Origin of the sequence: Streptomyces ochraceiscleroticus, from assembly GCF_000720485.1 — a bacterium.
Taxonomy (GTDB): Bacteria; Actinomycetota; Actinomycetes; order Streptomycetales; family Streptomycetaceae; genus Streptomyces; species Streptomyces ochraceiscleroticus.
Map to the genome: position 1 here is coordinate 1 of NZ_JOAX01000035.1, position 57,161 is coordinate 57,161.

53 protein-coding genes and 1 pseudogene (1 of these 54 running past the window's edge) are annotated in these 57,161 nt (G+C 71.8%); 36 read left to right on the forward strand and 18 right to left on the reverse strand.

What is annotated here, in order from left to right; all coding sequences use genetic code 11:
- From IG84_RS0132590 to IG84_RS0132605, 4 genes and pseudogenes are all read left to right on the forward strand, one after another.
- Positions 1-133: pseudogene (locus IG84_RS0132590) on the forward strand (3-isopropylmalate dehydratase small subunit); the annotation flags it as partial.
- A 136-nt stretch (positions 134-269) separates the two neighbouring features.
- A complete protein-coding gene (locus IG84_RS0132595) occupies positions 270-515 on the forward strand; it encodes an SCO5555 family protein (protein WP_030267010.1) in 246 nt (81 codons plus the stop codon).
- Between the two features lie 125 nt (positions 516-640).
- A complete protein-coding gene (locus tag IG84_RS0132600; RefSeq protein ID WP_031065373.1) occupies positions 641-1,321 on the forward strand; it encodes an HU family DNA-binding protein in 681 nt (226 codons plus the stop codon).
- A 93-nt stretch (positions 1,322-1,414) separates the two neighbouring features.
- The gene (locus tag IG84_RS0132605; RefSeq protein WP_031065376.1) at positions 1,415-1,618 is read left to right on the forward strand and encodes a hypothetical protein; all 204 of its coding nucleotides are present in this window, start codon (positions 1,415-1,417) and stop codon (positions 1,616-1,618) included.
- 87 nt (positions 1,619-1,705) lie between these two features.
- Here IG84_RS0132605 and cofC read toward each other — a convergent pair whose 3' ends face one another.
- Positions 1,706-2,395, reverse strand: a complete 690-nt coding sequence (cofC, locus tag IG84_RS0132610) for a 2-phospho-L-lactate guanylyltransferase (protein ID WP_211266549.1) — start codon at positions 2,393-2,395, stop codon at positions 1,706-1,708.
- Between the two features lie 131 nt (positions 2,396-2,526).
- Between cofC and IG84_RS0132615 the strand changes: the two genes are divergently transcribed.
- The 3 genes from IG84_RS0132615 to IG84_RS0132625 all read left to right on the forward strand — a co-directional run bounded on the left by IG84_RS0132615 (position 2,527) and on the right by IG84_RS0132625 (position 5,749).
- Complete coding sequence (locus IG84_RS0132615; protein ID WP_031065381.1) at positions 2,527-3,318, forward strand: lysophospholipid acyltransferase family protein; 792 nt, start codon at positions 2,527-2,529, stop codon at positions 3,316-3,318.
- On the forward strand, positions 3,315-4,316 hold the full coding sequence (locus IG84_RS0132620) for an NAD(P)H-dependent glycerol-3-phosphate dehydrogenase (protein ID WP_031065383.1): 1,002 nt from the start codon (positions 3,315-3,317) through the stop codon (positions 4,314-4,316). The genes IG84_RS0132615 and IG84_RS0132620 overlap by 4 nt, the downstream gene beginning before the upstream one ends.
- A 296-nt stretch (positions 4,317-4,612) precedes the next feature.
- Positions 4,613-5,749: a D-alanine--D-alanine ligase family protein gene (locus IG84_RS0132625; protein WP_031065386.1), complete on the forward strand. Its 1,137-nt coding sequence runs from the start codon at positions 4,613-4,615 to the stop codon at positions 5,747-5,749.
- 30 nt (positions 5,750-5,779) lie between these two features.
- Here IG84_RS0132625 and IG84_RS0132630 read toward each other — a convergent pair whose 3' ends face one another.
- Together IG84_RS0132630 and IG84_RS0132635 are read right to left on the reverse strand one after the other, a co-directional pair.
- Positions 5,780-6,283, reverse strand: a complete 504-nt coding sequence (locus IG84_RS0132630; protein ID WP_031065390.1) for a DUF3515 domain-containing protein — start codon at positions 6,281-6,283, stop codon at positions 5,780-5,782.
- Positions 6,284-6,291: 8 nt separating this feature from the next.
- Entirely contained in the window at positions 6,292-6,525 is a 234-nt protein-coding gene (locus tag IG84_RS0132635) for an Lrp/AsnC family transcriptional regulator (protein ID WP_030267036.1), read from the reverse strand.
- 224 nt (positions 6,526-6,749) lie between these two features.
- Here IG84_RS0132635 and IG84_RS0132645 point away from each other — a divergent pair, with 224 nt between their 5' ends.
- Positions 6,750-7,718 (forward strand): thiamine-phosphate kinase, encoded by a 969-nt coding sequence (locus tag IG84_RS0132645; RefSeq protein ID WP_030267042.1) that lies wholly within the window; start codon positions 6,750-6,752, stop codon positions 7,716-7,718.
- Between the two features lie 50 nt (positions 7,719-7,768).
- Entirely contained in the window at positions 7,769-8,563 is a 795-nt protein-coding gene (gene thiD, locus IG84_RS0132650) for a bifunctional hydroxymethylpyrimidine kinase/phosphomethylpyrimidine kinase (protein WP_031065397.1), read from the forward strand.
- Between the two features lie 167 nt (positions 8,564-8,730).
- On the opposite strand, the gene rpmB is transcribed toward thiD, so the two are convergent.
- Positions 8,731-8,916 (reverse strand): 50S ribosomal protein L28, encoded by a 186-nt coding sequence (gene rpmB, locus IG84_RS0132660; RefSeq protein ID WP_030267048.1) that lies wholly within the window; start codon positions 8,914-8,916, stop codon positions 8,731-8,733.
- 259 nt (positions 8,917-9,175) lie between these two features.
- Between rpmB and IG84_RS0132665 the strand changes: the two genes are divergently transcribed.
- From IG84_RS0132665 to mutM, 10 genes are all read left to right on the forward strand, one after another.
- Positions 9,176-10,891: a DAK2 domain-containing protein gene (locus tag IG84_RS0132665; RefSeq protein WP_031065399.1), complete on the forward strand. Its 1,716-nt coding sequence runs from the start codon at positions 9,176-9,178 to the stop codon at positions 10,889-10,891.
- Between the two features lie 66 nt (positions 10,892-10,957).
- Complete coding sequence (recG, locus tag IG84_RS0132670; RefSeq protein WP_031065402.1) at positions 10,958-13,150, forward strand: ATP-dependent DNA helicase RecG; 2,193 nt, start codon at positions 10,958-10,960, stop codon at positions 13,148-13,150.
- A gap of 114 nt (positions 13,151-13,264) precedes the next feature.
- Positions 13,265-13,783, forward strand: a complete 519-nt coding sequence (locus tag IG84_RS0132675) for a hypothetical protein (protein ID WP_031065404.1) — start codon at positions 13,265-13,267, stop codon at positions 13,781-13,783.
- An 87-nt stretch (positions 13,784-13,870) separates the two neighbouring features.
- The gene (rsmD, locus tag IG84_RS0132680; protein ID WP_051862720.1) at positions 13,871-14,506 is read left to right on the forward strand and encodes a 16S rRNA (guanine(966)-N(2))-methyltransferase RsmD; all 636 of its coding nucleotides are present in this window, start codon (positions 13,871-13,873) and stop codon (positions 14,504-14,506) included.
- Between the two features lie 26 nt (positions 14,507-14,532).
- Positions 14,533-15,012 carry a pantetheine-phosphate adenylyltransferase gene (gene coaD, locus IG84_RS0132685; RefSeq protein ID WP_037801125.1) on the forward strand — a complete coding sequence of 160 codons (480 nt, stop codon included), beginning with the start codon at positions 14,533-14,535 and terminating at the stop codon, positions 15,010-15,012.
- Positions 15,013-15,134: 122 nt separating this feature from the next.
- Positions 15,135-16,274 carry a F0F1 ATP synthase subunit B gene (locus IG84_RS0132690; RefSeq protein WP_031065408.1) on the forward strand — a complete coding sequence of 380 codons (1,140 nt, stop codon included), beginning with the start codon at positions 15,135-15,137 and terminating at the stop codon, positions 16,272-16,274.
- 221 nt (positions 16,275-16,495) lie between these two features.
- The gene (locus tag IG84_RS0132695; protein WP_245654596.1) at positions 16,496-17,095 is read left to right on the forward strand and encodes a YceD family protein; all 600 of its coding nucleotides are present in this window, start codon (positions 16,496-16,498) and stop codon (positions 17,093-17,095) included.
- A 2-nt stretch (positions 17,096-17,097) separates the two neighbouring features.
- Entirely contained in the window at positions 17,098-17,271 is a 174-nt protein-coding gene (gene rpmF, locus IG84_RS0132700; RefSeq protein WP_028802425.1) for a 50S ribosomal protein L32, read from the forward strand.
- Positions 17,272-17,290: 19 nt separating this feature from the next.
- Complete coding sequence (rnc, locus tag IG84_RS0132705; protein WP_031065413.1) at positions 17,291-18,091, forward strand: ribonuclease III; 801 nt, start codon at positions 17,291-17,293, stop codon at positions 18,089-18,091.
- Between the two features lie 147 nt (positions 18,092-18,238).
- Positions 18,239-19,171 carry a bifunctional DNA-formamidopyrimidine glycosylase/DNA-(apurinic or apyrimidinic site) lyase gene (gene mutM / locus IG84_RS0132710; protein WP_031065415.1) on the forward strand — a complete coding sequence of 311 codons (933 nt, stop codon included), beginning with the start codon at positions 18,239-18,241 and terminating at the stop codon, positions 19,169-19,171.
- Between the two features lie 370 nt (positions 19,172-19,541).
- Here mutM and IG84_RS42715 read toward each other — a convergent pair whose 3' ends face one another.
- Complete coding sequence (locus IG84_RS42715) at positions 19,542-20,552, reverse strand: CAP domain-containing protein (RefSeq protein WP_031065418.1); 1,011 nt, start codon at positions 20,550-20,552, stop codon at positions 19,542-19,544.
- Positions 20,553-20,685: 133 nt separating this feature from the next.
- On the opposite strand from IG84_RS42715, the gene IG84_RS0132720 reads away from it, so the two are divergent.
- The 4 genes from IG84_RS0132720 (at position 20,686) to IG84_RS0132735 (ending at position 27,412) form a co-directional block, all read left to right on the forward strand.
- Positions 20,686-20,967: an acylphosphatase gene (locus IG84_RS0132720; protein WP_031065421.1), complete on the forward strand. Its 282-nt coding sequence runs from the start codon at positions 20,686-20,688 to the stop codon at positions 20,965-20,967.
- A 382-nt stretch (positions 20,968-21,349) separates the two neighbouring features.
- Positions 21,350-21,556: a hypothetical protein gene (locus tag IG84_RS0132725; protein ID WP_030267089.1), complete on the forward strand. Its 207-nt coding sequence runs from the start codon at positions 21,350-21,352 to the stop codon at positions 21,554-21,556.
- A 291-nt stretch (positions 21,557-21,847) separates the two neighbouring features.
- Complete coding sequence (locus IG84_RS0132730; protein ID WP_031065424.1) at positions 21,848-25,717, forward strand: AAA family ATPase; 3,870 nt, start codon at positions 21,848-21,850, stop codon at positions 25,715-25,717.
- Between the two features lie 276 nt (positions 25,718-25,993).
- A complete protein-coding gene (locus IG84_RS0132735; protein WP_031065425.1) occupies positions 25,994-27,412 on the forward strand; it encodes a sugar porter family MFS transporter in 1,419 nt (472 codons plus the stop codon).
- Between the two features lie 86 nt (positions 27,413-27,498).
- Here the strand turns inward: IG84_RS0132735 and IG84_RS0132740 are convergent, their stop codons facing one another.
- From IG84_RS0132740 to IG84_RS0132750, 3 genes are all read right to left on the reverse strand, one after another.
- Complete coding sequence (locus IG84_RS0132740) at positions 27,499-28,494, reverse strand: LLM class flavin-dependent oxidoreductase (RefSeq protein ID WP_031065428.1); 996 nt, start codon at positions 28,492-28,494, stop codon at positions 27,499-27,501.
- Positions 28,495-28,588: 94 nt separating this feature from the next.
- The gene (locus IG84_RS0132745) at positions 28,589-30,052 is read right to left on the reverse strand and encodes a purine-cytosine permease family protein (protein WP_031065430.1); all 1,464 of its coding nucleotides are present in this window, start codon (positions 30,050-30,052) and stop codon (positions 28,589-28,591) included.
- Between the two features lie 234 nt (positions 30,053-30,286).
- The gene (locus IG84_RS0132750) at positions 30,287-31,510 is read right to left on the reverse strand and encodes an NAD(P)/FAD-dependent oxidoreductase (RefSeq protein ID WP_078649673.1); all 1,224 of its coding nucleotides are present in this window, start codon (positions 31,508-31,510) and stop codon (positions 30,287-30,289) included.
- Between the two features lie 172 nt (positions 31,511-31,682).
- Between IG84_RS0132750 and ftsY the strand changes: the two genes are divergently transcribed.
- Entirely contained in the window at positions 31,683-32,912 is a 1,230-nt protein-coding gene (ftsY, locus tag IG84_RS0132755) for a signal recognition particle-docking protein FtsY (RefSeq protein ID WP_031065436.1), read from the forward strand.
- Between the two features lie 314 nt (positions 32,913-33,226).
- Here ftsY and IG84_RS0132760 read toward each other — a convergent pair whose 3' ends face one another.
- Positions 33,227-33,904, reverse strand: coding sequence for a bifunctional DNA primase/polymerase (locus IG84_RS0132760; RefSeq protein ID WP_031065440.1), 678 nt, complete (start codon positions 33,902-33,904; stop codon positions 33,227-33,229).
- Between the two features lie 443 nt (positions 33,905-34,347).
- Between IG84_RS0132760 and nsdA the strand changes: the two genes are divergently transcribed.
- From nsdA to ffh, 5 genes are all read left to right on the forward strand, one after another.
- On the forward strand, positions 34,348-35,835 hold the full coding sequence (nsdA, locus tag IG84_RS0132765; RefSeq protein ID WP_382467326.1) for a transcriptional repressor NsdA: 1,488 nt from the start codon (positions 34,348-34,350) through the stop codon (positions 35,833-35,835).
- A 288-nt stretch (positions 35,836-36,123) separates the two neighbouring features.
- Positions 36,124-37,557 (forward strand): ammonium transporter, encoded by a 1,434-nt coding sequence (locus IG84_RS0132770; protein ID WP_037801126.1) that lies wholly within the window; start codon positions 36,124-36,126, stop codon positions 37,555-37,557.
- Positions 37,554-37,892 (forward strand): P-II family nitrogen regulator, encoded by a 339-nt coding sequence (locus tag IG84_RS0132775; RefSeq protein WP_031065450.1) that lies wholly within the window; start codon positions 37,554-37,556, stop codon positions 37,890-37,892. The genes IG84_RS0132770 and IG84_RS0132775 overlap by 4 nt, the downstream gene beginning before the upstream one ends.
- A gap of 463 nt (positions 37,893-38,355) precedes the next feature.
- A complete protein-coding gene (locus IG84_RS0132780) occupies positions 38,356-41,109 on the forward strand; it encodes a [protein-PII] uridylyltransferase (RefSeq protein WP_031065453.1) in 2,754 nt (917 codons plus the stop codon).
- Positions 41,110-41,314: 205 nt separating this feature from the next.
- A complete protein-coding gene (gene ffh, locus IG84_RS0132785; protein WP_031065456.1) occupies positions 41,315-42,874 on the forward strand; it encodes a signal recognition particle protein in 1,560 nt (519 codons plus the stop codon).
- A gap of 132 nt (positions 42,875-43,006) precedes the next feature.
- On the opposite strand, the gene IG84_RS0132790 is transcribed toward ffh, so the two are convergent.
- From IG84_RS0132790 to IG84_RS0132835, 9 genes are all read right to left on the reverse strand, one after another.
- Positions 43,007-44,338, reverse strand: a complete 1,332-nt coding sequence (locus IG84_RS0132790; protein ID WP_078649680.1) for a phosphopentomutase — start codon at positions 44,336-44,338, stop codon at positions 43,007-43,009.
- Positions 44,339-44,434: 96 nt separating this feature from the next.
- A complete protein-coding gene (locus IG84_RS40250) occupies positions 44,435-45,712 on the reverse strand; it encodes an alanine racemase (RefSeq protein ID WP_037801127.1) in 1,278 nt (425 codons plus the stop codon).
- Between the two features lie 2 nt (positions 45,713-45,714).
- Entirely contained in the window at positions 45,715-46,881 is a 1,167-nt protein-coding gene (locus IG84_RS0132805) for an aminotransferase class V-fold PLP-dependent enzyme (protein ID WP_078649682.1), read from the reverse strand.
- 1 nt (position 46,882) lies between these two features.
- Positions 46,883-47,824 (reverse strand): phosphotriesterase family protein, encoded by a 942-nt coding sequence (locus IG84_RS0132810; RefSeq protein ID WP_031065466.1) that lies wholly within the window; start codon positions 47,822-47,824, stop codon positions 46,883-46,885.
- Between the two features lie 102 nt (positions 47,825-47,926).
- Positions 47,927-49,294, reverse strand: coding sequence for a YhfT family protein (locus IG84_RS0132815; RefSeq protein ID WP_245659684.1), 1,368 nt, complete (start codon positions 49,292-49,294; stop codon positions 47,927-47,929).
- 27 nt (positions 49,295-49,321) lie between these two features.
- On the reverse strand, positions 49,322-49,681 hold the full coding sequence (locus IG84_RS0132820; protein ID WP_031065482.1) for a DUF2620 domain-containing protein: 360 nt from the start codon (positions 49,679-49,681) through the stop codon (positions 49,322-49,324).
- Entirely contained in the window at positions 49,678-50,064 is a 387-nt protein-coding gene (locus IG84_RS0132825) for a PRD domain-containing protein (protein WP_031065483.1), read from the reverse strand. The genes IG84_RS0132820 and IG84_RS0132825 overlap by 4 nt, the downstream gene beginning before the upstream one ends.
- A gap of 250 nt (positions 50,065-50,314) precedes the next feature.
- The gene (gene yhfZ / locus IG84_RS0132830) at positions 50,315-51,253 is read right to left on the reverse strand and encodes a GntR family transcriptional regulator YhfZ (protein WP_031065486.1); all 939 of its coding nucleotides are present in this window, start codon (positions 51,251-51,253) and stop codon (positions 50,315-50,317) included.
- Positions 51,254-51,474: 221 nt separating this feature from the next.
- Positions 51,475-52,362, reverse strand: coding sequence for a class I SAM-dependent methyltransferase (locus IG84_RS0132835; RefSeq protein ID WP_078649684.1), 888 nt, complete (start codon positions 52,360-52,362; stop codon positions 51,475-51,477).
- A 602-nt stretch (positions 52,363-52,964) separates the two neighbouring features.
- Here IG84_RS0132835 and IG84_RS0132840 point away from each other — a divergent pair.
- From IG84_RS0132840 to lepB, 7 genes are all read left to right on the forward strand, one after another.
- Entirely contained in the window at positions 52,965-53,552 is a 588-nt protein-coding gene (locus IG84_RS0132840) for a hypothetical protein (protein WP_031065492.1), read from the forward strand.
- Between the two features lie 261 nt (positions 53,553-53,813).
- A complete protein-coding gene (rpsP, locus tag IG84_RS0132845; protein WP_030267147.1) occupies positions 53,814-54,257 on the forward strand; it encodes a 30S ribosomal protein S16 in 444 nt (147 codons plus the stop codon).
- A 2-nt stretch (positions 54,258-54,259) separates the two neighbouring features.
- On the forward strand, positions 54,260-54,499 hold the full coding sequence (locus tag IG84_RS0132850; protein ID WP_030267150.1) for an RNA-binding protein: 240 nt from the start codon (positions 54,260-54,262) through the stop codon (positions 54,497-54,499).
- Between the two features lie 216 nt (positions 54,500-54,715).
- The gene (rimM, locus tag IG84_RS0132855) at positions 54,716-55,357 is read left to right on the forward strand and encodes a ribosome maturation factor RimM (RefSeq protein WP_031065496.1); all 642 of its coding nucleotides are present in this window, start codon (positions 54,716-54,718) and stop codon (positions 55,355-55,357) included.
- Positions 55,358-55,359: 2 nt separating this feature from the next.
- Positions 55,360-56,175 carry a tRNA (guanosine(37)-N1)-methyltransferase TrmD gene (gene trmD / locus IG84_RS0132860; RefSeq protein WP_031065498.1) on the forward strand — a complete coding sequence of 272 codons (816 nt, stop codon included), beginning with the start codon at positions 55,360-55,362 and terminating at the stop codon, positions 56,173-56,175.
- Positions 56,176-56,324: 149 nt separating this feature from the next.
- Positions 56,325-56,672: a 50S ribosomal protein L19 gene (rplS, locus tag IG84_RS0132865; protein WP_030267158.1), complete on the forward strand. Its 348-nt coding sequence runs from the start codon at positions 56,325-56,327 to the stop codon at positions 56,670-56,672.
- 48 nt (positions 56,673-56,720) lie between these two features.
- Positions 56,721-57,161, forward strand: the 5' portion of a protein-coding gene (lepB, locus tag IG84_RS0132870) for a signal peptidase I (RefSeq protein ID WP_031065501.1). 420 nt of this gene lie beyond the right edge of the window; 441 of the gene's 861 nt are visible here — the first part of the coding sequence; the start codon lies at positions 56,721-56,723; its stop codon lies off the right edge, out of view.

A 57,161-nucleotide genomic window follows, 5' to 3' on the forward strand; every position in this document is an offset into this window, starting at 1 on the left:
GCTGGACGAAAACGCCCGTTGGCGGCTGCTGGAGGGACTGGACGACATCAGCCTCACCCTCCGGGAGGAAGACTCCATCGCCGCATACGAGGCGAACAGGCCGCCCTTCAAGCCGCGTACAGTAGTGGCCTGACCTCGGGGTTTTCTGGCTGAAAGACATCTTGCATACGATGCGCTCCTTGCCACTTGGCAAGGGGCGCTTCGTCTTGTTGAGTGGCGTGTTGAGGCCCCGTGAAGCGACAACTCACCGCAGATGGCACAATTAGCGCATGGAACGCGACGGCCAACTGGAGCTCTACGGTCTCGTCGCCGACCGCCTCAAGGCCGCACACACACGAGTGCGGACACTGCAAGTCCCGGAGGGCGTACGGATGGCGCTGACCCGGAAGCTGCTTGTCATCACGGCTGCGGCGAAACACGATCTGGCCGGCGCGGCACGGCGTCTGGAGCGCTTCATGAACGACCTCGACGAAGGGCGTTATCCCGAAGACGTGGATGCCGACGGAACTCCGTGACGGTCGAGTTCGTTGCGGCACAAGGGTGATTAGCCCGTTTCGTGTTTGATTTGCGGTATATATCTGCCTAACGTGCGAAAAAGCTTGAACACATTCGTTCCAGCAATGTCTCCGAAGGGGAAGACGTGAACAAGGCGCAGCTCGTAGAAGCCATTGCCGACAAGCTCGGCGGACGTCAGAACGCCGCGGACGCGGTCGACGCGGTCCTGGACGCCATCGTCCGTGCCGTGGTCGGCGGCGACCGTGTTTCGGTCACCGGATTCGGTTCGTTCGAGAAGGTCGACCGCCCGGCCCGTTACGCCCGTAACCCGCAGACGGGTGAGCGGGTGCGGGTGAAGAAGACCTCCGTGCCGCGTTTCCGCGCCGGACAGGGCTTCAAGGACCTGGTCAGCGGCTCGAAGAAGCTCCCGAAGAACGACGTGGCCGTCAAGAAGGCCCCGAAGGGCAGCCTTTCGGGCGGCGCTTCCACCCGCACGACGGCCAAGGCCGCGGCCAAGAAGGCCACCGCCAAGAAGTCGGCGGCGAAGAAGACCACGGCGGCGAAGAAGACCACCACCGCCAAGAAGGCCACGCCGGCGAAGAAGACGACCGCCGCCAAGAAGGCCACCACCGCCAAGAAGGCCACGCCGGCCAAGAAGACCGCCACGGCGAAGAAGGCCACGCCGGCCAAGAAGGCCACCACGGCGAAGAAGGCCACGGCCAAGAAGACCGCCCCGGCCAAGAAGACCACGGCGAAGAAGGCCCCGGCCAAGAAGGCCACCGCCCGCAAGACCACCGCCAAGAAGACCACCGCCCGCAAGCGCTGACCCTCCGGCGGCGAACCTCGCGACGGGCCGGGCTCCCCAGGGGAGCCCGGCCCGCGGTGCGTTGCCCGGACCCCTCCCGTTTAGGCTCTGACCATGCAGGCCACCGCATACACCTACGACGCCGAGCGCCGCACGGGCAGCGTGCTGCTCGACGACGGCACCCCGCTGCCCTTCGACACCGCCGCCTTCGACGCGGGCGGCCTGCGGCTGCTCCGCCCCGGCCAGCGGGTCCGCATCGACGTGACGGGCGAGGGCGAGGAGCGCCGGATCACCCTCATCACGCTCCAGACGTTCTGACGGCCGGGAGCAGGGCCCCGGCGGCCGCCCAGGCACCCGAAGCGCCTGCGGCCCCGCTCAGGCCCCTGGAGAGCGCCCCGGCCCCGCTCAGGCCCCCGGAGCGCCCAGCGCAGCGATTCCCGCCGAGATGGCCGCCGTATGGCGGGCCGTCCGCGCCCCCACGCCCAATTCCAGCGCCGCCCGGAGATCCTCCGGAGTGTCCACGTCCTGCCGCACGGACCGCACGCCGGACAAGGTGATCTCCTGAGCGCCCGAGTCCCTGTGCCGGGCCCGTGAGGCCCCGCCGAAAGCCGGGGCCAATTCCGCCCCCGGCGCCGCGGTCAGCAGCGTCGTCCCTATTTCCGCCGCATCCGCGAGAAATGCGCGCGGAAATTGCGCGGCCGAGGCGAGCACCCGTTCCAGTTCCGCCGGGCGCAGCGCCGGGAGATCCGCATTGAGCGCCGCCACCGCGGCACCGGGACGGCACGCCCGTACGGTGTGCGCGCCGTACGCGATCGCGGGATTCAGCCCCGCCGCCGGTACATCGGCCACGATGCGCGCCCCGAGGGCAGCGAGAGCCTCACCGGCCCCCGGATCATCCGTGACAACCGCCACATCCCGCACCACCGGGCATTTAAGCGCCGCAGCCACCGTGTCCAGGGCGAACGCCAGCGCCAGCCGGGGCCGGAAACGCGCGTCCGCCGCAGCGGACAGCCTGCTCTTAGCCCGCACCAGCGGTTTCAGGGGCACCACCAGGCTCCACACCGCATCCGCTCCTTCTTCTCGCATCGGCAGCATTGTCACCCGCTGCCGCCGCCCGCAGCAGGGCGCGGAGATACGGTGTCCTCGACAGACCGGGTACCGGGGGCGACACTTGTGCGGCTGCCGGGTCGCCGCAGCTCAGCAGGTCCCATTAGGAGGGTGTCCGAGTGTCCCGCCACAGAATCGGCTTCTGGTACCGCCTCGCAGCGGTCATCGCAAAACCGCCGCTCGTGGTGCTGTTCAAGCGGGACTGGCAGGGAATGGAGCACATTCCCGCCGAGGGCGGATTCATCACCGCGGTCAACCACAACTCGTATCTCGACCCGCTCTCCTACGCGCACTATCAGTACAACACCGGACGGGTCCCGCGATTCCTCGCCAAGAGCGGCCTCTTCAAGGGCGGCTTCGTCGGCGCGGTCATGCGCGGAACGGGACAGATCCCGGTCTACCGCGAATCCACCGACGCGGCCACCGCGTTCCGGGCCGCCGTGGACGCCATCAACAGGGGCGAGTGCGTCGCCTTCTACCCCGAGGGCACCCTCACCCGGGACCCCGACATGTGGCCCATGCAGGGCAAGACCGGCGCCGCCCGCGTCGCACTGCTCACCAAGGCGCCCGTCATCCCGGTCGCCCAGTGGGGCGCCAACGAGGCGATGCCGCCGTACGCCAAGGAGAAGAAGCTCCGCCTCTTCCCGCGCAAGACGCTGCGCGTGAAGGCGGGCCCGCCGGTCGACCTGGCCGAGTTCTACGGCCAGGAGCCCACCGCCGAGGTGCTGCGCGCCGTCACCGACCGCATCATGGCCTCGGTGACCGGCATCCTGGCCGAGGTCCGCGAGGAGCCCGCGCCGGCCGAGCCGTACGACCACCGCAAGGCCCGCGCCGAACAGCGCCGGAAGAACCAGCAGATGCGGCAGCGGGACAAGACGCCCGGCCCCACTCAGGAGGATGAAGGCAAGTGACGCGCTGCGCCGTCTACGGCACGGGGTCGTGGGGCACCGCATTCGCGATGGTGCTGGCCGACGCGGGCTGCGAGGTGACCCTGTGGGGCCGCCGCGCCGAGCTCGCCGAGGCCATCAACACCGGCCGCACCAACCCCGACTACCTCCCGGGCGTGGAGCTGCCGCAGACCGTACGGGCCACCGCCGACCCCGCCGAGGCCGCCGCCGGCGCGGAGTTCACCATCCTCGCCGTGCCGTCCCAGACGCTGCGCGCCAACCTCGCCGACTGGTCGCCCCTGCTGCCCTCCGACACCGTCCTGGTGTCCCTGATGAAGGGCATCGAGCTCGGTACGGCCAAGCGGATGAGCGAGGTCATCGAAGAGGTCGCCAAGGTGCCCGCCGAGCGGGTGGCCGTGCTGACGGGCCCGAACCTCGCCAAGGAGATCGCCGCCCGGCAGCCCGCCGCCGCCGTCGTCGCCTGCACCGACGAGGCCGTCGCGACCCGCCTGCAGGCCGCCTGCCACACCCCGTACTTCCGCCCGTACACCACCACCGACGTGGTGGGCGCGGAGCTGGGCGGCGCGGTGAAGAACGTCATCGGCCTCGCGGTGGGCATCGCGGGCGGCATGGGCCTGGGCGACAACGCCAAGGCGTCGCTCATCACCCGCGGCCTCGCCGAGACCATGCGGCTGGGGCTCGCGCTGGGCGCGGACCCGGCCACGTTCGCGGGGCTGGCGGGCATGGGTGACCTGGTCGCCACCTGCTCCTCGCCGCTCTCCCGCAACAACACCTTCGGCCAGAACCTGGGCCGCGGCATGAGCCTCGACGAGACCATCGCCGTCACCAAGCAGACCGCCGAGGGCGTGAAGTCCTGCGAATCGGTGCTGGACCTGGCCCGCCGGCACGGCGTCGAGATGCCCATCACCGAGACGGTGGTGAGCATCGTCCACGACGCCAAGCCGCCGCTGGTGGCCCTGAAGGAACTGATGTCGCGCTCGGCGAAGCCGGAGCGGCACTGAACCACCGGTTGTCCACAGGCCCTGACGGCCGCGCGCCGTGAACCGCCCGTTGTCCACAGGCCCCGACGGGCATGAGCCGTGCGCGCTACCTTCACGACATGCCGCTTCTGGGCGGCATGTGTGGTGGAGGTGGGGGAGGGGCCTTGGCCACGGTGCGGAAGTTCTCCGAAGTTCTCCCGCTGGTCTGGGGAGAGGGAGGGGCCCTGCCAGGGAACGCGGGGGCGTGGCCCATTGAAGCGCCCCACACCCCCCAAGACATTCGCATCCGCCGTACCAACAGGTAGTCTCGGTCCGATATGAGCAGCGAGACCTCCTCCCAGAAGCCCCGCGTCGCCGTCGTGTTCGGCGGGCGCAGCTCCGAGCACGCCATCTCCGTGGTCACCGCGGGCGCCGTCCTGAGCGCGATCGACCGCGAGAAGTACGACGTGCTGCCGATCGGCATCACGACGGACGGCCGCTGGGCGCTGACCGCCGACGAGCCGGAGCGGATGGCCATCACGGACCGGAAGCTGCCGAGCGTGGCGGAGCTGGCCGAGTCCGCCGACGGCGCCGTGGTCCTGCCGGTCGACCCCACCAGCCGTGAGGTCGTCTACAGCGAGCCCGGCCAGGTACCGAAGGCGCTCGGCGACGTCGACGTGGTCTTCCCCGTCCTGCACGGCCCGTACGGCGAGGACGGCACCCTCCAGGGCCTCCTGGAGCTGTCCGGCGTGCCCTACGTGGGCTCCGGCGTGCTCTCCTCGGCCGTCGGCCAGGACAAGGACTACATGAAGCGGGTGTTCGCCTCCTTCGGGCTGCCGGTCGGCCCGTACGAGGTCATCCGCCCGCGCGAGTGGGAGCAGGACCCCGCGGCGGCGCGGAAGAAGATCGTGGACTTCGCTGGCGAGCACGGCTGGCCGCTGTTCGTGAAGCCCGCCCGGGCCGGCTCCTCCATGGGCATCTCCAAGGTCGACGACCTCGCCGGGCTGGACGCGGCCGTCGAGGAGGCCCGCCGCCACGACCCGAAGATCCTGGTCGAGTCGCTGCTGAGCGGCCGGGAGATCGAGTGCGGCGTGCTGGAGTTCGAGGACGGTCCGCGGGCCAGCGTCCCGGCCGAGATCCCGCCGGTCACCGCGCACGACTTCTACGACTTCGAGGCCAAGTACATCGACTCCGCCACCGGACTGGTGCCCGCGCCGCTCACCGAGGAGCAGACCGCGCGCGTCCAGGAGCTGGCCGTCGAGGCGTTCGAGGCGGCGTCCTGCGAGGGCCTGGTGCGCGCCGACTTCTTCCTGCAGGACAACGGCGAGTTCGTCATCAACGAGATCAACACCCTGCCGGGCTTCACGCCCATTTCGATGTACCCGCGGATGTGGCAGGAGTCCGGGGTGAGCTACGCCGAGCTGGTGGACCGGCTCATCCAGGCGGCGCTGCGGCGCTCCACGGGCCTGCGCTGAGCCTTCGCGGCGGCCGGTCGGGGGCGTGTTCTACACGACCCCGACCGGGACGGTCTTCTTCACGGCCGACGCGAGGTCGGTGAGGACATCGACTTCGGGCGCGTACTTGCCCGGCACGGTCACCTCGACGTTCGCGCGGCGCAGCACGGTCGTGAAGCGGTAGCCGTCGTCCTGTTTCTCGAAGAGCCACTCGACGCCGTTGATTTCCGCGGCGTCCTGCAGCGGGTTGTAATGTTCATTACCAGGCTTCAGTACGTCGGGCTCCGGCACGCCGCAGCGCAGCTGTACGGCGGGCTCGCCCCACACGGCGGTGAAGTCGGAGACGGGATCGGCGGTCCGCCGCTTCAGACCGTCCACGGCGTCGGGCAGTTTCCCGTGCAGCGCCCGGCAGAGCCGGGCCTGCTCCCCCTTCGGGGCGGGAACCGCCACGCTCGCCGAATCGTCGGACGGGGCACAGCCCGCCACTGCGATCAGCACGGCGAGCAGCGGCGGAGCGAGCGACCGGCCTGGCGAGGATTTCACCCGGCCGAGCATACGGGGGACTAGATATGAACCACCGGGCAGGTCAGGGTGCGCGTGATGCCGTCCACTTGCTGGACTTTGGCGACCACCATGCGGCCCAGATCATCGACCGTGTCAGCCTGGGCACGCACGATCACGTCGTAGGGACCGGTCACGTCCTCGGCCTGGATCACGCCGGGCAGTTTGGCGATCACTTCGGCGACCGCGGACGCCTTGCCGACCTCGGTCTGGATCAGGATGTACGCCTGTACCACGGGACCTCCAGGGCGGCTTCGAGGATCATGTGGGAAGAAGGGACGCCACGGTACCGCGTCGCCGAGCGGAGCGGGGAGACCCGCGCGGTGTACGCGGTGAACAGTTCGCGGCCGCCGGCGCGGAACGCGTCATCCGGAGCGCGGCCGTCCGGGAACGCGGCTTCGGCCGTGCGCGACGCGTCAGTGGAGTACGGAAGGTCCGTACGCATGGGAAGGGCAACAGCATGAAGGGCACCGTCGGCGAGTTGGGGGAGTTCGGCCTCATCAGAGAGCTGACCTCGCGGCTCACCTCCACCCCGGCCGTACGCATCGGACCGGGCGACGACGCCGCCGTGGTCACCGCGCCGGACCGCCGGGTGGTGGCCAGTACGGACGTACTCCTCGAAGGGCGGCACTTCCGCCGCGACTGGTCCACCGCCTACGACGTCGGCCGCAAGGCCGCCGCCCAGAACCTCGCCGACATCGCCGCCATGGGCGCGGTCCCCACCGCCATCCTGCTCGGCCTCGTCGTCCCCGCCGAACTCCCCGCCACGTGGGCCACGGAGCTGATGGACGGGCTGCGCGACGAGTGCCAGGTCGCGGGCGCCGCCGTGGTCGGCGGCGACGTCGTACGCGGCGAGATCATCACCGTCGCCATCACCGCCCTCGGCGACCTGCGCAACGCCGAGCCGGTCACCCGGGGCGGCGCCCAGCCCGGCGACGTCGTCGCGGTCACCGGCTGGCTCGGCTGGTCGGCGGCGGGCCACGCCGTCCTCACCCGCGGCTTCCGCTCCCCGCGCGCCTTCGTGGAGGCGCACCGCAGGCCGGAGCCGCCGTACCACGCGGGCCCCGCGGCCGCCGGGCTCGGCGCGACCGCCATGACGGACGTCAGCGACGGCCTGGTCGCCGACCTCGGGCACATCGCCGAGGCCAGCAAGGTCCGCATCGACCTGCAGTCCCAGAAGATCGACGTGCCCTCGCAGATGGCCGACATCGGTACGGCGTGCGGCGTGGACCCGCTGCAGTGGGTGCTCTCCGGCGGCGAGGACCACGCGATCGTCGCGACCTTCCCGCCGGACGTGAAGCTCCCGGCCCGCTGGAAGGTCATCGGAGAGGTACTCAACCCCTCCGCGCTGCCCCAGGTGACGGTGGACGGCGCGCCCTGGACCAAGGGCGGCTGGGACCACTTCGGCGACGACGACGTGGTCGGCTAGCCCGGGGGCGACCCGACAGGCCGGATCCGGCGGTCGATTAGATTCGGGGCATGCACACACCACCCCGCGTCCTGACCGTCGCAGGCTCCGACTCCGGCGGCGGCGCCGGCATCCAGGCCGACCTGAAGACGATGCTGGCGCTCGGCACGCACGGCATGAGCGTGCTGACCGCCGTCACCGCGCAGAACTCCCTCGGCGTCCAGGGCGCCTGGGAGCTGCCCGCCGAGGCGGTGACGGCCCAGTTCCGCAGCGTCGTGGACGACATCGGCGTCCAGGCGGTCAAGACCGGAATGCTCTCCTCGCCCGAGCTCGTGGAGACGGTGGCGGGGCTGCTCGCGGACGTGGACGCCCCGGTGGTCGTCGACCCGGTCGGCGTCTCCAAGCACGGCGACTCGCTGCTCGCCGCCACGGCCCTGGACGCGGTCCGTACGAAGCTGCTGCCGACCGCGACCGTCGCCACCCCCAACCTGGACGAGGTGGCTCAGCTCACGGGCGTACAGGTCCGGGAAGAGGCCGATATGCGGCGGGCGGCCGCGGCGGTCCTGGCCCACGGCCCGCGCTGGGCGCTGATCAAGGGCGGCCACCTGGCGTCCTCGGACGAGGCGGTGGATCTTCTCACCGACGGCGATCAGGAGCACTGGCTGCGCGCCCCGCGCCACGACAACCGGCACACGCACGGCACGGGCTGCACGCTCGCCAGCGCGATCGCCGCCCGGCTGGCGCACGGCGACACCGTTCCGGAGGCCGTCACGGCGGCGAAGGAGTACGTCACGGGCGCGATCGCGGCCGGCTTCCGGCTGGGCGGCGGGATCGGGCCCGTCGATCACGGGTGGCGGCTGCGCTGAGTACGTCAGCGGGGGCGGCCCCTCGTGGGTACGCCCCCGCCCGCGCGGCTCACGGACGAGCCGCCGGACAAGCTGCCGGACAAGCTTCCGGGCAAACAGAAAAGCCGGCCCACCCTGAGGTGGACCGGCTTCAAGGCAACCGGCAGAGGCTGCGCCACGACGTAACGTCAGCGCGCGACCTTGCCGGCCTTGATGCACGAGGTGCAGACGTTGAGCCGCTTCGGCGTGCGCCCGATCACAGCGCGCACCGTCTGGATGTTGGGGTTCCAACGACGGTTGGTGCGGCGGTGCGAGTGAGAAACGCTCTTGCCGAAGCCCGGCCCCTTGCCGCAGACGTCGCAGTTGGCAGCCACGGGTCACTCCAAAGACTTCAGATGCACTTACGGTAATTCCCAGCGCGCCGAGTGCATTGAACGACAAGCGGTGCCGGGAGGGGAAAAGACCCGATTCGCATCGGGCAACCGGAGCAGCATACAACGACCGCTCCCGCCCTACGAAACTACCATGACCGCCCGGGGGCCCCGCCCGAGCACCCGTCCCGTCCGCCGCTACCCTGCGGTGCACTGCCTGCCCCGACCGGGGAGGACATACGGCGACCGAGGAGGACGCACGGTGCCGCACACGCTCGACGCGACCGCGGTCCGCGCATGGTGCGGGCTGGCCCTGGAGGCGCTCGGCCGGGACCGCGAGCGGATCGACGCGATCAACGTCTACCCCGTCGCGGACGGTGACACCGGCACCAACCTCTACCTGACCGTGGAATCCGCCGCCCGCGCGGTCGACGCCGCCTTCGACGGGCACGCCGCCTCCGGTACGGAGCCCGGCCTCGCCGACGCCATCGGCGCGATGGCGCACGGCGCGCTCATCGGGGCGCGCGGCAACTCCGGCACCATCCTGGCGCAGCTCCTGCGCGGCATGACGGAGGTACTGGCGGCGGCCCCGGGGCCGGCCCCGGCGTCCGGTACGGCGGAGCGTGACGGAGAGCACGGGGCGGCCGCGGTACTGGCGCGTGCGCTGCGGCGGGCCGCGGCGTCCACGTACGAGGCGGTGGCGCACCCCGTGGAGGGCACGGTCCTCACCGTGGCGACGGCCGCCGCCGACGCCGCCGAGGGCGCCGTGCCGGCCGGCGGCGTGGTGGCGGTGGCCCGTGCGGCCCACGAGGGCGCCAGGAAGGCGCTGGACGCCACCCCGGGGCAGCTCGCGGTCCTCGGCAGGGCCGGCGTGGTCGACGCGGGCGGCTGCGGCCTGGTCGCCGTCCTGGGCGCGCTCGCGGACGCGCTGTCCGGGGAGCGCACGGCAGCGGCCGGCGGCGTACGGATCGCCGTGGGCGCCCCCGCCTACCGGGGCGGCACGGACCCCGCCACGGTCGTCACCGAGGCCGGCGGCTGCGGCGCCGACGAGCACGCGGCGGCCGACGGCCCCGCCTTCGAGGTGATCTACCTCCTGGAGGCCGACGACGGGGCCGTGGCCCGGCTGCGCACCCGGCTCGACGGGCTCGGCGACTCCCTGGTGGTGGTCGGCGGGGACGGCCTGTGGAACGTCCATGTGCACGTGGACGACGCGGGCGCGGCTGTCGAGGCGGGCATCGAGGCGGGCCGCCCGTACCGGATCCGCATCACGCACTTCGCGGGCGCCGAGGCCGCCCGGGGCCCGGCTCCGGAGCGCGCGGAACGGGCCGTGGTCGCGGTGGTACCGGGAGACGGGCTGGCCGGGCTGTGCGCCGCGGCCGGCGCGACCGTGGTCTCCGTACGCCCCGGGGAGCCGCCCGCCAGCGGCGAGCTGGTCCAGGCGATCCGGCAGGCGCACGCCCGCGAGGTGGTGCTGCTGCCGAACGACGCCGACCTGCGGCACACGGCCGCCGCCGCGGCCGGCCAGGCCCGTACCGAAGGCGTGCGCGTCGCCGTGATCCCCACCCGGGCCGCGGTCCAGGGCATCGCGGCGCTGGCCGTCCATGAGTCCGGCCGCACGTTCGACGAGGACGTGGTGGCGATGACCTCGGCGGCGGGCGCGACCCGGTACGGCGAGCTGACGGTCGCCGAGCGGCAGTCCTGGACCATGGCCGGGGTCTGCCAGGCCGGGGACGTGCTGGGGCTGGTGGACGGCGATGTCGCGGTGATCGGTACGGACCCGGCGGCCACCGCCCTCGACGTACTGGACCGGATGCTCTCGGCGGGCGGCGAGATGGTCACCCTCGTGTGCGGCGCGGACTTCTCCCAGGGCCTGGCCGACCGCCTCGAACGCCACGTACGCGAGCGTCATCTGGCGGTGGACACGGTGGTGTACGCCGGGGGCCAGCAGTCGTCGCTGCTGCTGATCGGCGTGGAGTAGCCGCCGGGGGAGGCCCGTTCGCCGGTCCTCCCGCCGGTTGTCAGTGGCGTGGTGTGCAATGGACCCGTGCTGGATGAACCACTGAAGAAGATCCTCGGCGGCACCACCGCGAAGGTGCTGGCCGAGCACCTCGGCCTGCACACGGTCGGCGATCTGCTGCACCACTACCCCCGGCGGTACGCCGAGCGCGGCGAGCTGACCACCCTCGCCGACCTCCCGCTCGACGAGCACGTCACGGTCGTCGCGCGGGTCGCCGACGCCCGGGTGCACACCTTCAACCACGGCCGCGGCCAGCGCCTGGAGGTCACGCTCACCGACGGCAGCGGCCGGCTGCAACTGGTCTTCTTCGGCAAGGGCATCCACAAGCCGCGGCACGACCTCCTCCCGGGCCGCCGCGCGATGTTCGCGGGCAAGGTCTCGGTCTTCAACCGCAAGCTCCAGCTCGCCCACCCCGAGTACGAACTCCTCGCGGGCGAGGGCGGCGACGACGCCGTGGACGCGTTCGCGGGCCGGCTCCTGCCGATCTATCCGGCGGCCCAGAAGATGCCGTCCTGGAAGATCGCCAAGGCGGTGGACGCGGTGCTGCCCAACGCCCGGGACGCGGCCGACCCGCTGCCGCCCGCGCTCCGCGAGGGCCGCGGCCTCGTCCCGCTCCCCGAGGCCCTCCTCAAGGTCCACCGGCCCGCCACCAAGGCCGACATCGACGACGCCCGGGCCCGCCTGAAGTGGGACGAGGCATTCGTCCTCCAGGTCGCCCTCGCCCGCCGCCGCTTCGCCGAGACCCAGCTCCCGGCCGTCCCCCGCCCGCTGACCGAGGACGGCCTGCTGGACGCCTTCGACGCCCGCCTCCCCTTCACCCTCACCGACGGCCAGCAGAAGGTCAGCCGCGAAATCTTCGACGACCTGGCCACGGACCACCCGATGCACCGCCTCCTGCAGGGGGAGGTGGGCAGTGGGAAAACGATGGTCGCCCTGCGGGCCATGCTTGCCGTGGTGGACACCGGTGGGCAGGCGGCGATGCTGGCGCCGACCGAGGTGCTGGCGCAGCAGCATCACCGCTCGATCACGGAGATGATGGGGGAGCTGGCCGAGGGCGGGATGCTCGGCGGCGCCGAGCACGGTACGAAGGTCGTGCTGCTGACCGGCTCGATGGGCACGGCCGCGCGGAAGCAGGCGTTGCTGGACCTCGTGACGGGCGAGGCCGGGCTGGTGATCGGCACGCATGCGCTGATCGAGGACAAGGTGCAGTTCCACGACCTGGGGCTGGTCGTGGTGGACGAGCAGCACCGGTTCGGCGTGGAGCAGCGGGACGCACTGCGCTCCAAGGGCAAGCAGCCGCCGCATCTGCTCGTGATGACCGCGACGCCCATTCCGCGGACGGTCGCGATGACGGTCTTCGGCGATCTGGAGACGTCCGTACTGGACCAGTTGCCGGCCGGGCGGTCGCCGATCGCCAGCCATGTGGTGCCGGCCAAGGACAAGCCGCACTTCCTGGCGCGCGCCTGGGAACGGGTGCGGGAGGAGGTCGAGGGCGGACATCAGGCGTATGTGGTGTGCCCGCGGATCGGTGACGAGGAGGAGCCGAAGGGCGCGAAGAAGAAGGCGCAGGGGGACGGGGAGGAAGCCGCGGAGGAGGCCGAGAAGCGGCCGCCGCTGGCCGTGCTGGAGGTCGCCGAGCAGTTGGCCAAGGGGCCGCTCGCGGGGCTGCGCGTGGAGGTGCTGCACGGGCGGATGCAGCCGGACGACAAGGACGACGTGATGCGCCGGTTCGCCGCCGGCGAGGTGGATGTGCTGGTGGCGACGACCGTCATCGAGGTGGGCGTGAACGTACCGAACGCCACGGCGATGGTGATCATGGACGCCGACCGGTTCGGCGTCTCGCAGCTCCATCAGCTGCGCGGGCGGGTGGGCCGTGGTTCGGCGCCCGGCCTGTGCCTGCTGGTGACGGAGATGTCCGAGGCGAGCCCGGCGCGGGCCCGGCTGGGCGCCGTGGCGAGCACGCTGGACGGCTTCGAGCTGTCCCGGATCGACCTGGAGCAGCGGCGCGAGGGCGACGTCCTGGGGCAGGCGCAGTCCGGGGTGCGCTCCAGCCTCCGGATGCTCGCGGTCATCGAGGACGAGGACGTCATCGAGGCGGCCCGGGAGGAGGCGACGGCGACCGTGGCCAACGACCCGGAGCTGGCCGGACTGCCCGAGCTGCGGGGCGCGTTGGACGCCCTGCTGGACGCCGATCGGGAGAGCTACCTGGACAAGGGGTGAGGGGCGCGGGTGCGCCCGGCGGAGGCCGATTGTCAGACCCTCCTGGGAGGATGGACACAGTCCGGGCCGATCCGGGAGTGGTTGGCCGCAGTTGGACCACTGGGGGGCTGTTTCATGGCATTCCGGCATCTGAACGAACTGCCGCTGGGCAACAAGATCTTCCGGATCGAGCTGGTCAGCGACGACGACGCGACCGTCACCCTCACCGTCACCGGCTGGCAGGAGGACTCCCCGGAGGCCCTGCTCGCCTCCGGCGCGCTCACCCTCCCCCTGACCGAGATCCCGCCGCTGCGTATCGCGCTGAACCGCGCCCTGCGTGCGCTTGCTCTCGTCGCCGACGTGGCCGAGCCGATACCGGACCGCGATGTCCTGCGTGAGCTGTTCCCCGGCCACGGCGCCCCCTGGGTGCCGCAGCACGAGGAGGACCTCACGCACCGCTTCCATGCCGGTGAGACCATCGCCCGCATCGCCGCCCGCTTCGGCCGCACGCCCGATTCGGTCCGGACGAAGCTGCGCGAGCTCGGCCACGACCCGCGCCGCCCGGAGTACTGCCCGCCGGACGGCTGCCTGTCCTGGTCCCGCTATGCCTCGCCCGCTCTGGTGGGCGCGGTCGAGGAGGCGGAGCGCGGCTGACCGGCGGGGGACGCCATATCGTGGTGGTGCGGGGCCGGGCTCGGCCCCGCACCACCACAGAACCGCACAGCTGAGGACGAGAATCGTATGACCCGCGTGATCGCCGGCGTGGCCGGCGGCCGGCGCCTGGCCGTGCCGCCCGGCACGGGCACCCGCCCGACCTCCGACCGGGCGCGCGAGGGCCTGTTCTCCACCTGGGAGGCGCTGGACGGCCCGCTGACCGGCGCCCGGGTGCTGGATCTGTACGGCGGCTCGGGCGCGGTCGGGCTGGAGGCGCTCTCCCGGGGCGCCGCGGCCGTGCTGCTGGCCGAGGCCGACCCGAAGGCCGCCCGCACGATCCGCGAGAACATCCGCAGCCTCGGCCTCCCGGGCGCCGAATTCCGCGCCGCGAAGGCCGAGCAGGTCGTCGCGGGGCCGGTCTCCGGCGAGCCGTACGACCTCGTTTTCCTGGATCCGCCGTACGCCGTCACCGACGACGATCTTCGCGAGATCCTCCTCACACTCCGCTCCCAGGGCTGGATCACGGGCGACGCGCTCGCCACCGTGGAGCGCAGCACCAGGGGCGGAGAATTCCGCTGGCCCGACGGATTCACGGGCCTGCGGTCCCGCCGCTACGGCGAGGCCACGCTTTGGTACGGTCGCGCCGCTTCGACGTGCGAGGACGCCGACGGGAACGCCGGCGACCGCCCTGCCGGGAGCGCCACGTCGGCAAGCGAGTCATGACCGGATCGGAGAGCGAGGAACCTCAAGTGCGCCGTGCCGTCTGTCCGGGGTCGTTCGACCCCATCACCAACGGGCATCTGGACATCATCGCCCGGGCCTCCAAGCTCTACGACGTGGTCCACGTCGCCGTGATGATCAACAAGTCCAAGCAGGGCCTGTTCACGGTCGAGGAGCGGATCGAGCTGATCCGCCGGGCGACCGCCGAGTACGGCAACGTCGAGGTCGAGGCGTTCCACGGCCTCCTCGTCGACTTCTGCAAGCAGCGTGACATTCCGGCCATCGTGAAGGGCCTGCGCGCGGTCAGCGACTTCGACTACGAGCTGCAGATGGCCCAGATGAACAACGGCCTCTCGGGCGTCGAGACCCTCTTCGTCCCGACCAACCCGACCTACAGCTTCCTCTCGTCCAGCCTGGTCAAGGAGGTCGCGGCCTGGGGCGGCGACGTCTCCCACCTGGTACCGGACTTCGTCTTCGAAGCCCTGACGGAGCGCCTCGGGGAGAAGTGACGCGGGAAGCGGCGGAGGGCCGTCCGGCTGACGGTACGTCAGTGGGTGTCGGCGCGTGGGCGGGTGGCCGTACAGTCGGTCCCGTTCCGTCGTTTCATCCCCCAGAGAGTGGCGAGCCCCCAGTGGACGTGCAGAAGAAGCTCGACGAGATCGTCGAGACCGTCGGCCATGCCCGGTCCATGCCCATGTCGGCCTCCTGCGTGATCAACCGCGCGGAGCTGCTGGCGATGCTCGAAGAGGTGCGGGCCGCGCTCCCGGGGTCCCTCGCGCAGGCGCAGGAGCTGCTCGGCGGGCGCGAGCAGATGGTCGAGGACGCCCGCGCCGAGGCGGAGCGGATCATCGAGAGCGCGCACGCCCAGCGCGGCTCGCTGCTCTCCGAGACCGAGCTCGCCCGGCAGTCCCAGGAGGAGGCCGACCGCATCCTCGCGGAGGCCCGCCGGGAGGCCGAGGAGATCCGCGCCGAGGCCGACGACTACGTCGACAGCAAGCTCGCCAACTTCGAGGTCGTCCTGACCAAGACCATCGGGTCCGTGGACCGGGGCCGCGAGAAGCTCCTCGGCCGCGGTCCGGGCCTGGACGAGGCGGGGTACGCGGACGCCGAGGCGCCCGAGCGCAGCGCCGACCCGGAGACGCTGCGGCAGCGCGCTGACGCGTACGTGGACGCCAAGTTCGGCGCCTTCGAGGCCGTGCTCACCAAGACCCTGGAGGCGGTCGGGCGCGGCCGCCAGAAGCTGCTCGGGGCGCAGCCCAGCGACGAGCTCGCCGCGGCCTTCGCCGCGCACACGGACCCCACGACGGGCCTGCCGCAGTCCGGCGACGCCGAGTACCTCGCCGACCTCGCCGCCGCCCAGCAGCCCGCCGCGCCCCAGGCGCCCGCCGCACAGCCCGGCGACCAGCCCACGGGACAGCCGGCCGGACAGCCCTTCGTGCAGCCGGGGCCGGAGCCCGCGGCGCCGCAGCAGCAGGACTACTACGCCACGGCGGGCTACGGCCAGGACGCGTACGGCTACCAGCAGCCGCAGCAGTACGCCCAGCAGCAGGACCCTTACGGCTACGGCTGGCAGCAGCAGGCCCCGCAGCAGGGGTACGACCCCGCCGCGTACGTCCCGCAGCAGGCCCAGCAGCCGCAGCAGTTCCCGCACGGCGAGCAGCAGCAGCCCCAGCAGCACGGTCAGCAGCCCGCCGCCCTGGACGAGACCAGCCTCTTCGACACCAGCATGATCGACCTCGACCAGCTCCGGCAGTACGAGCAGGGGCACTGACGCACGCAGGTCCGGCGGCGCTCTCGCGCGCAGGGCGGGCGGTGCCGGGGGCGCCGGCCGCGGATTGGGTCAATCGCGACCCGTCCAGTATCCTGGCTGTTCGGTCGCGCATACGTCCGCGATCTGTGCTGCCCGACGACCGCCCCGTGCGGCGCGGGCAGTCGTACCGCCGTAGAAAGCAGGAAGCCATCAACGCCCGCCTCGACCACCGTTCTCCGCTCGTGTTCGATACACGCGAGCTGGGCCGGCGTCCCGGTGCGATGAAGAAGGTGTCCCGCTCCGTCGAGGCCCCCTCGGACCTCGGCAACGAGGTCATCGGAGTGCCCCAGGGCGCGCCGGTGGAGCTCGACCTCCGCCTGGAGTCGGTCATGGACGGGGTGCTTGTCACAGGCACCGCCCGTGCATCCGTGACAGGGGAGTGCGTAAGGTGTCTGGAGCCGCTCGAGCGTGAGCTCGACGCGGACTTCCAGGAGATGTTCTCCTACCCCGACGCCGATGCCCGGGTCCGCGAAGCGGACGCAGGCGACGACGCCGAGGACGAGGAGGACACCCTCTTCCTCGAGGACGACCTGTTCGACCTCGAACCCGTGCTGCGCGATGCGGTGGTGCTCGCACTGCCGATGCAGCCGGTGTGCCAGGACGACTGTCCGGGCCTGTGCTCCGACTGTGGAGCCCGGCTCGCTGACGACCCGGACCACCATCACGATGCCGTCGACATCCGTTGGGCGGCACTGCAGGGACTCGCCGGATCCATCCAGGACGGCGAGAAGGACAACATGGGCGGCGCCGATGCGGGCGTCGACGAGAAGCAGGAGAAGTAGCCGTGGCTGTTCCGAAGCGGAAGATGTCGCGCAGCAACACGCGCCACCGCCGGTCGCAGTGGAAGGCTGCGGTCCCCACCCTGGTGGCGTGCGAGCGCTGCCACGAGCCGAAGCAGCAGCACATCGCGTGCCCCGCTTGCGGCACCTACAACAAGCGCCAGGTCCTCGAGGTCTGAGCGGCTGGTGACGGGCTCTATGTCAGACGCTGATTCGTCGAAGAACTCCTCGAAGACTCCGTCTGCGGACACGGCCTCGTCCCACACGCTTCTGGAAGGGCGGCTCGGGTACAAGCTCGAGTCCGCCCTTCTGGTGCGTGCGCTGACGCACCGCAGTTACGCATACGAGAACGGCGGGCTGCCCACCAACGAACGGCTGGAGTTCCTCGGGGACTCCGTCCTGGGCCTGGTGGTCACCGACACGCTGTACCGCATCCACCCCGACCTGCCCGAAGGCCAGCTGGCCAAGCTGCGGGCCGCGGTGGTCAACTCGCGTGCGCTCGCCGAGGTGGGCCGCGGCCTGGACCTCGGTGCCTTCATCCGGCTCGGCCGGGGCGAAGAAGGTACCGGCGGCCGGGACAAGGCATCCATCCTCGCCGACACACTCGAAGCGGTCATCGGCGCGGTCTACCTGGACCAGGGCCTCGACGCGGCCTCCGAACTGGTGCACCGCCTGTTCGACCCGCTGATCGAGAAGTCCTCCAGCCTCGGCGCCGGCCTGGACTGGAAGACCAGCCTCCAGGAACTGACCGCAACCGAAGGACTCGGGGTCCCGGAATACTTGGTCACGGAGACCGGCCCGGACCACGAGAAGACCTTCACTGCTGCCGCCCGCGTCGGTGGTGTCTCGTACGGCACCGGCACCGGCCGCAGCAAGAAGGAAGCCGAGCAGCAGGCGGCGGAGTCCGCCTGGCGGGAGATCCGCGCGGCGGCGGACGAGGCGGCCAAGGCCGCCACGGAAGCCACCACGCAGGCCACCACCGGCGGTCCCGCGAGCTGAATGCGCGCCGCGTGCCTCGCGCACGCGGGTCCCCGCCCGACCACCCCTTCACGGGGGCAGGACGGGCGGGGTTTCCTTTTCCCGGCGCCTGGAACCCGCTCGGTCACAGCGTCCCCACCGGACACATCCGCCTCCCGAGGAGATCCCTTGCCCGAGCTGCCCGAGGTCGAGGTCGTACGGCGCGGTCTGGAGCGCTGGGTCAGCGGCCGGACGATCGATACCGTGGAGGTCCTGCACCCGCGGGCGGTGCGCCGCCACACGGCGGGCGGCGCGGACTTCGCCGCACAGCTCGCCGGCCACCGCGTGGGCGAGGCCCGCCGCCGCGGCAAGTACCTCTGGCTCCCGCTCGCCGGCGACCTCTCGGTCCTGGCCCACCTGGGCATGAGCGGTCAGCTCCTGGTCCAGCCGCAGGACGCGCCCGACGAGAAGCACCTCCGCGTCCGCATCCGCTTCACGGACGCGGTGCACGTTCCGGACGACACCGCCGGGGTCCCCGGCGCCGCGCCGGCCGCCGATCTCCCGGCGGACACCGTCGACACCGAACTCCGCTTCGTCGACCAGCGCACCTTCGGCGGTCTCTCCCTCCACCCCACCGTGCCCGGCGACCCCGACGGCCTCCCCGACGTGATCGCCCACATCGCGCGCGACCCCCTCGACGCGGCCTTCGACGACGCCGCGTTCCACGACGCGCTGCGCCGCCGCCGTACGACGATCAAGCGCGCGCTCCTGGACCAGTCCCTGATCAGCGGCGTCGGCAACATCTACGCCGACGAGGCGCTGTGGCGCGCGAGACTCCACTACGACCGCCCCACGGCCACCCTCACCCGCCCTCGCACCACCGAACTCCTCGGCCACGTCCGCGACGTCATGACCGCGGCCCTCGCCGTCGGCGGCACCAGCTTCGACAGCCTCTACGTCAACGTCAACGGCGAGTCCGGCTACTTCGAACGCTCCCTGGACGCGTACGGCCGCGAGGACGAGCCCTGCCGCCGCTGCACGACCCCGATCCGCAGACGACCGTGGATGAACCGCTCGAGCTACTACTGCCCGCGCTGCCAGCGGGTGCCGCGGGTGCGGTAGCTGCCCGGTTTCTCGGGGCGCGGGTCGAAGACGCGCACGGCCGCCCGGTCAGGGACCGGTGTGGAACCACCCGCCAGTGACCGTGGCGTACACGGGTTGCCGGGCGGTCTTCCCTGGTCAGGTACACCTGACGCGCGTAGTCGGTACAGATGGGCACGAGCTGGGCGCCGCAGTCGCATTCCAGTGGGGCGCTGTCCGGGTCCGCCGGGTCGCCGCTGCCCTCCAAGGGTGGCCAGAACGTTGGCCGCCCTGTCCATGCAGGCGCCGCAGAGCAGGCCGCGACGACCGACGAGTTCGCGTTCGCCACGCTGGGCCACCGACAGCGCGCTTGCTCTGCGGGGCGGGGGAGACGGCGGAGGCAGTAGGGACGTCAGAAGCCGAAGTCCTGGGTCCACCAGGGGCCCGTCGGGGAGCGGTGGAGGCCCACGCCGAGGGTTCGGTAGGTGCAGTTGAGGATGTTGGCGCGGTGGCCGGGGCTGTTCATCCAGGAGTCCATGACGGCCTCGGGGGTGGTCTGGCCGCGGGCGATGTTCTCGCCGCCGAGGCCGGTGACGCCGGCGGTCTTCGCGCGGTCCCAGGGGGTGGCGCCGTCCGGGTCGGTGTGGGCGAAGAAGTCGCGGCGGGCCATGTCCTTGCTGAACCTCTGTGCCAGGCGGGTGAGGTCCGGGTCCGTGGTGAGCGGCGCGCAGCCCGCCTTGTCGCGTTCCTTGTTGACCAGGGAGAGGACCCGGGCGGAGGCCGAGGAGGGGGAGGAGGGGGCTGGGTTCGTCGCGCGGGGGCTGGCGGGGGAGGAAGCGCCGGGGCGGGTGGTTTTGGGGCGGTTGCCGTCGTTGGTGGACGTACCGGCGTCGGGGCTGTCGGCCCCGGCTCCGGACGTGCCGCCGGGCGAGGTGTCCTTGCCGGGTGCGCCGCCCGTCGGGCCGGATGAGGTGCCTGTGGGAGGGGACGCGCTGGAGGAGGGGGCCGCGCCGTCGGGCGCGTCAGGACGGCCGGCGCCGCGGTCGGCCGGGAGGGGGGAGCGCGCGGCCGCGGTGGTGGTCGGGTCCGGGAGGGCGCCGGTGGTGACCCGGCCGTCGGGGCCGGCCGCGCGGCCCGGATCGTACGGGCCGTTCCCCGGCAGCAGACCCGCCGAGACGGCTACGGCACCCATCGCCAGCGCTGCCGACACGCCCAGCAGGCCGGTCCGTACGGGAGCGGTGCGGAGGATGCCACCGGGACGGAAGGGGCCAGGGAGGCCGAGCGCCCTGCCGGAATGGAGTCCGCCGCCCGATGGGCCGGCGAAACGCAGCGGCGCGGCCGGGCGGCGGGCGCGGTGGCGGCCCGTGGCGGGTTCGGCGGCCGGCGCTCCGGGTACGGGAGCGGTGCGTCGGTGGCGGCCCATCCCAAGACTTCCTTCCGTCCGCGACGTCGGATGTGAATCACTCGTACGAGTGACCTGTGATGCCGCGTGACCTTACGGCACGACGTATGGGGCCGAAGTGCTTGCTGAGCAATTGGCCGGTTAGCGTGCACACATGAACGAAGATGTCCGTCTGACGGCCTGGGTGCGCGGCCGTGTGCAAGGTGTCGGCTTCCGATGGTTCACCCGGGCCAACGCGCTGCGCATCGGTAGGCTCGTCGGCTTCGCCATCAATCGGGAGGACGGCCGCGTCCAGGTCGTGGCCGAGGGCCCCCGGGAGCGGTGCGAGGAGTTGCTGGAGTGGCTGCGTACCGGGGACACGCCCGGCCGGGTCGACGGTGTGAGTGAGATTTGGGACACGCCGCGAGGCGGGTACGACGGCTTCGCGATTCGCTGACGAGGGGGCGCCGACCGGCTCTCCGGGCCGTCCGCGACCCGCGCCATGACGTGTCGCGGGCACCTGCTGGAGGCAGAAACCGCCTGGTGGTTGCCAATTCCGCCGACCCGTGGAAGGCTGCGGCAGTAAGGATGATCTCCACGCCCCCGGGGCCGTTTCCGGAGCGCCGCCGCGAGTCTTCAGCAGGCGTGCGCGCTCACGAGCCCTCGGATACGGGGCGTGATCGTGTTGACCGTCAATCCATTTGGTGAGACTCTGGAATCCCCGCGCACCTTAGCTGTTTGGCATTGCGTAGACCAACGAATGACAGACACCGCGGGTGCGATTCCCTCACGACCCACCACCGCTTCGGTCGGTCACTCAGTGTGGAGGACCATCCATCATGGCAAAGGCGCTTCTCGGTTACGTCGGCGGCTCCGACCCCCGAGTCCTCGCCGAGATGCGACGGCTTCAGCAGCGCGTTCAGGATCTGGAATCCGAGCTTGTCAGGATCCAGGCGGAGAACGACGCGCTGTCCGCTGCCGCACGTCACGGCGACCGGCTGCTCGACAGCATCGACGTACCCCAGGCGGAGCCGGCGCTCACCTGACCCTCGCCCCAAGGGACGGTCGGGCTGAAACGACAGCCACTTGAGGCACCGCTCTATGAAGATTCAAGGGACGCTTCGGCGTCCCTTCGTCGTTCACGTCCCCGCTTCCCGGCGACCTCTTACCGCTTACCGTCTGATGTGCCCTGCACATTCCGTGGCGAAACCGAAAAGGTCCGGGCACGGCAAGAGGTGCCGGCCGCGGACCGCTCATACGAGCGCCCTCGCCGCGGCGCGCCAGGCCCGGTCGGGACGACCACGGTCATAGGCGCGCGAAAGGTAGAGTCCAACGGCGTGCACCTCAAGAGCCTGACCCTGCGAGGATTCAAGTCCTTCGCGTCCGCCACCACGCTGCGCTTCGAGCCCGGCATCACCTGCGTCGTGGGCCCCAACGGGTCCGGCAAGTCCAATGTGGTGGACGCGCTCTCCTGGGTCATGGGCGAGCAGGGCGCGAAGTCGCTGCGCGGCGGCAAGATGGAGGATGTCATCTTCGCCGGGACCACGGGCCGCCCGCCCCTGGGCCGCGCCGAGGTCTCCCTCACGATCGACAACTCCGACGGCGCGCTGCCCATCGAGTACGCCGAGGTCACGATCACGCGGATCATGTTCCGCAACGGCGGCAGCGAGTACCAGCTCAACGGCGACACCTGCCGGCTGCTGGACATCCAGGAGCTGCTGTCGGACTCCGGCATCGGCCGCGAGATGCACGTCATCGTCGGGCAGGGCCAGCTCGACGGCGTACTGCACGCCGACCCGATGGGCCGCCGCGCCTTCATCGAGGAGGCGGCGGGCGTCCTGAAGCACCGCAAGCGCAAGGAGAAGGCGCTGCGCAAGCTGGACGCGATGCAGGCCAACCTCGCACGCGTCCAGGACCTCACCGACGAGCTGCGCCGCCAGCTCAAGCCGCTCGGCCGGCAGGCCGCCGTCGCCCGCCGCGCCGCCGTCATCCAGGCCGACCTGCGCGACGCCCGGCTGCGGCTGCTCGCCGACGACCTGGTCACGCTGCGTGAGGCGCTCCGTACGGAGATCGCCGACGAGGCCGCGCTGAAGCAGCGCCGGGAGGCCACCGAGGCCGAGCTGAAGGAGGCGCTGCGGCGCGAGGCGGCGCTGGAGGAAGAGGTACGGACGCTGACGCCGCGGCTGCAGCGCGCCCAGCAGACCTGGTACGAGCTGTCGCAGCTCGCGGAGCGGGTACGCGGCACGATCTCGCTCGCCGACGCGCGGGTGAAGAGCGCGCAGACCGCGCCCCCCGAGGAGCGGCGCGGCCGCGACCCGGAGGAGATGGAGCGCGAGGCGGCCCGCATCCGGGAGCAGGAGGCGGAACTGGAGGCCGCGCTGGAGGCGGCGACCCGGGCGCTGGACGACATGGTCGAGCACCGTGCGGAGCTGGAGCGGCAGCTCCAGGACGAGGAGCGCCGGCTGCGGGACGCCGCGCGGGCCATCGCCGACCGGCGCGAGGGCCTGGCCCGGCTGCACGGCCAGGCCACCGCGGCCCGCGGCCGGGCCGCGTCCGCGCAGGCGGAGATCGACCGGCTGACCGAGTCGCGGGACGCGGCGCAGCAGCGCGCGGAGGCGGCCCAGGAGGAGTACGAGCAGCTCAAGGCCGAGGTCGACGGGCTGGACGCGGGCGACGAGGAGCTGGCGGAGCAGCACGAGCGGGCGAAGGAGGAGCTGGCCGAGGCGGAACGCGCGCTGACGGCGGCCCGCGAGGCGCTGACCACGGTGGAGCGCAAGCGCGCCGCGACCGCGGCGCGGCACGACGCGCTGGCGCTGGGGCTGCGCCGCAAGGACGGTACGGGTGCGCTGCTGGCCGCCGCCGACCGGCTCGGCGGACTGCTCGGTCCGGCGGCCGAGCTGCTGACCGTACAGCCGGGGTACGAGGTCCCGGTCGCGTCGGCGCTCGGCGCGGCGGCCGACGCGATCGCCGTCGCGGACCCGGCGACCGCGGCGGAGGCCATCCGGCTGCTGCGCAAGCAGGACGCGGGCCGCGCGGTCCTCCTTCCGGCGACGCCGGCGGACCGGCCGCTGACCGGGACGGCGGGGGAGGAGCGATCCCTGGTGGGGACGCCGGGGGACACAGCGCTGCATGACGGGGCGACAGGAAGCCCCGTACCGCCCGGGACTGATGTCACGTCACCGGCCGGGAGTGACGTCACGTCAGCGGCCGGGACTGACGGTGCGTCGGGAGGCGATCGGACCGCCGGGGCGCCCGAGGACACCCCGTACAACGAAGCGCACACCGACACCGACAGCCCCGCGATTCCGGGTGCGCGCAGCGGGCCGGGCGCCGGCGCCGCTGCCCCCGAAGACCCGCGCGACGGCACCGCCGCAGCCTCCGTACCCGCCGCGCGTACCCCCGACGGGCCGCCCGCTGCCGCCGAACTGGTCGACGGGCCCGCCGAGTTGCTGCCCGCGGTGCGGCGGCTGCTGCGCGATGTCGTCGTGGTGAGCACGCTGGAGGACGCCGAGGACCTGGTCGCCGCGCGGCCCGGTGTGACCGCCGTGACCGCCGAAGGCGACCTGCTCGGGGCGCACTTCGCGCAGGGCGGGTCGGCCGGGGCGCCGAGTCTGCTGGAGGTGCAGGCGTCCGTCGACGAGGCGGCGGCGGAGCTGGCGGAGCTGGGCGCGCGCTGCGAGGAGCTGGCGGAGGAGCAGCGGCTGGCCGCCGAGCGGCGGGCCGAACGGGCCGCGCTGGTCGAGGAGCTGGCGGAGCGGCGGCGCGTGGCCGACCGCGAGAAGTCGCAGGTCGCGCAGTCGCTGGGGCGGCTCGGCGGGCAGGCCAGGGGTGCCGCGGGCGAGGCCGAGCGGTCGGCTGCCGCGGTCGCCAAGGCCGAGGAGGCGCTGGCGCGGGCCACCGAGGAGGCCGAGGAGCTGGCGGAACGTCTCGCCGTTGCCGAAGAGGACCCCGGCGAGGAGGAGCCCGATACCTCCGTACGGGACCGGCTCGCCGCCGACGGGGCCAACGCCCGGCAGACCGAGATGGAGGCGCGCCTCCAGGTCCGTACGCACGAGGAGCGTGTGAAGGGGCTCGCGGGACGGGCGGACGGGCTGGACCGGGCGGCGCGCGCCGAACGCGACGCGCGGGCGCGGGCCGAGCAGCGGCGCGCCCGGCTGCGTCACGAGGCGCGGGTCGCCTCGGCGGTCGCGGACGGCGCGCGGCAACTGCTCGCGCATGTCGAGGTCTCGCTCGTGCGGGCCGAGGAGGAGCGGGCCGCGGCCGAGCAGGCGAAGGCCGAGCGGGAGCAGGCGCTGGTCGCCGAGCGGTCCCAGGGGCGGGAGCTCAAGGACGCGCTGGACAAGCTGACGGACTCGGTGCACCGGGGCGAGGTGCTGGGCGCCGAGAAGCGCATGAAGATCGAGCAGCTCGAGACCAAGGCGCTGGAGGAGCTGGGCGTCGAGCCGGCCGGTCTGGTCGCCGAGTACGGCCCCGACCAGCTCGTACCTCCGTCACCGGCCGCCGAGGGCGAGGAGCTGCCGGAGGATCCGGAGCATCCGCGCAACCAGCCGGTGCCGTTCGTGCGGGCCGAGCAGGAGAAGCGGCTCAAGGCCGCCGAGCGCGCGTACCAGCAGCTCGGCAAGGTGAATCCGCTGGCGCTGGAGGAGTTCGCGGCGCTGGAGGAGCGTCACAAGTTCCTCAGCGAGCAGCTCGAGGACCTGAAGAAGACCCGCGCCGATCTGCTGCAGGTCGTCAAGGAGGTCGACGAGCGAGTCGAGCAGGTGTTCACGGAGGCGTACTGGGACACGGCCCGCGAGTTCGAGGGCGTCTTCGCGCGGCTGTTCCCGGGCGGCGAGGGCCGGCTCGTGCTGACCGACCCGGACAACATGCTGACCACCGGCGTGGATGTGGAGGCGCGGCCGCCGGGCAAGAAGGTCAAGCGGCTCTCGCTGCTCTCGGGCGGCGAGCGGTCACTGACCGCGGTGGCGCTGCTGGTGTCGATCTTCAAGGCGCGGCCGAGCCCGTTCTACGTGATGGACGAGGTCGAGGCGGCGCTGGACGACACCAATCTGCAGCGGCTGATCCGGATCATGGTGGAGCTGCAGGAGAGCTCCCAGCTCATCGTGATCACGCACCAGAAGCGGACGATGGAGGTCGCGGACGCGCTCTATGGCGTGTCCATGCAGGGCGACGGTGTATCGAAGGTCATCAGCCAGCGACTGCACTGAGGCGCTGCGCATGGGTGGGAACACGGGTGGGAACACGCGTGTGGGCCGCCGACCTGCAGCGTTCGCGGCAGTGTTCACAACATGAACTCAACATGAGGCTGCTAGCCGACAGTGACGGGGTAAATCAATTCCGTACCTCCTATTGACTTAGAAACTTGAAGGCATAGTCTCTGCAACGTTGCTTTTACCTTCAAGTGGTGCGCGCCGTGTTCACAGCCGCCACTGGAGGGCCAGCCCCCGATGCCCGGCAGCGCAGCCGGGCCACTGGAGTACACGTTGACCAGCACCGCGCAGCCGACGATGGCGGAAGGCCGCAAGGCCAAGCCCGACCACCTCGGCCATGTCATCTTCATCACCGCGGCTGCCGCGATGGGCGGCTTCCTGTTCGGTTACGACAGCTCCGTGATCAACGGTGCCGTCGAGGCCATCCGGGGCCGCTACCACGTCGGTTCCGCCGGGCTCGCCCAGGTCATCGCGATCGCCCTGATCGGCTGCGCCATCGGTGCCGCCGCCGCGGGCCGGATCGCCGACCGCATCGGCCGCATCCGCGTCATGCAGATCGCCGCGCTGCTCTTCACGGTCAGCGCCGTCGGCTCCGCCCTGCCGTTCGCCGTCTGGGACCTGGCCGTCTGGCGGGTCATCGGCGGCTTCGGCATCGGCATGGCCTCGGTCATCGGCCCCGCCTACATCGCCGAGGTCGCGCCGCCCGCGTACCGCGGCCGGCTCGGCTCCTTCCAGCAGGCCGCGATCGTCATCGGCATCGCCGTCTCGCAGCTCGTCAACTGGGGCATCCTGAACCTCGCCGACGGCAACCAGCGCGGCGAGATCGCCGGCCTGGAAGCCTGGCAGTGGATGCTCGGCGTCATGGTCGTCCCGGCCGTGCTCTACGGCCTGCTCTCCTTCGCGATCCCCGAGTCGCCCCGCTTCCTGATCAGCGTCGGCCGGCACGACAAGGCCAAGGAGGTGCTCTCCGAGGTGGAGGGCCAGGCGGTCGACCTCGACCTGCGGGTCGAGGAGATCGAGCTGGCGATGCGCAGCGAGCACAAGTCGACGTTCAAGGACCTGCTCGGCGGCAAGGCCGGCTTCCTGCCGATCGTCTGGATCGGCATCGGCCTCTCGGTCTTCCAGCAGCTCGTCGGCATCAACGTCGCGTTCTACTACTCCTCGACGCTGTGGCAGTCCGTCGGCATCGACCCGAGCAGCTCGTTCTTCTACAGCTTCACCACCTCGATCATCAACATCCTGGGCACCGTGATCGCGATGCTCTTCGTCGACCGGATCGGGCGTCGCCCGCTGGCGCTGATCGGCTCCGCCGGTATGGCGGTCGCCCTCGCGCTGGAGGCGTGGGCCTTCTCCGCGAAGACCGCGGCCGGCGCCCTGCCGGCCACCGAAGGCACCGTGGCCCTGATCGCGGCCCACTTCTTCGTGCTCTTCTTCGCCCTGTCCTGGGGCGTGGTGGTCTGGGTCTTCCTCGGCGAGATGTTCCCGAACAAGATCCGTGCCGCGGCCCTGGGCGTCGCCGCCTCGGCCCAGTGGATCGCCAACTGGGCGATCACGGCGACCTTCCCGAGCCTGTCGGAGTGGAACCTCTCCGGTACGTACGTGATCTACATGATCTTCGCCCTGCTCTCGATCCCCTTCGTGCTCAAGTACGTGAAGGAGACGAAGGGCAAGGCGTTGGAGGAGATGGGCTAACCCCCCCGCCAGCCTTTCTCCTCACCACGGATCTGCCCCGGCTCCCCGATGGAGCCGGGGCAGCCGCATGTCCGGGCCCGGCCCGCTCAGTCCTTCCGGTCCGCCAGCCGCGGCAGCACCCGCTCCGCGAAGAGATGCAGCGACCGCCAGCCCTCGTCCACCGGCATCCCGCCGCACAGCGGATGCAGGATCAACGAGTCCGACGCCGCTGCCGTTCCCGCGTACGCCACACACTCCTCCGGCGTCAGCACCCGGTACACGCCCTCCCGGCGCAGCGCCGCCACGTCCGTGGCCGCCGACCGCACAGCCGAGCGGATGCCGGCGCCCTGCCAGCCCGCGTACGTCCGCGCCTCGTACAGGAAGTGCTCCCCGTAACGCGCCCAGGCCCGGTCCGGGTCCTCCGCGACGTGCAGCAGCGCCGTACTCGCCGGCGGCTCCATCACCCACCCCTCGTGGCCGTGCTCGGCGCACTGCTGGTGGTAGTACGCGGTGAGCTCCGGCAGGTGCGCGCTGGGGAAGAACGGCAGCCCGAGCCGGGCCGCGCGCCGCGCCGCGGGGCGCGAGCCGCCGCCCACCAGAAGAAGGGGGTGCGGCTTGGTGGCCGGGCGCGGTGTGACACATACCGTGCGCCCCCGGTAGGTGAACGGCTCGCCCGTCCAGGCGCTCAGCAGCGTCTCCAGCACCTCGTCCTGGAGCGCGCCGCGCCGCCGCCAGTCCACGCCGTGCGCCGCGTACTCCTCGGGCCGGTAGCCCAGGCCCGCGACGGTCACCAGCCGGCCGCCGCCCAGGAGGTCCAGTACGGCCAGGTCCTCGGCCAGCCGCAGCGGGTCGTGCAGCGGGGTGATCAGCGCCGAGACCGTGACGGCGATCCGCCGGGTGGCGCCGAGCACGGCACCGGCGAAGGTCAGCGGCGAGGGCATCCAGCCGTTGTCGGTGGCGTGGTGCTCCTCGGTCTGCACCGTCGTGATGCCCAGGTCGTCGGCGTACTTGGCCATCGCGACGGCCGCCTGATAGCGCGCCGCCAGGCCCTTCGGGGTGGGGGCCGGATCGACCAGATTGAAGCGCAGGACCGTGACGGGCATGACAACGTCCCCTTCGCCGCTGAGGTGGCGAAGGGGACGTTAGCTGATGCTGTGTCAGTTGTGGAGGGGGCGGACGCGGCGGGCGCCCGGACGGTTAGCGCCCGGCCGGTACCGGCTCCGGCGCCGCGCCGCCTTCCGCGGCGACGTTCTCGCGCGGCGCGGGCAGCACCGCGAAGACCACGGCAGCGACGGCGATCGTGACGGCCCAGCCCAGGCCGTGCGTGCCGAGCCAGGTGCCGGCCAGCGGGCCGGTGAACCAGTCGACCTTGGTCAGGCACAGGCCGAGCGCCAGCGCGACCGTCCACGCGGTCATCGCCTGCCAGCAGAAGCCCGCCTTGTACCAGTACCGGCTGGCGCGGGAGGTGTCCATCAGCGCCTCGGCGTCGTACTTCACCGTGCGCTTGGCGCGGCGCACCATGTCGATCGCGTACACGCCGATCCAGGCCGAGAAGGAGACGCCGAGCAGTGTCAGGAAGGCGATGAACTGGCTGATGAAGCTGGTCGCGACCAGCATCATGAAGCCGCCGCCGACCAGGCTGATGAGCGCGTTGATGCTGACCGCGAGCGGCCGGGGCAGCTTGACGCCCATGGTCTGCGCGGTGAAGCCGGCCGAGTACATCGACAGGCTGTTGATCAGCAGCATGCCGACCACGGCGGTGAGCAGGTACGGGACGGCCAGCCAGGTCGGCAGGATGTCACCGAGGAAGGCGACCGGGTCGCTGGCCTTGGCCAGGTCCGGGGTCTTGGACGTCATGACCGCGCCCATGAGGACCATCGGGACCATGACCAGGCCCGCACCGGAGACGGTGGCGCCGACGATCTTCTTGCCCGAGGCCGAGCCGGGGAGGTAGCGGGTGAAGTCCGGGCCCGAGGGGACCCAGCTCAGGCCGCCGGCCGCGATGGTGCCGACGCCCGCGATCATCATCGCCGTCGTGCCGGCCTTCTGCGCGAAGACCTCGTGCCAGTCCATCTTCGCGATCAGGTAGACCAGCACCAGCACGCTGAAGATGCCGAAGAGGTACGTCGACCACTTGTTGCAGACGTTGAGGACCTTGCGGCCCATACCGCTCACCAGGAACGTGACCGCGACGAAGACGAACAGCGTGACGATGGTGAGGACCTTGTTGGCCTCGACGCCGAGGAGCAGCTTGAGGATCGTCAGCAGGGCGAACGCGCCGGTCACGGCGTTGATCGTCTCCCAGCCGAAGCGGGCGACCCACAGGATCATGCCGGGGAAGTAATTGCCGCGGACGCCGAAGGTGGCGCGCGACAGCATCAGGCCGGGCGCACCGCCCCACTTGCCGGAGACCGACAGCAGGCCGGTGAGGCCGAAGGAGACCGCCGCGGCGATCACCGCGACGACCAGCACCTGCCAGAAGTTGAGGCGGTTGAAGACCACGAGGGCGGCGCCCATGGTCAGCAGCAGCACGCTGATGTTGGCGGCGACGTAGGTCGAGAAGAGTTCGCGGACCCGTCCGTGGCGTTCGCTGTCGGGAACGGGTTCGATTCCGCGGGTCTCTACGGTTCCTTGGGTCTCGGGGGAGGCCGTGGTGTCCATGGTGCAGGTGTCTCTCGTGCGCTGGGGCAAGGGCACCCCCACAGGGGGCAGTCGGCAGCGGCGGTGATGCCTGGCTGCGGGGCGCGGTGGCCGTCGAGGACTCTACGCGCGTTGCGCGGCCATTCCCATCGTACTTTGCACCAACTTCCTCCCGTAAGGCCCGTTGGACCCTCCGACGAGTCACTCGCGTCACACTCTTCGTCGGAGGATCCAGTGGTGAGCCGTAGGCGCTGGTCAGCCGGTGGGCTCCGGCATCGGCCGGCGCTGGCCGACCCGGAAGTAGGCCCGGCGCAGGATCTCCTCGGCGTCGTCCACCGGCGGGTAGATCCAGCTCTCATTGATGGCGCGTTTGCGCGCCTTCGCGTACGCCACCGGCACCTCGCGCAGCGCCCGGTCCCAGCCGCTGGTCAGCACCGCGCCCGCGCCGCCCAGGTCGAGACAGGTGGTGTACGGATCGGTGGCGAAGGGGGCCCGGTCCAGTCCCAGGAGGTCGGCCGCGGCGTTGTGTCCCGCGAATTTCCCCTGCGGTGTCGCGTGCTGGCAGGACTGCGTCACGGTGTGGCCGTCCTCGGCGGGCGCGGCCGCGGTGTCCCCGGCCGCGTACACCTCCGGGAGCCCGCGCACCCGCAGCCAGCCGTCCACCGCCAGTCGCCCCAGCCCGTCGCGCTCGGCGGGGAGCTGCGCGGTGAGCCCGCTGGCCCGCACCCCGGCCGTCCACACGGTGGTACGGGACGGGATCGCGCTGCCGTCGGAGAGGTGGACGGCCCGCTCGTCGACGCGCTCGATCGTGACGCCGAGCCGCCGCACCACGCCCAGCTCGTCCAGTGCCCGCTCGATCACCGGCCGGGCCGCCTCGCCGAGCCCGCGCCCGACGACCGTGTCCCGCTCGACCAGAACGACCTCGACCTCGTCCGCCATCCCGCGCGGCGCGGCGACCGCCCGCAGCCGGCCGGCCAGCTCGGCCGCGGCCTCCACGCCCGTGAACCCGGCGCCGGCCACCACCACCGTGAACCGCCCGGGGCCCGCGGGCGCGTCCGGCAGCGCCTGAAGGTGCCTCTCCAGGGCGACGGCCGCGTCCCTCGTGTCGATGTCGTGCAGCAGATCGGCGCCCGGGAAGCGCGGGCGGACCAGCGCGCTGCCGGTGGCCAGCACCAGCCGCCGGTACGGGAGCTCGGAGGGCCCCTCGGGGCCGTCGGCGGTGACCACGCGGCGGGCGGTGTCGATGCCGGTCGCGGTCGCGGCGATGCGCGGGACGCCGATGGGGCCCAGCACCCGGTCGAGCGGGACCCGGTACGCGGCCGGGTCCGCCTCGTACAGCCGGGGGCGGATCGTGAGGTCGGGGTCCGGGGTGAGCAGCGCGACCGTGGGGGAGGCGTCGTGGGCGCGCAGCAGGCGGGCGGCGCCCGCGGCGGCCCACATCCCGGCGAAGCCGCCGCCCACAATCAGGATGTCCGGCATCCGGATTCTCCTTCCAGTGCCCCGCGGCTCGGTCCGCGGGGATTGAATCCGGATAGTACACATCCAGATTCGATCCTGGACAGTGCGCATCCGGATTCAGTCCGGCGGTGTGCAATCCGGAATTTGTGGCGTGCGGTTCCGCGGGCGGTGCGTGCCCGATACTGAGGGAGTTATGGAAATCGTCATCCTTGCTGTAGTCATCGCTGTGGTCGCGCTCGGCGCGATCAGCGGGCTCGTCGTCAGCAGCCGCAAGAAGAAAAAGCTGCCGCCGCCCCCGCCGACCACCCCGTCCGTCACCGCGCCGCCTGCGGAACCGCAGGTCGGTGAGGACGCCGAGACCCCTCGCGACGAAGAACGTCGCACCATCGAAGAAGTGGGCCTGCCGGACTCCGGCGCCACGCTCGTCGAGGAAGCGCCGGTCGCCGAGCCGGAGGCGCCCACCGCGCCCCCGGTCGAGGTGCCGGAGCCGACCGCCGGCCGGCTCGTCAAGCTGCGCGCCCGGCTCTCCCGCTCGCAGAACTCCCTGGGCAAGGGCCTGCTCACGCTGCTCTCCCGCGAGCACCTCGACGAGGACACCTGGGAGGAGATCGAGGACACGCTGCTCACCGCGGACGTCGGTGTGCAGCCCACGCAGGAGCTGGTCGAGCGGCTGCGCGAGCGCGTGAAGGTGCTCGGTACCCGCACCCCCGACGAGCTGCGCGGCCTGCTCCGCGAGGAGCTGCTCACCCTCATCGGCACCGAGGCCGACCGCTCCGTGCACACGGCGAACGGCCTGGGTCCGAACGGCGAGGAGATCCCCGGCGTCGTCATGGTCGTCGGTGTCAACGGCACCGGCAAGACCACCACGACCGGCAAGCTCGCCCGCGTCCTGGTCGCCGACGGCAAGTCCGTCGTCCTGGGCGCGGCCGACACCTTCCGTGCCGCCGCTGTCGACCAGCTGCAGACCTGGGGCGACCGGGTCGGCGCCCGCACCGTGCGCGGCCCCGAGGAGGGCGACCCCGCCTCGGTCGCCTTCGACTCGGTGAAGGAAGGTATCTCCGAGGGCGCGGACGTCGTACTGATCGACACCGCCGGCCGGCTGCACACCAAGACCGGCCTGATGGACGAGCTGGGCAAGGTCAAGCGGGTCGTGGAGAAGCACGGCCCGGTCGGCGAGGTACTGCTCGTCCTGGACGCCACCACCGGCCAGAACGGCCTGGTGCAGGCGCGGGTCTTCGCCGAGGTCGTGGACATCACCGGCGTCGTGCTGACCAAGCTGGACGGCACGGCCAAGGGCGGCATCATCGTCGCCGTCCAGCGCGAGCTGGGTGTGCCGGTGAAGCTGGTGGGCCTGGGCGAGGGCCCGGACGACCTGGCGCCGTTCGAGCCCGAGGCGTTCGTCGACGCGCTGATCGGCGACTGACCGGAGCGTGGACGGGTTAGCAGCCCCACCGATACGGAGACACCGAGCCCCGCCGCACACGGAGTGCGACGGGGCTCGGTGCTTGCGCCCGGCGGCCCGGCACGGGGATGACGCACCCACCGATCGGACGCGGGGCGATGGTTTTCGGGCGGCTGTGCGGCAGGGCGGGGAAGCCGGGCGGCTGAATCGGAACGGGGGCAGGGTGCGAATAGATGGATGCGGCGCGGCCGACACATCGTTTCCCCACACGGACCGCAACCATCAATTGAGCAACCCCCACGGCGCCCAGCCACCTCCGCGAAAGCGGCGCCGGTTTAGGCGCACAGACGGTGACATACGTACGCCAGCGTGCCCAGCAGCAGTTTCGCCTCCGGGGGGTGCCCCACGCCGTCCAGCGTCGGCGGTCGCAGCCAGCGCATCGGGCCCAGCCCCGCGAGGTCGCACGGCGGCGCGACGATGTGGTCGCCCGGGCCCAGTGGCCGCAGGTCCAGCGAGGCGTCGTCCCAGCCCATGCGGTACAGCAGCGTCGGCATCCCGGCGGCGGCGCCCGGCGCGACGAAGAACAGCGCGCGTCCGGTCGGGGTGGCGGCGACCGGCCCCAGGGGCAGCCCCATCCGTTCGAGGCGTACCAGGGCCGTGCGCCCCGCGGCGGCGGGTACGTCCAGGATGTCGAAGCTGCGGCCGACCGGGAGCAGTACCGAGGCGCCCGGCGTCTCCGCCCAGGCCGCCGCGGCCTTCTCCAGGGTCGCGCCGGCGGGCAGCACGTCGGCGAAGGGCAGTGGGTGGGCGCCCGGGCTGGCGCAGCGCGCCGCTCCGCACGAGCAGGCGGCCCGGCCGTCGCCGCCCCGCGCCGCGCGGGCGCCGGGCACGACGTCCCAGCCCCACAGCCCGGTGTACTCCGCCACCGCCGTGGTCTCGGCGGAGCGGACCCGCCGCCGCGCGCCATGGCGAATGTCGCGAAACTCCCGGATGCCGCCGATCGTGAAGCCCATGCCCCCTCCAACGGGTCCTACAGGTCTGTGGTTACGTGCCGGAGTGTTGCCGTGACGCTCCGTCGCCAGTCGTGGTCGTCGACGGTGTGACGTAGTGCTGTGGGTTGTGCGGCGTGACACGCGCGCCCTTGAGTGCTCCTCTCCGCCCAACCCTTCTCGACCTGTGTCAAGTCAATCGCGCTGAGCCGCGGAGGAGTTCATTCGAAGGGGTGGCGAATGGTGGCGTTTCCTGGATCGGCCTCGCGGGAGGCGTGATCGTAGGATTACTTTCGGTGCACGAACCGGGAGGGGTATCCGCCACATGGGTATGCCAAAGGCAAGCAGAGTGACCGCTTGGCGGCTTTCCGGCGGCCGGAATCCGTGGTCGGCTGGGGTCACTCCAGGACAGGCGTCGCGAAAGAGCGGCATCCTGTCGGAGGTTCGTGACAGGACGACAGATCCGGATGGGGGCGTTCGAGTTGGGCGGCAACGGCGGCACGTGCGCTGACAAGCGCCCGAACGAGCAGTTGGGTTCGTGGTTCGTGCGCAGCGGTTGGTCCAAGGGCGAGCTCGCCCGCCAGGTCAACCGCCGCGCCCGGCAGCTTGGCGCACACCACATCAGTACCGACACCTCGCGGGTCCGCCGCTGGCTGGACGGCGAGCAGCCCCGGGAGCCGATCCCCCGCATCCTGTCGGAGCTGTTCTCCGAGCGCTTCGGCTGCGTCGTCTCCATCGAGGACCTCGGCCTGCGCACCGCGCACCAGTCCCCGTCGGTCTCCGGCGTGGACCTCCCCTGGGCCGGGCCCCAGACAGTCTCCCTCATCAGCGAGTTCTCGCGCAGTGACCTCATGCTGGCGCGGCGCGGCTTCCTCGGGACCTCGCTGGCGCTGTCCGCCGGGCCCGCCCTCATCGAGCCGATGCAGCGCTGGCTGGTGCCCACGCCCGCCGGGGCCGGGGACGAGGCCGGGCCCGAGACGGGGCGCCGCCGCGGCGGCCGGCTCTCGCAGCCCGAGCTGGAGCTGCTGGAGTCCACGACCATGATGTTCCGGCAGTGGGACGCCCAGTGCGGCGGCGGACTGCGCCGCAAGGCCGTCGTCGGGCAGCTCCACGAAGTCACCGACCTGCTCCAGGAGTCGCACCCCGAAGCGGTCTCCAAGCGGCTCTTCAAGGTCGCCGCCGAGCTCGCCGAGCTGGCGGGCTGGATGAGTTACGACATCGGTCTGCAGCCCACGGCGCAGAAGTACTTCGTCCTCGCGCTGCACGCGTCCAAGGAGGCCGGCGACAAGCCGCTCGGCTCGTACATCCTCTCCAGCATGAGCCGCCAGATGATCCACCTCGGGCGCCCCGACGACGCCCTGGAGCTGATCCATCTCGCCCAGTACGGCAGCCGCGAAATGGCCACGCCGCGCACGCAGGCCATGCTGTATGCGATGGAGGCCCGCGCGTACGCCGGCATGGGCCAGCCCAGCAAGGTCAAGCGGGCCGTCCGGATGGCGGAGGACACCTTCGCCGACGTGGAGCCCGGCGCGCGGCTCGAGCCGGACTGGATCCGCTTCTTCTCCGAGGCCGAGCTGAACGCCGAGAACGCCCACTCGTACCGCGACCTCGCCTACGTAGCGGGCCGCAGCCCCACGTACGCCTCGCTGGCGCACCCGGTCATGGAGCGCGCCGTCGAGCTGTTCGGCAAGGACCCCGAGCACCAGCGCTCCTACGCCCTCAACCTCATCGGCATGGCCACGGTCCACCTGCTCCAGCGCGAGCCCGAGCAGTGCGCGGACCTGGCCCACCAGGCCATACCGTTCGCGAAGCAGGTGCGCTCGGAGCGGGTCAACACCCGGCTGCGCAAGACCGTGGACACCGCGGCCCGGTCCTTCTCCGAGGTCGCCGAGGTGATCCAGTTGACCGAGGAGCTGCAGCACCACCTGCCGGAGACGGCCGCGGAGGCGGTCTAGCAGGCGGCCGGTCAGCGCACCGGCCCCGAAAACCCCGGCCGCGATCACACCCCGTACAGCCCGACTCGGCTCCCCCATCGCCAGGTCTGAGGGCAAGTGATCGCGGCCGGTCCGGGGTTTCCGTGGCCCCCACAGGCGTTCATCCGCGCGTAACACCGCCGTCGCCTTCGTCACTACCGCGAAACACCGGGGCGCTTCGCCGGAAACGGCGCTGAGTCAACCTCGTGGCGAAAGCCGGCCCATCAGCACCACACCCGCACGGGCCGCATCGACGACGAGGAGACGCCGATGCCCCCAGGCATCCTGACGCTCGCAGCAGACAAGGTAGAGCTGAGCCCTGCCAACACCGGGTTCATGCTGATCGCCACCGCCCTGGTGATGGTGATGACCCCCGCGCTCGCGTTCTTCTACGGCGGCATGGTCCGCGTGAAGAGCGTCCTGAACATGCTGATGATGAGTTTCATCAGCCTCGGCCTGGTGACCGTCCTGTGGGTGCTGTACGGCTTCAGCCTCGCCTTCGGCACCGATCACGGCTCGCTCATCGGCTGGACCGGTGACTACGTCGGCCTCAGCGGCATCGGCCTCACCGAGCTCTGGGACGGCTACACCGTCCCGGTCTACGTCTTCGCGGCCTTTCAGCTCATGTTCGCGATCCTCACCCCCGCGCTGATCAGCGGCGCCCTCGCGGACCGCGTGAAGTTCTCCGCCTGGGCCCTCTTCATCGTCCTGTGGGTGACGGTCGTGTACTTCCCCGTCGCCCACTGGGTGTGGGGCGCCGGCGGCTGGCTCTTCGAGCTCGGCGTGATCGACTTCGCGGGCGGTACGGCCGTCCACATCAACGCCGGCGCCGCGGCGCTGGGCGTCATCTTCGTCGTCGGCAAGCGGATCGGCTTCAAGAAGGACCCGATGCGGCCGCACAGCCTGCCGCTGGTCATGCTCGGCGCGGGCCTGCTGTGGTTCGGCTGGTTCGGCTTCAACGCCGGCTCCTGGCTCGGCAACGACGACGGCGTGGGCGCGGTCGCCTTCCTGAACACCCAGGTCGCCACGGGCGCGGCGATGCTCGGCTGGCTGGCGTACGAGAAGATCCGGCACGGCTCGTTCACGACCCTGGGTGCCGCCTCCGGCGCCGTGGCCGGTCTGGTCGCCATCACCCCGGCCTGCGGCTCGGTCAGCCCCCTCGGCTCCATCGCGATCGGCATCATCGCCGGCGTCCTGTGCGCCATGGCCGTCGGCCTGAAGTACAAGTTCGGTTACGACGACTCCCTCGACGTCGTCGGCGTCCACCTGGTCGGCGGTGTCGTCGGCTCGCTCCTCATCGGCTTCTTCGCCACCGGCGGCGTGCAGAGCGACGCCAAGGGCCTCTTCTACGGCGGCGGCCTGGCCCAGCTCGGCAAGCAGTCCGTCGGCGTGGTCTGCGTCCTGCTCTACTCCCTCGTGATCAGCTTCATCCTTGCCAAGGTCGTCGACCTGGTGATGGGCTTCCGGGTCAGCGAGGACGAGGAGCTGGCGGGCGTGGACCAGGCCGCCCACGCGGAGACGGCGTACGACTACGGCGGCACCGGTGGCGGCTCGGCCCTGACCCGTACGGCGGCGCCGGCCCCGGGTTCCGGTGACACTCCGGCTCACGGGGGCGCGGAAGGCACGGATACGGCCTCGCAGGCAGGATCATCGGCTCAGGCCCAGGGCGGGACTCCGGGCAAGGCGAAGAAGGTGGACGCGTGAAGCTCATCACGGCAGTAATCAAGCCGCACCGGCTGGACGAGGTGAAGGAGGCCCTGCAGTCATTCGGCGTGCACGGCCTGACCGTCACCGAGGCCAGCGGATACGGCCGGCAGCGCGGCCACACGGAGGTGTACCGCGGCGCCGAGTACACCGTGGACCTCGTCCCCAAGATCCGTATCGAGGTCCTGGTCGAGGACGCCGACGCCGAACAACTGGTCGAGGTCGTCGTCAAGGCCGCCCGCACCGGCAAGATCGGCGACGGCAAGGTCTGGAGCGTCCCGGTCGACGAGGCGGTCCGCGTCCGCACGGGCGAACGGGGCCCGGACGCGCTCTGAGCGCGAGCCACGTGAGGCGCGCGCCGGCCGGTGCGGCCTCGGCCGGGTGCTGAACGGCCGGTTCGCTTCCTGGAGGCGGTGCCCCCCTCGCCGGTTGGGCGAGGGGGGCGGGGCGTTCGGTGGGGCGGGTCGGCCCCTCGGGTGCGGTCCGTCCGGGACGTCTCCCTCCGGGGGTGATCCGTCGAGGGCGTCCCGGCGGGCCGGCTCCGGCGGTGCCGGGGCCCCTGGGGCCGTGCCGGTCCACTCGGCCCCGCCCGGCGGTACTCCCGGCTCGTCCGGCGTTCGAGGACACCTTTGCGGGGTCCGGGGCTGCTGCCCCGGTTTCGGGAAGGGGTGGGTCCGGGGCACCCCACCCCACGGCACCGGAGCCCACCGGCCACCACCGGCGCCGGCCGGACAACGCATCACACGCCGCAACCCCCGGCAGCCGATGCCACACCAGAACGAACAAGGAGCGCGCGAGGTGACCGACAGCGTCGAGGAGACAGCAGGCGTCGACCGGACGACCGGCACCGGCACGAACACGGCCGCAGCCGGAACCCCGGGCGGACCCGGCACGGACCACCCCACCGCCGCCCCCGACTACCCCGCCGCCCGCCTGCACCTCCTCCAGGACGAGACCATCACCGGCCCCGACCGCCGCGCGGCTCTCGCCCGCCTCACCGACCGCTGGCTGGCCGGACTCTTCGAGCGCGCTGCCGCCCAGAGCGGCGTGACCGGCGCGGCGCTCGTCGCCGTGGGCGGCTACGGCCGCGGCGAGCTCTCTCCCCGCAGCGACCTCGACCTGCTCCTCCTGCACGACGGCAAGGCATCGCCCCAAGAGGTCGCGGCCCTCGCCGACCACCTCTGGTATCCGCTCTGGGACCTCGGTCTGGACCTGGACCACTCCGTCCGCACGCTCGCCGAGGCCCGCCGCACCGCTCGCGACGACCTCAAGGCCCAGCTCGGCCTGCTCGACGCCCGCCACCTCGCCGGCACCCCCGACCTCACCACCGCCCTGCGCACCGCGAGCTTCGCCGACTGGCGCGAGGCCGCCCCCAAGCGCCTCCCGGAGCTCAACGCGCTCTGCCTGGACCGGGCCGACCGGCAGGGCGAGCTGCAGTACCTCCTCGAGCCCGACCTGAAGGAGGCCAGAGGCGGTCTGCGCGACGTCACCGCCCTGCGCGCGGTGGCCGCCTCCTGGCTCGCCGACGCCCCCCGGGCCGGCCTGGAGGCCGCCCGCGGCCGCCTGCTGGACGTACGCGACGCCCTCCACCTGGTCACCGGCCGGGCCACCGACCGGCTCGCGCTCCAGGAGCAGGACCAGGTCGCGGCGGCCCTCGGCCTCCTCGACGCGGACACCCTGCTGCGTCAGGTGTACGAGTCGGCGCGCACGATCTCGTACGCCGGCGACGTCACCTGGCGTGAGGTCGGCCGCGTGCTGCGCGCCCGCTCCGTGCGGCCCTCGCTGCGCGGGCTGATGAGCGGCAGAAGCGGGCGGACGGCGGGCAAGGGCGAGCGGTCGCCGCTGGCCGAGGGCGTCGTGGAGCACGACGGCGAGGTCGTACTGGCCCGCACGACCCGCCCCGAACGCGACGCCGTGCTGCCGCTGCGCGCCGCGGCAGCCGCCGCCCAGGCGGGCCTGGCGCTGTCCCCGCACGCCGTGCGCCGGCTGGCCGCGGCGGCCCGCCCGCTGCCTGTGCCGTGGCCCGCCGAGGCCCGCGAGGAGCTGCTGACCCTGCTGGGCGCCGGCGCCCACACCGTGCCCGTATGGGAGGCGCTGGAGGCCGAGGGGATCATCACGCGGCTGCTGCCGGACTGGGAGCGCGTGCGCTGCCGCCCGCAGCGCAACGCCGTGCACCGCTGGACCGTCGACCGGCACCTCGTCGAGACCGCCGTACGGGCGTCCGCCCTGACCCGCCGCGTCCACCGCCCCGACCTGCTCCTCATGGCAGCCCTCCTGCACGACATCGGCAAGGGCTGGCCCGGCGACCACTCGGTGTCCGGGGAGACCATCGCCCGCGATGTGGCCGCCCGGCTCGGCTTCGACGCCAAGGACACGGACGTCATCGCCACCCTCGTACGCCATCACCTCCTCCTCGTCGAGACCGCCACCCGCCGCGACCTGGACGACCCGGCCACGGTCGCCGCGGTCGCCCAGGTGGTCCGCTCGGCCGGCACGCTGGAGCTGCTGCACGCCCTCACCGAGGCCGACGCGCTGGCCACCGGGCCGGCCGCCTGGAGCCGCTGGCGCGAGGGGCTGGTCGCCGACCTGGTCCGACGGGTCGGCGGACTGCTGGCGGGCGAGCCCGACGCGACGACGCCCACCCCGTGGGAGCCCACAGCGGAACAGGAACGCCTCGCTATCGAGGCGTGGCGCACGGGCGAACCGGTCCTGGCCCTGCACACCCGGGCCGAGCCGCCCGTGGAGGCGCCGGAGCCATCGCCGAGCGGCACCGCCCCCCGGCCGGCCCTCGGGAACGCGCCGGCCCGCACCCCGGGCCCCACAGGCCGCCCGGATCCGCTCGAGCACCCGGAATCCGCTGGCCCGCAGGAGGCCGCCGGGTCCCAGGAGCCGGTCGGCGTCGAACTCCTCATCGCCGTACCGGACCGCCCGGGAGTGCTCCCCGCCACCGCCGGCGTACTCGCCGTGCACCGCCTCACCGTCCGCGCCGCCGACCTCCGCGTCATGCCCCTGCCGGAGGAGCTGTCCGGAACGGCCGACCAGGAGAGGGACGGCGGGACGGACACGCGGTCCGAAGCCGAGCCCCGGCACGTAACGGGCACGGGCTCCGCAGCCGCCCGCCGCCCGATGCTCCTCCTGAGCTGGCGGGTGGCGGCCGAGTACGGATCGCTGCCGCAAGCGGTCCGGCTGCGCGCCGACCTCGTACGGGCGCTGGACGGCACGCTCGACATCCCGGCCCGCCTCGCCGAACGCGAACGCGCCTACGCACGGCGCTCGCGCCGGCTCCAGGCGCCGCCGCCCCGGGTGACGGTGGCACCCGGCGGTTCCCGCTCCGCCACCGTCATCGAGGTACGCGCTCAGGACGCACAGGGCCTGCTGTACCGGATCGGCCGCGCCCTGGAGGACGCGGGCGTCACGGTCCGCAGCGCCCACGTCAGTACCCTCGGCGCCAACGCGGTGGACGCCTTCTACGTCACGGACCCCGACGGCTCCCCGCTCCCGCCCGACACCGCGACGGAAGTGGCCGAGGCCGTCGAGCGAGCCCTGAAGTGACCCGCGGCACCGCAGCCACCACACAGGACCACCGGGCGCTCCCGGCGCTCGCGGGCGGCCGGGAGGAGCGTCGTTCTGCGCCCGGCGCACGCGGTGAGCCCGCTCCTCTCCGTCTCTTCGGGTAGGCCCGGACGTTCTGTACCGTGGGGCGGATACTCTAGAAGCCGATTGACTCCACCCCCGACCCCGAGGATCGACGACCGCCGTGTTCGATACGCTTTCCGACCGCCTGGCGAGTACTTTCAAAAATCTCCGGGGCAAGGGGCGCCTTTCCGAGGCGGACATCGACGCCACCGCGCGCGAGATCCGTATCGCCCTGCTCGAAGCGGACGTCGCGCTGCCCGTCGTCCGCGCCTTCATCAAGCAGGTCAAGGAGCGGGCGCTCGGCTCCGAGGTCTCCCAGGCGCTGAACCCCGCCCAGCAGGTCATCAAGATCGTCAACGAGGAGCTCATCGGCATCCTCGGCGGCGAGACCCGTCGCCTCCGCTTCGCCAAGCAGCCGCCGACGGTCATCATGCTCGCCGGCCTCCAGGGCGCCGGTAAGACCACCCTGGCCGGCAAGCTGGGCCGCTGGCTCAAGGCGCAGGGCCACACCCCGATGCTGGTCGCCTGCGACCTCCAGCGCCCGAACGCCGTGAACCAGCTCTCCGTCGTCGCCGAGCGCGCCGGCGTGGCGATCTTCGCCCCCGAGCCGGGCAACGGCGTCGGCGACCCGGTCAAGGTCGCGCAGGACTCCATCGAGTACGCCCGCGACAAGCAGCACGACGTCGTGATCGTCGACACCGCCGGCCGCCTGGGCATCGACCAGGAGCTGATGCAGCAGGCCGCGGACATCCGTGACGCGGTCAAGCCGGACGAGGTCCTCTTCGTCGTCGACGCCATGATCGGCCAGGACGCGGTCAACACCGCCGAGGCGTTCCGCGACGGCGTCGGCTTCGACGGCGTGGTGCTCTCCAAGCTCGACGGCGACGCCCGCGGTGGTGCCGCGCTCTCCATCGCGCATGTCACCGGCAAGCAGATCATGTTCGCCTCCAACGGCGAGAAGCTGGACGACTTCGACGCGTTCCACCCGGACCGCATGGCGTCCCGCATCCTGGGGATGGGCGACATGCTGTCGCTCATCGAGAAGGCCGAGCAGACCTTCAGCCAGGCCGAGGCCGAGAAGATGGCGGCCAAGCTGCAGAAGGGCCCGAAGGAGTTCACGCTCGACGACTTCCTGGCCCAGATGGAGCAGGTCCGCAAGATGGGCTCCATCTCCAAGCTGCTCGGCATGCTGCCCGGCATGGCGCAGATGAAGGACCAGATCAACAATCTGGACGAGCGGGACGTGGACCGCACCGCCGCGATCATCAAGTCGATGACCCCGGGCGAGCGCCAGGACCCGACCATCATCAACGGCTCGCGCCGCGCCCGTATCGCGCGCGGTTCGGGTGTCGACGTCAGCGCTGTGAAGAGCCTGGTCGAGCGCTTCTTCGACGCCCGGAAGATGATGTCGAAGATGGCCCAGGGCGGCGGCATGCCGGGGATGCCGGGCATGCCCGGGATGCCGGGCATGGGCGGCGGCGCCAAGAAGAAGAAGCAGCAGAAGAAGGCCAAGGGCAAGCAGCGCAGCGGCAACCCCATGAAGCGCAAGGCCGAGGAGGAGGCCGCCGCGGCCCGCCGTGAGGCGGCCCAGAACGGCAACCCGCTCGGCCTTCCGCAGGGCGGCCAGGACGCCCCGCAGAACTTCGAACTCCCCGAGGAGTTCAAGAAGTTCATGGGCTGACGCGCGACCGCCGGTCGCCTTCCGCCTCTACGGCCCCGCCCGGACCTCTCCGGTCGGGGCCGCACGCGTGTCCCGTCCGGCCGTGCTCGTACGAGTGCGAGGGCACGTGTACGTGTCCGGCCCCTGCCCCCGTCAGCGCGTGCAGCTCTCGGGGCCCGCGGCCTCCGTGGCACAGACGAGGTGCGCGGGGTGGGCGGGCTCTGCGCCGCGTATAGGACACTCCAGGGGAAGTGGAGTGCCGCTCGCGAGGCCGGCCGGGCTCAGGCCCAGTGCGACGGCCGCGGTGGCGCCCACATCGGCCAGCGACGCGGCGTCCGGCAGACGCTCGGCGGCGGCAGCACCGGGACGGTGGATCAGCACCGGCACGAACTCCCTGGTGTGGAAGGCGTGCCCGATCGTCGGGTCGTTGCCGTGATCGCCGGTGACGATCAGACGGTCCCCGGGCGCCGTGAGCAGCGGCAGCAGCGCCGCGATCCCCGTGTCCACCCGCCGCAGCACGGCCGCGTACCGCTCCGGATCCTGCTCGTGCCCGGCCAGATCGGTCTCCTGCACATTGCTGACCACCAGCAGCGATCCTTCCGGCCCCGCGCCCTCGCTCCGCCCGGCCATCCGCACCGCGTCCAGCGTGTGCCCCAGCACCTCTGCGGTGTCCACCGCCGGCCGGCGCACCGCCGCCTCGCAGGCGAGGATGTCGGCCGCCTTGCCGACGAGCGTGACGGGCACGCCCGCCCGGGCGGCGGCCTCGGGCAACTGCCGGGTGTGGTCCAGCGGTGCGCCCAGATGCTGCACCTCCAGCCCGCCGTTGCGGTAGAAGCCGCTGGCCGGGGTGTCCAGCCCGACCGTGCCGGCATCCCCGTGACGTACGAACCCGGGCAGCGGCCCGTCGGCGTGGCCGCCCACCGCGATCACCCGGGCGACCGGCGCGACCGATCGGACCACCCGCGCCACTGCCAGTACCTGTGCGAACGGCGTCTCATCCAGCCGTGCCGAGGCGTTCCAGTTGATACCCGGATCGGCCTCCAGGTTGTCGTGCACCAGCACCCGCCCGTCGACCATCAGCAGCGGCTTGCCGTTGAGCGGTTCCGTACGGTGCCCGGCCGCCCGCAGCGTAGCGGTCACCTCCTGGAGGTGCTCGGCGAGCCGGGCCACCGTCACCCGGCTGAAGTCGGCGCCCATCATCGTCTGGTGCCCCGCGTATGTGTCCGCGCCCCGATAGCCCAGCGCCGCCCGGCCGGCCGCTACCGGCAGCGAGGGGCGCGGCGCGAGATCCGGATGCGGATGCACGGAGCCCAGCCCGAGCGCGCCGAGCGCGGGCAGCTCCAGGGGGCGGTCGGTCGTCGCACGGTGGTGGTCGAGGAGGTGGCCGAGGGTGTCGGCCCGCACGTCGCCGGGGCGCAGCGCTCCGGCATCGGGCATCGCGCCGATGCCGAAGCCGTCGACGACGAGGATGACGATCTTGCTCATGGCGGTTCCTGGCGTCCGGGTCGGATGAAGCAGGTACGGATGACGGAGGGAACGACGGGGGAGCGGAGGCCGCCTGCCGGGCGGCGCGGTGGCTGATCAATAGGGCCTCCCGAGCGGGTCGTAGAGACCGCTGAGCTTCGGCGCCCCCGAGGACAGTCCGGAGACGACGGCCACGCTGCTGCGGGTGACGAAGATCTGGGTGCGGAAGGCCAGCACGGCGGTATCACCCACCCGCGCGTCCCCGGGAGCGAGCAGCCGGTAGTAGTCGATGTTCGCGGCGGGTGCGTCCTCGACCCGCAACCGCGCCCCGGTACGCGGGATCAGCGCCTCCCTGGCGCCGCCGCGGGGGTAGAACCCGCCGCCGTACAACGCGGGCCGGCCGTCGGCGAGCGTATGGGCGACCTCGCTCACGTACACATACGCGGGCCGCTCCGGCTGCGCGTGGTCCACGGCGTGCAGCGGGGTGGTGCCGGTGAGGGCGTGGCCCGGCTCCCCGTGCGTCGCGCCCAGCCGCGCCAGCAGCGGCAGCGTGGCCATCGATGTGGCGCTCGGCGCGCTCAGCTTGAGGTCCGTGTAACCACGGGCGGCGAGCCGCTCCACGGCGGCACGGGCCAGCGCGAAGTTGGGCGTCGGCCGTGGCTCACCCGTATCCGGATCGCACCGCACACACGGGAACGCCGTGACACCGGCCACCCGGACCCCCGGCAGCCGCTCGGCCTCCGCGACAAACGCGTCCAGACCGTCCGGCCCGTCCAGACCGTCCGGCCCGGCCGGCCCGGTTCGGTCGCCGCCCGAACCGCCGGCGGAACCGTGCCGACTACCCGCGCCGTCCGGGCCATTCGCACGGTCCGGGCCGTCGGCACCACCGTCGAGCCGTACTCCGCCCTCCTGTCCCGGGTAGACCGCACCGGCCGCGCCCTCCAGCCGGACCAGTACGTCCTGGACGAATCCGAGCCGGGTGGCGGCGTCCGAGACGGCTCGGGCGTTCGCCAGGTCGTAGACGGTGACGGTCTCCGGACGCCAGGCGAGCATCTCGGGCAGCGCACGGGCCGGGATCTGGACGAGGTGGCCGAGGTTGCCGGCCTGCGCGCCCGCGGCGTGCAGGATGCGGGCCTCGGGGGGATCGATGGCCGCGAACCGCGGGATGTGCCGCGCGATGGCCTCGATCAGCTCCGGATTGCGGCCGATCTGCTTGACCACGAACCACAGTGACAGACCGAGCCGGTCCGCCTCCCGGGCCAGCAGTTCCGCATTGGACTCGATGGCGTCCAGGTCCATGACGTACGTGTCCGGCGGGATGGCCCCGGAGTCGTGCAACTCGGCCGCGAAGGCGACCAGTTCCGGGTTGCGGTGGAGGACGGCGTCGAGGAACACGGTCAGTCCCCTGTCTCACGAAGGTCGCGCAGCGATCGGCGCAAGATGTCGAGCACGAGATCCGCGCCGGCGCGCATGGGATTGATCCGCACGGTCCACTCCGCGAGCTCCGGCACGTCCTCCAGGGACGAGCTCGACATGCGGTAGAACAACGGCGCGATCTCATAACGGGAGTTGGAGCCGACGGGATAGGGCGCAGCCCCGTACCGCGCGGCCGCGGTGGGCAGTTCGCGAGCCACCGGCCGGTCCAGCCGCACCAGCAGACAGCGGTCCTGGGCATTGGCGATACGGACCTCGGCGACGCCCGGGACCTCACCCGTCGTCAGCCGTTCGGCCACCTCCGCGCCCACCGCCGACTGCAGCGACCACATCACCGGTACGTGGGTGAGCGCGCGCAACGCGTCGAGCGCCTGGTGCCCCTGGACCTGACCGCCTCCCGAGTAGTTGTCCGCGTGCACGCGCGACACCAGGTCGGCCGAGCCCACCACCGCCCCGACGCCCTCCGGACCGTGCAGCTTGAAGAGCGAGAAGCAGGAGGCGTCGGCGCCCAGCTCGACCCCGCTCTCCGGGACGCGCATGACCGCGTAGTTGTCGTCGACGACGGTGCGCACCCCGGCCGCGCGGCACGCCGCCAGCACCTCACCGGGATCGTAGGAGTCGGCCAGCCGCTGCCGCGTGTGCTGCACGTACGCCCAGGAGAACCGCCCGCCGTCCAGCGCCTCCGCCAGCGCCGCACGGTCGTTGAAGTCCACCTCCGTCACCGCCACGCCCAGGCCGCGCAGGGTGACGGCGGTGGTGCGGTAGACCGGTGCGCGGTGGAGGAGGAGCGGATCACCCGCGCCGAGCACCGCGGAGAGCGCGGCGCGGATCGCGCCGGTACCCGCTCCTTGGACCAGGGCGGCGTCCTCGGCCCCGAAGAAGTCGGCGAGTACGGCCTCCACCCGCGCGGTCGTGCGCGGCCGGCCGAGCCCGGGTACGACCCCGGCGTCCGCCGCGAAGAGCTGCTCTCCTTCGAAGTGCCGCGCAACGCACTCCAGCAGCCGGTGCTGCCGCGCGACGGCGTCCGCCAGCGGCACGGTCGGCAAGGGGAAGGTCTCCGGCAACGAGGCCGCTTCGGATCCGAGTCCGGCCCCCGGCCGCTGCCCAGCGGGCCGTTCCTGTACGGGCATCTCAGGTCGCCTCCTCTGTGCGCGCTCCGGTGAGGAAGCGGATCGGATTGCGGCGGGTCATCAGATCGATCAGGTCCTCGTCCACCCCTGCCGCCCGCAGCCGCGGCAGGAAGGACCGGAACAGATGGCCGTACCCCTGTCCGCCCTCGCCCCGCAGATAGCCGTGCCGGGAGATGTCGCAACTCAGCAGCACCCGGCCCGCATGCCCGGCCGCCACCAGCTGCAGCAGCAGCCGCAGCCGGACCGCGTCGCTCTGGTAGCTCTCCTTGCCGATCGTGTCGAAGGCGACGTACGCCCCCCGCTCCGCCAGCTCCCGGTGCACACCCGAGTCGTCCAGCAGGTCCTGATGGCCGATGCAGATCCGGTGCGGCGGCAGCCCCTCGGCGGTGAGCAACGCCAGCTGGGCGGCGCCGCCCCGGCCGAGCTGAGCGTGGGTGGCCACGGAGAGGCCGGTGGCCACGGCGGCCCGTGCGGCCGCTTTCAGCGCCCGGACCTCCGGCTCGCTGGGGCGGTCACCATGACTGCCGACCTCTCCGATGACGCCGGGGAGTATGCCCTCCGGACCGATGCCTTCGGTGATCTCCCGCACCAGCGTGTCGGTCAGCTCCTCGACGCCGGCGTCGCCGACCTCGGAAGGGTGGAACGGCTCGTAGTACCAGCCGGTGGCCGCGACGACCGGGACGCCGGAGTCCTTGGAGATCCGGGCCAGCGCGGTCACGTCGCGGCCCATGCCCCGGCAGCTCAGCTCGATGACCAGCGAAAGACCCAACTCCTCGCGCATCTCGGCGAGTTCGCCGATGACCGCGTCGGTGTGGCGGTCGTCGAGCACCGCTGCCCGGTCGGTGCCCCGGCGCAGGTCGAGCGCCAGGTGCTCGTGTGCGAGTGCGGGGCCCCGTACGGCGGCGGGGGTGAGGGGGCCGGTGACGGTCCGGATGTCGTGCATGGTGCTGCCTTGCTTTCTTCCTGCCGGAGGGCCGGTCCTGCTGGAGGTCGGTGGCTCGCCCCGTTCCCGTACGCCGCCGGTCGGGCCTGCGTACGGACCGCGTCAGCCCTTGACGGGAGTGAACAGGTCCAGCCAGTACAGGAGGTTGAGGATGACGCCGCCGACGATCACGGCGGCGGGTGCCGCGGCCATGCGGACCACGACCCGGCCCATCGCCTCGTTCAGCAGGTAGAGCCCGCCGACGATGAGGATGCCGAGGCCGCCGCCCATGGCATTGGCCGCCATCAGGGAGCCGAAGAGGATGGCCAGCTGCAGCGAGTCGCTGATCGCGCTGCGCAGGTGCTCGGAGGAGTCCCGTACCGACGGCAGCCGACCGAGTATCCGGCCGATCCACGAGAGCGCCAGCACCTCGACGGCGAAGACCAGGGCTCCGCATATCAGTGCCAGCCAGGGGTTCGGCAGGAGATAGCCGATCGGGTAGACCAGCGTGAAGCCGGCGATGCCGTAGGCGCCCGAGGCAAGGGCCGTGGTGGCGATCAGCGGGACGAAGCCGAAGACGCGGTAGAAGTCCACCTGGGCCGCGCCGCTGTAGTCACCCTTGGCGACCAGGAAGCTGGTCGCCTCGCCACCGCCGAAGATGTGCATCTGGGCCAGCAGGCAGACCCCGGCACCCAGCACCATGAACAGCGGCAGATGCTTGCGCAGCCGGGTCGCGCTCGTACTGAACAACGAGGCCATCGGGTCGTCGCCGCCCGACGCGTCCTCCGCCGGGCCGTCGGCTCTTCCGGCCTGCTCGGCCCGCTCCTTCCTGCGCTGCCGCAGATCCTTGGCCACGGCGAACGCGATCAGCATCAGCACGCCCACCGCCATGGCGATGGCTCCGGCGAAGATGCCCGGCCACAGCTTCATCGTGGCGACAACCAGGGCCAGTTCGACCAGGCCCGCGATACCGCCGCGCAGCTTGCCGAACTGCTTGCTGATCGCCAGTACCGGAAAGAGCGTGAAGAGAAAGAGGATCGGCGTCGACATCTGCTGCATCGCGGTGAGGAAGTCGACCGGCAGGTCGTGCGCCAGGCTGTTGGCACCGTTCAGCCCGAAGACGACGACCGCGCCCCAGGCGGCCCCGAGGACCGGCGCCAGCCACTTCTTCGGCGAGAGGATGCCGAGGATGTCGGTGGGCAGGAAGAGCAGCCAGGGGTTCAGCACCCCCGTGGACAGCGCCATCGGCGCGCCCAGTCCGAAGATGAAGCCCGCGGAGAGTCCGAAGGACACGGCCGTGGTGGCGCTGCGGGTCGTGCGCCCCTGAATGAAGTCCAGCATGAAGGGGCGGACGCCGTCATTGAAGACGGCCAGGGCCAGATGCGAGATGAAGGCCGTCAGGGCGCAGAGGACGATGACGGTCAGCTGCTGTGTCAGCGACAGGCCGAGATCTGTGCTGCCGGCGGCTGCGGCGGCGATGTTCCCACGCACGGCTCACTCCTCAATGCCTTGACCGGGTCAGGCGTCGTGGGCCGCGATGGCGCGGGCGAGGACGGGGGCGACAGTGTCGATCTTGTCCATGCCGAAGCCGAAGACCTTCTTGCCGGCGCCGATGAGGGCGCTCACCTCGTCCTCGGTGGGGACGGAGCGGCCGAAGGTGTGGCAGGCGGCGCTGCCCATGAGGCCCAGCAGGACACCGAGCGAGGCGCCGGCGCCGGTGTGGCAGGTGCCCAGGTAGTAGTCGGCCTGTCCGGCGCGCAGTTTCATCGCCGCGTCCATGTCGCTGGAGACAGCGACGTCGACGCCGTCCAAGGCCAGCTTCTGCACTGTCTCGGCGACCTCGAGCTTGCCGACGCCGCCGGTGAGAATCTTCGTCATGGCACGTCCCTTGTGAGTGCGTCCTTGGGGAGTACGGCGAGATGCATCGCCAGGAAATTGATCTCGGAGTCGGGCAGCGCGGCGCCCAGTTCCTTCTCGGCGCGCAGGGATATGGCGCGGGCCCGCGCGACGGCCCGGCGATGGTCGACAAGTTCCGCCGCCACGTCCTCGTCGGTGCGGAACTGCTCGATGGGCTCGCCGCTCAGCAGCCGGGTGAGGGCCATCACGAGGTGACTGGTCAACAGGCCGGCGGTGTCCTCGGTGACGGGATGACCTTCGGCGGCCAGGGCCGTCAGCTCCTCCTCGACGAATCGCGTCACCTGCGGCGGCGCCTGTCCGCTGTCCCGGAAGAGCCGGAGGCGGAGGGCGAGTCGGTCCTCCATGGGGCGTCCTTTCCTCGCGATGCCTGCGGTATGACTGATATCGACAGTAACCAGGATTCTGGATATTGACGAGAGTCGTGTGCACTCTTTTTCGAATGAGTGAAGGTGTGCTCTGCGGTTGACGCTCGGTTCGGGCAAGGTGAAGCCGGCGCGCGCCGCCGTCCGGGCCGGTTGCGAGCGGACTCTGTGATCGGCTTCCGGCTGAGGGGATGGTGGCGTCCAGTTTTCTCCGGGGCCGCCGCTCTCTGGGTCAGTACGAAGGCATGCGCTCGCCGCGCAGTACCTCCCCCTGCAGATCGGTGACGACGGACAGGTCCAGTCCGTCTCGTACCGCGCTCAGGGCAGCGGCGCCCTGCGCCCGTCCTATGAGCGCGGCGCTGGAGTTGCGCAGGGACAGATCGCGGGTGATGTCGTCGCCCAGCGGCAGTACGTCGACGTCCGGCCCGAGGTGGTCCTGGACCTCATCGAGATTCCATACCGTGGCGTCCACCTCGCCGCGTGCGAACAGGTCCCGCAGTTGCATGTACGACGCCTCCACCCACTGGATGTCGTCGCGTCCGGCGAACGTCCGACCGGCCAGCATCCGCAGGTCCTCGGATGCGGAGTCGACGGCCACCCGGAGCCCCGGCGTTTCCGGATCCACGCCGTGCCGCAGCAGCAGGCCGTGTGCGCCGACGTACGTGGCCGGGCCGAGGTCGGCGACCAGCTCCAAGGGGAGCTCGTCGAGGAAGCGGTCGGCGGCGAAGCGGGAGAGTACGACCAGGTCGACCTTGCTCTCCAGTAGGGCCTCGACGCGAGTGGCCGCGCCCCGCATGAACGTGATCGCGAACGGGGCGCCGGCGCCCTCGAAGGCCGTGCGCAGGCCGGTGGCCAGCCCTTCGTACCGCCGTGAATAGGGGAGGGGCATGGCGGCGAGCAGCGTGCCGAGCCCCGACAGGCGCCACAGTATGGCCCGGTCGGCCCGCACGAGGAACGTACCGAGGTGACCGCGGGCGACCGTCTCGATCGCACCCGCCTCCTCCAGAAGCTGAAGGGCGGCCTGGATAGTGCCATTGCCCACGCCGAGCTCCTCGGCGAAGTCGCGGACGCGGGGGAGGCGGGTGTCCTCGTCATGATGGAGCAACAGGGCCGCGAGCTGCCGGGCAGCCAGTCCATTGCGGGTGAGGAACCGCTCGTCCACGCTGTTCATGCAAATGACAATAACCAGGATTCTGGATTTTGCCAAGCAATTTTCACGAATGAGCGAATGGGCGAGTGTGCAAGGCGTGCGGACAGGGCTCAGTGGGCGCGGACGTCATCGCCGGCACTCACGGCGGCTCGACTTGCCGTTGCCGAGCCGTGGTGCCCGTGCGAATGACGTCCGCGTCCCCTTCCCGCGACTGCGGAGGTGCCGCGACGGCGGGAGGGTGCTCAGCGCGTCCGGGCGATCAGGTAGCGGAAGACGTTCGGCATCCAGACCGTGCCGTCCGCGCGCTGGTACGGATGCAGCGCCTCCGACAGTTCCTTCTCCACCTGCGCCGGATCGGCGACCTGCATCGCCGCGTCGAACAGGCCCGTCGACAGCAGCCCGCGCATCGCACTCGGAAGATCGGCGTACCCGAAGGGGCAGGCCACCCGGCCCGAACCGTCCGGCCGCAGCCCCGCACGCTCCGCCAGCTCCTCCAGGTCGTCCCGGCTGCTGGGCCGCCAGCCCGCCGCCGCGGGCGACGTCGTCCGGTCGAGCGGGAGGGATGGATCCGCGAGCCGTTGCGCCACTCGGAGTACGCCTGCCGTGGCGCATCGCTCGACCGGGCCCCACCCGCCAAGTACCACCGGGCTGCCGCGCTCGGCGAGGGCCGTCGCCGTCTGCAAGGAGGACGCCAGCCCGTCGACGGTGCTGACGCAGCCCACCGGGTGGAACGCCGTCACCAGATTGAAGCGGTGGGGAGAATCCATGCACTCCGGTCCGCCGTGCGCCAGGCACGCGGCCGACTCCCCGGAGCCCCCGCCCGCCTGCTCCGGCGCCAGCCGCTCCCGGGCCAGCCGCAGCCGCGGTTCATCCATGTCCACCCCGCTGACCTGCGCGCCACGGGCCGTGGCCATCAGCAGGGCGAGGCCGGAACCACACCCCAGTGCCAGCAGTCGGGTGTGCGGGCCGACATCCAGCCGTTGATACACGGCCTCATACAGCGGCACCAGCATCCGTTCCTGGATTTCGGCCCAGTCGCGGGCGCGCGCCCCCGAACCGGGGCCGTCCGGTGCAGGGTGACCGGAAGGGCCGGAACGCTGGAGGCCGTGCTGTACGAGCGTGGGTGTCATGGAAAGCGCCCCTATCCGCCGAGAGCCCGAGCTTGAGGAAAATGGTCTTCCGCCCCCGATTTGTTGCGCTGTGCCCCCCGGTCCAGACAACCCCCCATCCATCCCAGAGTCCAGGGGTTGCGCCCGGTTGTCTACCGCGCGCCCCCGTTTGCGCCGTCCGGGCGCAGGGCGGCCGGCGGCGGGCACGGAGGCGGCCGCTGCCCGGCGCCCTTCATGGGCTTCGAGGCGCCCCTCACCCGGGTGGCGTACGGCGCTTCGCACCCCCGGCCGTAGGGCGTCCGCAGCACGTGGACGGGGTGGCTTCGGACAGTCGCGGCCTCGCCGGTACGATCACCATGATCGCGCGGCCGGCTCTGAGGCCGCGCCGCCCCTTCGGGGCCCGCGGGACACGATGGTGCACAGGTGCTCCATGGCGTCCGCCCGTCCGGTGTGCCGGACGTACACGTCGATACATACCGGCTCGGCACCCGGTGCGCGTCTCGTCCACAGAAAGACGCACCCGCCCTCCACGGGCCGCATAAGTGGAAACTGACTGGTACGTGCAAATTATTTGGGATGCCCCGGAATCGGAACACTGAGCGGTACCGGCTCGTTGTCACGACGTGAGCACGACACCTGTTCTCGCCGCCGAGCTGGCGCTCGCTTGGGCCGACATTCAACGGCACCATCCCGAGCTGCCGGATTTGGCCGCGCCCGAATCCCTGATCGGAGAGTCCTCGTCCGCCTGCGGCGCCGAGCTCTCCTTCGAACGGCTGCTTCATGAGGCAGTTCACGGCATCGCCGCGTCCCGCGGCGTCCGCGACACCTCACGCGCCGGTCGCTACCACAACCGCCGATTCCTGGCGATCGCCGAGGAGCTGGGCCTGGACCACGCCGACGAGCCGCACCCCAGCAGCGGCTTCTCCCTGGTCACGCTCAACCCCGAAGCCAGAAGGCGGTACCGCCCCACCATCGAGCGGCTCGGCAGAGCACTCAAGGCGCACACCGTCGCCACTGCGGCCGACAGCAGCCGCAGCTTCCGTGGCCCGGCCGCGCGGCACGGCTCCTCCGGTGGCGGCGTAAGGGTCAAGGCCGTCTGCGACTGCGGACGCAACGTCCGGGTCGTCCCCTCCGTGCTCGCCCAGGCCCCCATCGTGTGCGGCGGCTGCGGCAAGCCGTTCCGCATCCCCGAGGTGGCCGCGGTCGGCTGACCGGGGCACAGGGCCGGCCGCCCGACCGACCGCGGCCGGCCACACCCCGGACGACGGAAGGCGATCGGCCCTCCTGGTCAGCGGGCGGCGGCCCGAGGTCGGCCGCCCCGTGCTCGTATGGCACAATGGCTAGCTGTACTCGACAGTCGCACAGGACCCCTCTCTCCTCCGGCTGACGCGTCCATCGGGCACTCGGGTACCGCAACCCCACGTGGCATCTCGTTGTGCCCAACCACGTCAACACCAGGAGACACCACTCCCGTGGCAGTCAAGATCAAGCTGAAGCGTCTGGGCAAGATCCGTTCGCCTCACTACCGCATCGTCGTTGCCGACTCCCGTACCCGCCGTGACGGCCGGGCCATCGAGGAGATCGGCCTGTACCACCCGGTGCAGAACCCCTCGCGCATCGAGGTCGACTCCGAGCGTGTCCAGTACTGGCTGGGTGTCGGCGCGCAGCCGACCGAGCCCGTCGCGGCCATCCTCAAGGTCACCGGTGACTGGCAGAAGTTCAAGGGTCTGCCCGCCCCGGCCCCGATGAAGGTCGCCGAGCCCAAGGCCGACAAGCGCGCCCTCTTCGAGGCCGCCGCCAAGGACGCCGGTGACGAGCCGAAGGGTGAGGCCATCACCCCCAAGGCGAAGAAGGCTGACAAGAAGGCGGACGAGGCCGAGGCCGAGACGGCCAAGTCCGAGTCGACCGAGGCCTGAGCATGCTCGAGGAGGCTCTTGAGCACCTCGTCAAAGGCATCGTCGACAATCCCGACGACGTGCAGGTCGCCTCGCGCAACCTGCGTCGCGGACGCGTCCTGGAGGTCCGGGTGCACCCGGACGACCTCGGCAAGGTGATCGGCCGTAACGGCCGCACCGCACGCGCTCTGCGTACTGTTGTGGGTGCCCTCGGCGGCCGCGGTATCCGTGTCGACCTCGTCGATGTGGACCAGGTCCGCTGAGCATCGGAACACCGGCACGGGCCGGGGAGGGCTCCAAGCCTTCCCCGGCCCGTGTTGTTCGTCTGTGACCACGGCCGGACGATGGATCCAGGCGGCGAATCCCGGACCGTCACCACAAGCGGCCCACTCATGACCCCCACCATCAATTGAGAAACCACATCGGTGAGCAACCCCGTCCGCGAGAGCGGCGGCGGTTTAGCCGCAAAGAGGTGCATTTTGCAGCTGGTTGTCGCGCGGATCGGGCGCGCCCATGGGATCAAGGGCGAGGTCACGGTGGAGGTGCGCACGGACGAGCCGGAGCTGCGGCTCGCCCCGGGCGCGGTCCTGACCACCGACCCCGCGTCCACCGGCCCGCTGACCATCGAGACCGGTCGCGTGCACAGCGGTCGCCTGCTGCTGCGCTTCGAGGGCGTGAAGGACCGCACGGCCGCCGAAGCGCTCCGTAACACCCTGCTGATCGCCGAGGTCGACCCCGAGGAACTTCCCGAAGACCCCGAGGAGTTCTACGACCACCAGCTCATCGACCTCGACGTGGTGACCGAGGACGGTGTCGAGGTCGGCCGCATCGTCGAGATCTCCCACCTGCCGTACCACGACCTGCTGATCGTCGAGCGCCCCGACGGGAGCCAGGTCATGATCCCGTTCGTCGCGGAGATCGTGCCGGAGATCGATCTCGAGGAGCAGCGAGCGGTGATCACCCCGCCGCCGGGGCTGCTCGACGACGCCCAGGCGGAGGTCGCCTCCAGCCGGGAAGCGGACGCCGACGCGAGCTCCTCGAGCACGCCCGAAGGCGGCCCGGCGCCAGAAGACGGCGAGGCCCCCGAAGGCGGTCGGGCAGCGCGCGGTGAGGACGCCTGATCATGCGTCTCGACGTCGTCACGATCTTCCCCGAGTACCTCGAACCGCTGAACGTCTCGCTGGTAGGCAAGGCACGTGCCCGGGGGCAGCTGGATGTCCGCATTCACGACCTGCGTGAGTTCACCCACGACAAGCACAACACCGTGGACGACACCCCGTACGGCGGCGGCCCCGGCATGGTCATGAAGCCCGAGCCGTGGGGCGAGGCGCTGGACTCGGTCATCGCGTCGGGCGAGGGGGAGGAGCGGCCGGTGATCGTCGTCCCGACGCCCAGCGGCCGGCCCTTCACCCAGCAGCTCGCCGTCGAGCTCTCCGAGAAGCCGTGGCTGGTCTTCACCCCGGCCCGCTACGAAGGCATCGACCGCCGCGTCATCGAGGAGTACGGCGACCGGCTGGACGTCCGCGAGGTCTCCATCGGCGACTACGTGCTGGCCGGAGGCGAGGCGCCCGTCCTGGTCATGGTCGAGGCCATCGCCCGCCTCCTCCCCGGAGTGCTCGGCAACGCCGCGTCCCATCAGGACGACTCCTTCGCACCCGGGGCGATGGCCGACCTCCTGGAGGGGCCGGTCTACACCAAGCCCCCGGAGTGGCGCGGCCGCGGCATCCCCGAGGTGCTGCTCAGCGGCCACCACGGCAAGATCGCCCGCTGGCGCCGCGACGAGGCGTTCCGCCGTACGGACCGGAACCGCCCGGACCTGATCGAACGCGCCGACCCCGCCGTCTTCGACAAGAAGGACCGCGAAACCCTCTCCATTCTGGGGTGGGCCCCGGGACCGGACGGGCGATTTGGGCGTACGACCGAGGCCATGGAAGAATGAGCCGCTGCTGTGCGTCCGGCGCGCGCCCCTGCCACAGGGGGAACGACGCCCGCCCGACGGACCGGCACCCGGACTCCTCGTCCGGCTTCCGAACCATCATCACGAATTCCGCTGATGACCTGTGGCATCAGCGAAGAAAGCAGTAGGTCATGCACCTTCTCGACTCCGTCGACGCCGGGTCGCTGCGCAGCGACGTCCCCGCCTTCCGCCCGGGTGACACCGTCAACGTCCACGTCCGCGTCATCGAGGGCAACCGCTCCCGTGTGCAGCAGTTCAAGGGCGTCGTCATCCGCCGTCAGGGCGCCGGCGTGCGCGAGACCTTCACGGTCCGCAAGGTCAGCTTCTCCGTCGGCGTCGAGCGCACCTTCCCGGTGCACACCCCGATCGTTGAGAAGATCGAGGTCGTGACCCGCGGTGACGTCCGTCGCGCCAAGCTGTACTACCTCCGTGAGCTGCGCGGCAAGGCCGCCAAGATCAAGGAGAAGCGCGAGAGCTGAGCAGCCGTACGGTGTCCTTAACCCCGGGCCGGATAGGCTCTGGGCTCGATGGACACCGACGCACAGCCTTCAACGCTCCCGGAGCGCGACTCCTCTCCAGCCCCTGACCAAGGGGCGGAGCAGGGGTCGCGCTTCGGGTGTTTTTCTTGGCGGCGGAAGCGGCCCGCGAGCGTGTCCGGCGAGGGGCCGGCGGCGGAGTCCGGCGAGAGCCGCGAGGAAAGCCGCGAAGAGGCCGCTGCGCGCCCGCTGCTGCGGCGGGGCCCGGTTCTGCTGATGCTGGCCTGTCTGGCCTTCGTGGGGCTCCTCAGCGCCTTCGTCGTCCAGCCGTTCCTGATCCCCAGCTCGTCGATGGAGAACACGCTCCAGGTCGGCGACCGGGTACTGGTGAACAAGCTGGCGTACCGATTCGGCGGCGAACCGCGCCGGGGGGACGCCGTGGTGTTCGACGGCACCGGATCGTTCGTACAGGAGGAGCCGGCCGGCAACCCG

Coding starts and splice junctions, on each gene's coding strand:
- IG84_RS0132595 (WP_030267010.1), top strand. CDS start 270: ATGGAACGCGACGGCCAACTGGAGCTCTACGGTCTCGTCGCCGACCGC.
- IG84_RS0132605 (WP_031065376.1), top strand. CDS start 1,415: ATGCAGGCCACCGCATACACCTACGACGCCGAGCGCCGCACGGGCAGC.
- cofC (WP_211266549.1), bottom strand. CDS start 2,395: ATGCTGCCGATGCGAGAAGAAGGAGCGGATGCGGTGTGGAGCCTGGTG.
- IG84_RS0132625 (WP_031065386.1), top strand. CDS start 4,613: ATGAGCAGCGAGACCTCCTCCCAGAAGCCCCGCGTCGCCGTCGTGTTC.
- IG84_RS0132630 (WP_031065390.1), bottom strand. CDS start 6,283: ATGCTCGGCCGGGTGAAATCCTCGCCAGGCCGGTCGCTCGCTCCGCCG.
- IG84_RS0132645 (WP_030267042.1), top strand. CDS start 6,750: ATGAAGGGCACCGTCGGCGAGTTGGGGGAGTTCGGCCTCATCAGAGAG.
- thiD (WP_031065397.1), top strand. CDS start 7,769: ATGCACACACCACCCCGCGTCCTGACCGTCGCAGGCTCCGACTCCGGC.
- IG84_RS0132675 (WP_031065404.1), top strand. CDS start 13,265: ATGGCATTCCGGCATCTGAACGAACTGCCGCTGGGCAACAAGATCTTC.
- rsmD (WP_051862720.1), top strand. CDS start 13,871: ATGACCCGCGTGATCGCCGGCGTGGCCGGCGGCCGGCGCCTGGCCGTG.
- rnc (WP_031065413.1), top strand. CDS start 17,291: ATGTCAGACGCTGATTCGTCGAAGAACTCCTCGAAGACTCCGTCTGCG.
- IG84_RS42715 (WP_031065418.1), bottom strand. CDS start 20,552: ATGGGCCGCCACCGACGCACCGCTCCCGTACCCGGAGCGCCGGCCGCC.
- IG84_RS0132720 (WP_031065421.1), top strand. CDS start 20,686: ATGAACGAAGATGTCCGTCTGACGGCCTGGGTGCGCGGCCGTGTGCAA.
- IG84_RS0132725 (WP_030267089.1), top strand. CDS start 21,350: ATGGCAAAGGCGCTTCTCGGTTACGTCGGCGGCTCCGACCCCCGAGTC.
- IG84_RS0132740 (WP_031065428.1), bottom strand. CDS start 28,494: ATGCCCGTCACGGTCCTGCGCTTCAATCTGGTCGATCCGGCCCCCACC.
- IG84_RS0132745 (WP_031065430.1), bottom strand. CDS start 30,052: ATGGACACCACGGCCTCCCCCGAGACCCAAGGAACCGTAGAGACCCGC.
- IG84_RS0132750 (WP_078649673.1), bottom strand. CDS start 31,510: ATGCCGGACATCCTGATTGTGGGCGGCGGCTTCGCCGGGATGTGGGCC.
- ftsY (WP_031065436.1), top strand. CDS start 31,683: ATGGAAATCGTCATCCTTGCTGTAGTCATCGCTGTGGTCGCGCTCGGC.
- IG84_RS0132760 (WP_031065440.1), bottom strand. CDS start 33,904: ATGGGCTTCACGATCGGCGGCATCCGGGAGTTTCGCGACATTCGCCAT.
- nsdA (WP_382467326.1), top strand. CDS start 34,348: ATGGGGGCGTTCGAGTTGGGCGGCAACGGCGGCACGTGCGCTGACAAG.
- IG84_RS0132770 (WP_037801126.1), top strand. CDS start 36,124: ATGCCCCCAGGCATCCTGACGCTCGCAGCAGACAAGGTAGAGCTGAGC.
- IG84_RS0132790 (WP_078649680.1), bottom strand. CDS start 44,338: ATGAGCAAGATCGTCATCCTCGTCGTCGACGGCTTCGGCATCGGCGCG.
- IG84_RS0132805 (WP_078649682.1), bottom strand. CDS start 46,881: ATGCCCGTACAGGAACGGCCCGCTGGGCAGCGGCCGGGGGCCGGACTC.
- IG84_RS0132810 (WP_031065466.1), bottom strand. CDS start 47,824: ATGCACGACATCCGGACCGTCACCGGCCCCCTCACCCCCGCCGCCGTA.
- IG84_RS0132820 (WP_031065482.1), bottom strand. CDS start 49,681: ATGACGAAGATTCTCACCGGCGGCGTCGGCAAGCTCGAGGTCGCCGAG.
- IG84_RS0132825 (WP_031065483.1), bottom strand. CDS start 50,064: ATGGAGGACCGACTCGCCCTCCGCCTCCGGCTCTTCCGGGACAGCGGA.
- yhfZ (WP_031065486.1), bottom strand. CDS start 51,253: ATGAACAGCGTGGACGAGCGGTTCCTCACCCGCAATGGACTGGCTGCC.
- IG84_RS0132835 (WP_078649684.1), bottom strand. CDS start 52,362: ATGACACCCACGCTCGTACAGCACGGCCTCCAGCGTTCCGGCCCTTCC.
- IG84_RS0132850 (WP_030267150.1), top strand. CDS start 54,260: ATGCTCGAGGAGGCTCTTGAGCACCTCGTCAAAGGCATCGTCGACAAT.
- trmD (WP_031065498.1), top strand. CDS start 55,360: ATGCGTCTCGACGTCGTCACGATCTTCCCCGAGTACCTCGAACCGCTG.
- rplS (WP_030267158.1), top strand. CDS start 56,325: ATGCACCTTCTCGACTCCGTCGACGCCGGGTCGCTGCGCAGCGACGTC.